At 71.1% G+C, this 54411-nt stretch carries 58 protein-coding genes, 2 tRNA genes, 1 pseudogene and 1 riboswitch (2 of these 62 only partly in view); of the genes and pseudogenes, 29 read left to right on the top strand and 32 right to left on the bottom strand.

From position 1 onward, the window contains the following. The 6 genes from ACBJ32_RS44625 to ACBJ32_RS44600 form a co-directional block, all read right to left on the bottom strand. Positions 1-246: the start of a valine--tRNA ligase gene (locus ACBJ32_RS44625; RefSeq protein ID WP_375131978.1), read on the bottom strand. Its footprint begins 2328 nt before the window's first position; the window shows 246 of its 2574 coding nt (coding positions 1-246); the start codon lies at positions 244-246; its stop codon lies off the left edge, out of view. A 73-nt stretch (positions 247-319) separates the two neighbouring features. Beyond that, positions 320-1603, bottom strand: coding sequence for an ATP-dependent Clp protease ATP-binding subunit ClpX (gene clpX, locus ACBJ32_RS44620; RefSeq protein ID WP_357877471.1), 1284 nt, complete (start codon positions 1601-1603; stop codon positions 320-322). Positions 1604-1787: 184 nt separating this feature from the next. Next, on the bottom strand, positions 1788-2411 hold the full coding sequence (locus ACBJ32_RS44615) for an ATP-dependent Clp protease proteolytic subunit (RefSeq protein ID WP_357877474.1): 624 nt from the start codon (positions 2409-2411) through the stop codon (positions 1788-1790). Between the two features lie 11 nt (positions 2412-2422). Then, the gene (locus tag ACBJ32_RS44610; protein WP_225268272.1) at positions 2423-3055 is read right to left on the bottom strand and encodes a ClpP family protease; all 633 of its coding nucleotides are present in this window, start codon (positions 3053-3055) and stop codon (positions 2423-2425) included. Between the two features lie 448 nt (positions 3056-3503). Beyond that, on the bottom strand, positions 3504-4904 hold the full coding sequence (gene tig, locus ACBJ32_RS44605; protein WP_375131977.1) for a trigger factor: 1401 nt from the start codon (positions 4902-4904) through the stop codon (positions 3504-3506). Positions 4905-5070: 166 nt separating this feature from the next. Continuing rightward, on the bottom strand, positions 5071-5937 hold the full coding sequence (locus ACBJ32_RS44600) for a helix-turn-helix transcriptional regulator (RefSeq protein WP_357877480.1): 867 nt from the start codon (positions 5935-5937) through the stop codon (positions 5071-5073). A 233-nt stretch (positions 5938-6170) separates the two neighbouring features. On the opposite strand from ACBJ32_RS44600, the gene ACBJ32_RS44595 reads away from it, so the two are divergent. Next, entirely contained in the window at positions 6171-6647 is a 477-nt protein-coding gene (locus tag ACBJ32_RS44595; protein WP_253759209.1) for an ATP-binding protein, read from the top strand. Positions 6648-6672: 25 nt separating this feature from the next. Here the strand turns inward: ACBJ32_RS44595 and ACBJ32_RS44590 are convergent, their stop codons facing one another. The 3 genes from ACBJ32_RS44590 to ACBJ32_RS44580 are packed head-to-tail and all read right to left on the bottom strand — an operon-like array spanning position 6673 to position 8292. Continuing rightward, positions 6673-7173: a DinB family protein gene (locus ACBJ32_RS44590; protein ID WP_375131976.1), complete on the bottom strand. Its 501-nt coding sequence runs from the start codon at positions 7171-7173 to the stop codon at positions 6673-6675. Positions 7174-7184: 11 nt separating this feature from the next. After that, positions 7185-7916: a hypothetical protein gene (locus ACBJ32_RS44585; RefSeq protein ID WP_375131975.1), complete on the bottom strand. Its 732-nt coding sequence runs from the start codon at positions 7914-7916 to the stop codon at positions 7185-7187. A 4-nt stretch (positions 7917-7920) separates the two neighbouring features. Beyond that, the gene (locus ACBJ32_RS44580; RefSeq protein WP_375131974.1) at positions 7921-8292 is read right to left on the bottom strand and encodes a DoxX family protein; all 372 of its coding nucleotides are present in this window, start codon (positions 8290-8292) and stop codon (positions 7921-7923) included. Between the two features lie 168 nt (positions 8293-8460). Between ACBJ32_RS44580 and ACBJ32_RS44575 the strand changes: the two genes are divergently transcribed. After that, on the top strand, positions 8461-8904 hold the full coding sequence (locus ACBJ32_RS44575; RefSeq protein ID WP_357877494.1) for a helix-turn-helix transcriptional regulator: 444 nt from the start codon (positions 8461-8463) through the stop codon (positions 8902-8904). A 74-nt stretch (positions 8905-8978) separates the two neighbouring features. Here the strand turns inward: ACBJ32_RS44575 and ACBJ32_RS44570 are convergent. Next, positions 8979-9055 (bottom strand) — tRNA-Pro (locus ACBJ32_RS44570). Between the two features lie 89 nt (positions 9056-9144). On the opposite strand from ACBJ32_RS44570, the gene ACBJ32_RS44565 reads away from it, so the two are divergent. Then, a tRNA-Gly gene (locus ACBJ32_RS44565) sits at positions 9145-9218 on the top strand. Between the two features lie 18 nt (positions 9219-9236). Here the strand turns inward: ACBJ32_RS44565 and ACBJ32_RS44560 are convergent. Further along, positions 9237-9713, bottom strand: a complete 477-nt coding sequence (locus tag ACBJ32_RS44560) for a DUF5946 family protein (RefSeq protein ID WP_375131973.1) — start codon at positions 9711-9713, stop codon at positions 9237-9239. A gap of 68 nt (positions 9714-9781) precedes the next feature. Here ACBJ32_RS44560 and ACBJ32_RS44555 point away from each other — a divergent pair, with 68 nt between their 5' ends. After that, positions 9782-10408 carry a uridine kinase gene (locus tag ACBJ32_RS44555; protein ID WP_375131972.1) on the top strand — a complete coding sequence of 209 codons (627 nt, stop codon included), beginning with the start codon at positions 9782-9784 and terminating at the stop codon, positions 10406-10408. Between the two features lie 24 nt (positions 10409-10432). Continuing rightward, a pseudogene (locus ACBJ32_RS44550) lies at positions 10433-11741 on the top strand (TrpB-like pyridoxal phosphate-dependent enzyme). 56 nt (positions 11742-11797) lie between these two features. Here the strand turns inward: ACBJ32_RS44550 and ACBJ32_RS44545 are convergent. Continuing rightward, positions 11798-11875 carry a 50S ribosomal protein bL37 gene (locus tag ACBJ32_RS44545; RefSeq protein ID WP_372513659.1) on the bottom strand — a complete coding sequence of 26 codons (78 nt, stop codon included), beginning with the start codon at positions 11873-11875 and terminating at the stop codon, positions 11798-11800. A 133-nt stretch (positions 11876-12008) separates the two neighbouring features. Between ACBJ32_RS44545 and ACBJ32_RS44540 the strand changes: the two genes are divergently transcribed. The 3 genes from ACBJ32_RS44540 (at position 12009) to ACBJ32_RS44530 (ending at position 15037) form a co-directional block, all read left to right on the top strand. Then, complete coding sequence (locus ACBJ32_RS44540) at positions 12009-12788, top strand: DeoR/GlpR family DNA-binding transcription regulator (protein WP_357877509.1); 780 nt, start codon at positions 12009-12011, stop codon at positions 12786-12788. Then, on the top strand, positions 12785-13861 hold the full coding sequence (gene galT / locus ACBJ32_RS44535) for a galactose-1-phosphate uridylyltransferase (RefSeq protein WP_375131971.1): 1077 nt from the start codon (positions 12785-12787) through the stop codon (positions 13859-13861). The genes ACBJ32_RS44540 and galT overlap by 4 nt, the downstream gene beginning before the upstream one ends. Before the next feature lie 68 nt (positions 13862-13929). Then, a riboswitch (cyclic di-AMP (ydaO/yuaA leader) is annotated at positions 13930-14074 on the top strand. A gap of 6 nt (positions 14075-14080) precedes the next feature. After that, on the top strand, positions 14081-15037 hold the full coding sequence (locus tag ACBJ32_RS44530) for a coiled-coil domain-containing protein (protein ID WP_375131970.1): 957 nt from the start codon (positions 14081-14083) through the stop codon (positions 15035-15037). A 13-nt stretch (positions 15038-15050) separates the two neighbouring features. Here the strand turns inward: ACBJ32_RS44530 and ACBJ32_RS44525 are convergent, their stop codons facing one another. The 7 genes from ACBJ32_RS44525 to ACBJ32_RS44495 form a co-directional block, all read right to left on the bottom strand. Beyond that, positions 15051-15716 (bottom strand): response regulator, encoded by a 666-nt coding sequence (locus tag ACBJ32_RS44525; protein ID WP_375131968.1) that lies wholly within the window; start codon positions 15714-15716, stop codon positions 15051-15053. Next, positions 15713-16981 (bottom strand): sensor histidine kinase, encoded by a 1269-nt coding sequence (locus ACBJ32_RS44520; RefSeq protein ID WP_375131967.1) that lies wholly within the window; start codon positions 16979-16981, stop codon positions 15713-15715. Before ACBJ32_RS44520 ends, ACBJ32_RS44525 begins: the two co-directional genes overlap by 4 nt. 118 nt (positions 16982-17099) lie before the next feature. Next, positions 17100-18248: an alpha/beta hydrolase family protein gene (locus tag ACBJ32_RS44515; RefSeq protein WP_375131966.1), complete on the bottom strand. Its 1149-nt coding sequence runs from the start codon at positions 18246-18248 to the stop codon at positions 17100-17102. Between the two features lie 6 nt (positions 18249-18254). Further along, positions 18255-19673 (bottom strand): S41 family peptidase, encoded by a 1419-nt coding sequence (locus tag ACBJ32_RS44510; protein WP_375131965.1) that lies wholly within the window; start codon positions 19671-19673, stop codon positions 18255-18257. Further along, the gene (locus tag ACBJ32_RS44505) at positions 19670-20719 is read right to left on the bottom strand and encodes an ABC transporter permease (protein ID WP_375131964.1); all 1050 of its coding nucleotides are present in this window, start codon (positions 20717-20719) and stop codon (positions 19670-19672) included. Before ACBJ32_RS44505 ends, ACBJ32_RS44510 begins: the two co-directional genes overlap by 4 nt. Then, positions 20716-21594, bottom strand: coding sequence for an ABC transporter ATP-binding protein (locus tag ACBJ32_RS44500; protein WP_375131963.1), 879 nt, complete (start codon positions 21592-21594; stop codon positions 20716-20718). Before ACBJ32_RS44500 ends, ACBJ32_RS44505 begins: the two co-directional genes overlap by 4 nt. Positions 21595-21692: 98 nt before the next feature. After that, positions 21693-22007: a hypothetical protein gene (locus ACBJ32_RS44495; protein ID WP_375131962.1), complete on the bottom strand. Its 315-nt coding sequence runs from the start codon at positions 22005-22007 to the stop codon at positions 21693-21695. Between the two features lie 106 nt (positions 22008-22113). Here ACBJ32_RS44495 and ACBJ32_RS44490 point away from each other — a divergent pair, with 106 nt between their 5' ends. Next, entirely contained in the window at positions 22114-22767 is a 654-nt protein-coding gene (locus tag ACBJ32_RS44490; RefSeq protein ID WP_375131961.1) for a response regulator transcription factor, read from the top strand. Next, entirely contained in the window at positions 22764-23885 is a 1122-nt protein-coding gene (locus ACBJ32_RS44485; protein ID WP_375131960.1) for a sensor histidine kinase, read from the top strand. The genes ACBJ32_RS44490 and ACBJ32_RS44485 overlap by 4 nt, the downstream gene beginning before the upstream one ends. Here ACBJ32_RS44485 and ACBJ32_RS44480 read toward each other — a convergent pair. Next, positions 23875-25179 (bottom strand): RIP metalloprotease, encoded by a 1305-nt coding sequence (locus ACBJ32_RS44480; RefSeq protein ID WP_375131959.1) that lies wholly within the window; start codon positions 25177-25179, stop codon positions 23875-23877. The two genes, ACBJ32_RS44485 and ACBJ32_RS44480, sit on opposite strands and share 11 nt — an antisense overlap. Positions 25180-25333: 154 nt before the next feature. Between ACBJ32_RS44480 and ACBJ32_RS44475 the strand changes: the two genes are divergently transcribed. Next, positions 25334-25930 carry a response regulator transcription factor gene (locus ACBJ32_RS44475; protein WP_357877548.1) on the top strand — a complete coding sequence of 199 codons (597 nt, stop codon included), beginning with the start codon at positions 25334-25336 and terminating at the stop codon, positions 25928-25930. Between the two features lie 231 nt (positions 25931-26161). Here ACBJ32_RS44475 and ACBJ32_RS44470 read toward each other — a convergent pair whose 3' ends face one another. Continuing rightward, positions 26162-27274 (bottom strand): PP2C family protein-serine/threonine phosphatase, encoded by a 1113-nt coding sequence (locus tag ACBJ32_RS44470; protein ID WP_375131958.1) that lies wholly within the window; start codon positions 27272-27274, stop codon positions 26162-26164. Positions 27275-27392: 118 nt separating this feature from the next. Between ACBJ32_RS44470 and ACBJ32_RS44465 the strand changes: the two genes are divergently transcribed. Continuing rightward, positions 27393-28619, top strand: a complete 1227-nt coding sequence (locus tag ACBJ32_RS44465) for a GNAT family N-acetyltransferase (RefSeq protein ID WP_375131957.1) — start codon at positions 27393-27395, stop codon at positions 28617-28619. 15 nt (positions 28620-28634) lie between these two features. Then, the gene (locus ACBJ32_RS44460; protein ID WP_357877556.1) at positions 28635-28781 is read left to right on the top strand and encodes a hypothetical protein; all 147 of its coding nucleotides are present in this window, start codon (positions 28635-28637) and stop codon (positions 28779-28781) included. Positions 28782-28838: 57 nt separating this feature from the next. Here ACBJ32_RS44460 and ACBJ32_RS44455 read toward each other — a convergent pair whose 3' ends face one another. Next, complete coding sequence (locus ACBJ32_RS44455; RefSeq protein ID WP_357877558.1) at positions 28839-29306, bottom strand: ribose-5-phosphate isomerase; 468 nt, start codon at positions 29304-29306, stop codon at positions 28839-28841. Positions 29307-29401: 95 nt separating this feature from the next. Here ACBJ32_RS44455 and def point away from each other — a divergent pair, with 95 nt between their 5' ends. Further along, the gene (gene def / locus ACBJ32_RS44450) at positions 29402-29887 is read left to right on the top strand and encodes a peptide deformylase (RefSeq protein WP_357877561.1); all 486 of its coding nucleotides are present in this window, start codon (positions 29402-29404) and stop codon (positions 29885-29887) included. A 9-nt stretch (positions 29888-29896) separates the two neighbouring features. Continuing rightward, positions 29897-30628 carry an SDR family oxidoreductase gene (locus tag ACBJ32_RS44445; protein ID WP_375131956.1) on the top strand — a complete coding sequence of 244 codons (732 nt, stop codon included), beginning with the start codon at positions 29897-29899 and terminating at the stop codon, positions 30626-30628. 39 nt (positions 30629-30667) lie between these two features. Here the strand turns inward: ACBJ32_RS44445 and ACBJ32_RS44440 are convergent, their stop codons facing one another. Continuing rightward, positions 30668-32071 carry an aldehyde dehydrogenase family protein gene (locus ACBJ32_RS44440; RefSeq protein WP_375131955.1) on the bottom strand — a complete coding sequence of 468 codons (1404 nt, stop codon included), beginning with the start codon at positions 32069-32071 and terminating at the stop codon, positions 30668-30670. A 97-nt stretch (positions 32072-32168) separates the two neighbouring features. Further along, positions 32169-32786, bottom strand: coding sequence for a disulfide bond formation protein DsbA (locus ACBJ32_RS44435; RefSeq protein ID WP_375131954.1), 618 nt, complete (start codon positions 32784-32786; stop codon positions 32169-32171). An 89-nt stretch (positions 32787-32875) separates the two neighbouring features. Here ACBJ32_RS44435 and pepN point away from each other — a divergent pair, with 89 nt between their 5' ends. The 3 genes from pepN to ACBJ32_RS44420 all read left to right on the top strand — a co-directional run bounded on the left by pepN (position 32876) and on the right by ACBJ32_RS44420 (position 38108). Continuing rightward, complete coding sequence (gene pepN / locus ACBJ32_RS44430) at positions 32876-35437, top strand: aminopeptidase N (RefSeq protein ID WP_375131953.1); 2562 nt, start codon at positions 32876-32878, stop codon at positions 35435-35437. Between the two features lie 90 nt (positions 35438-35527). Continuing rightward, entirely contained in the window at positions 35528-37063 is a 1536-nt protein-coding gene (locus tag ACBJ32_RS44425) for a serine/threonine-protein kinase (protein ID WP_375131952.1), read from the top strand. Positions 37064-37154: 91 nt separating this feature from the next. Next, positions 37155-38108 carry a hypothetical protein gene (locus tag ACBJ32_RS44420; protein WP_375131951.1) on the top strand — a complete coding sequence of 318 codons (954 nt, stop codon included), beginning with the start codon at positions 37155-37157 and terminating at the stop codon, positions 38106-38108. 205 nt (positions 38109-38313) lie between these two features. Here ACBJ32_RS44420 and ACBJ32_RS44415 read toward each other — a convergent pair whose 3' ends face one another. Both ACBJ32_RS44415 and ACBJ32_RS44410 read right to left on the bottom strand, forming a co-directional pair. Further along, positions 38314-38676, bottom strand: a complete 363-nt coding sequence (locus ACBJ32_RS44415; RefSeq protein ID WP_357877582.1) for a DUF5130 family protein — start codon at positions 38674-38676, stop codon at positions 38314-38316. A gap of 33 nt (positions 38677-38709) precedes the next feature. Beyond that, a complete protein-coding gene (locus tag ACBJ32_RS44410) occupies positions 38710-39000 on the bottom strand; it encodes a hypothetical protein (RefSeq protein WP_357877585.1) in 291 nt (96 codons plus the stop codon). A gap of 213 nt (positions 39001-39213) precedes the next feature. Between ACBJ32_RS44410 and ACBJ32_RS44405 the strand changes: the two genes are divergently transcribed. Next, the gene (locus ACBJ32_RS44405) at positions 39214-40041 is read left to right on the top strand and encodes a nuclease-related domain-containing protein (protein WP_375131950.1); all 828 of its coding nucleotides are present in this window, start codon (positions 39214-39216) and stop codon (positions 40039-40041) included. Positions 40042-40094: 53 nt separating this feature from the next. Here ACBJ32_RS44405 and ACBJ32_RS44400 read toward each other — a convergent pair whose 3' ends face one another. Then, positions 40095-40796, bottom strand: a complete 702-nt coding sequence (locus tag ACBJ32_RS44400; RefSeq protein ID WP_375131949.1) for a TetR/AcrR family transcriptional regulator — start codon at positions 40794-40796, stop codon at positions 40095-40097. A 67-nt stretch (positions 40797-40863) separates the two neighbouring features. Between ACBJ32_RS44400 and ACBJ32_RS44395 the strand changes: the two genes are divergently transcribed. The 4 genes from ACBJ32_RS44395 to ACBJ32_RS44380 all read left to right on the top strand — a co-directional run bounded on the left by ACBJ32_RS44395 (position 40864) and on the right by ACBJ32_RS44380 (position 45338). Then, on the top strand, positions 40864-41697 hold the full coding sequence (locus tag ACBJ32_RS44395) for a thioesterase family protein (protein WP_375131948.1): 834 nt from the start codon (positions 40864-40866) through the stop codon (positions 41695-41697). Positions 41698-41912: 215 nt separating this feature from the next. Continuing rightward, positions 41913-43751, top strand: a complete 1839-nt coding sequence (gene ilvD / locus ACBJ32_RS44390; protein WP_357877597.1) for a dihydroxy-acid dehydratase — start codon at positions 41913-41915, stop codon at positions 43749-43751. A 110-nt stretch (positions 43752-43861) separates the two neighbouring features. Continuing rightward, the gene (locus ACBJ32_RS44385; RefSeq protein WP_375131947.1) at positions 43862-44389 is read left to right on the top strand and encodes a WYL domain-containing protein; all 528 of its coding nucleotides are present in this window, start codon (positions 43862-43864) and stop codon (positions 44387-44389) included. Between the two features lie 73 nt (positions 44390-44462). Continuing rightward, entirely contained in the window at positions 44463-45338 is an 876-nt protein-coding gene (locus ACBJ32_RS44380) for a serine hydrolase (RefSeq protein WP_375131946.1), read from the top strand. Here the strand turns inward: ACBJ32_RS44380 and ACBJ32_RS44375 are convergent. The 3 genes from ACBJ32_RS44375 to ACBJ32_RS44365 are packed head-to-tail and all read right to left on the bottom strand — an operon-like array spanning position 45335 to position 46944. Further along, the gene (locus ACBJ32_RS44375; RefSeq protein ID WP_357877606.1) at positions 45335-45544 is read right to left on the bottom strand and encodes a zinc ribbon domain-containing protein; all 210 of its coding nucleotides are present in this window, start codon (positions 45542-45544) and stop codon (positions 45335-45337) included. The genes ACBJ32_RS44380 and ACBJ32_RS44375 overlap by 4 nt on opposite strands. A 9-nt stretch (positions 45545-45553) precedes the next feature. Beyond that, entirely contained in the window at positions 45554-46381 is an 828-nt protein-coding gene (locus ACBJ32_RS44370; protein ID WP_357877609.1) for a GNAT family N-acetyltransferase, read from the bottom strand. 56 nt (positions 46382-46437) lie between these two features. Further along, on the bottom strand, positions 46438-46944 hold the full coding sequence (locus ACBJ32_RS44365) for an HNH endonuclease (RefSeq protein WP_043640342.1): 507 nt from the start codon (positions 46942-46944) through the stop codon (positions 46438-46440). A 283-nt stretch (positions 46945-47227) separates the two neighbouring features. Here ACBJ32_RS44365 and ACBJ32_RS44360 point away from each other — a divergent pair, with 283 nt between their 5' ends. Together ACBJ32_RS44360 and ACBJ32_RS44355 are read left to right on the top strand one after the other, a co-directional pair. Further along, positions 47228-49285, top strand: coding sequence for a prolyl oligopeptidase family protein (locus ACBJ32_RS44360; RefSeq protein WP_375131945.1), 2058 nt, complete (start codon positions 47228-47230; stop codon positions 49283-49285). A gap of 148 nt (positions 49286-49433) precedes the next feature. Continuing rightward, positions 49434-49784 (top strand): VOC family protein, encoded by a 351-nt coding sequence (locus tag ACBJ32_RS44355; protein WP_375131944.1) that lies wholly within the window; start codon positions 49434-49436, stop codon positions 49782-49784. A 3-nt stretch (positions 49785-49787) separates the two neighbouring features. Here ACBJ32_RS44355 and purU read toward each other — a convergent pair whose 3' ends face one another. Next, positions 49788-50642: a formyltetrahydrofolate deformylase gene (gene purU, locus ACBJ32_RS44350; RefSeq protein ID WP_375131943.1), complete on the bottom strand. Its 855-nt coding sequence runs from the start codon at positions 50640-50642 to the stop codon at positions 49788-49790. Between the two features lie 190 nt (positions 50643-50832). On the opposite strand from purU, the gene ACBJ32_RS44345 reads away from it, so the two are divergent. The 4 genes from ACBJ32_RS44345 (at position 50833) to ACBJ32_RS44330 (ending at position 53935) form a co-directional block, all read left to right on the top strand. Next, positions 50833-51789, top strand: a complete 957-nt coding sequence (locus ACBJ32_RS44345) for an inorganic phosphate transporter (RefSeq protein ID WP_375131942.1) — start codon at positions 50833-50835, stop codon at positions 51787-51789. A 13-nt stretch (positions 51790-51802) separates the two neighbouring features. Beyond that, positions 51803-52435 (top strand): DUF47 family protein, encoded by a 633-nt coding sequence (locus ACBJ32_RS44340; protein ID WP_357877627.1) that lies wholly within the window; start codon positions 51803-51805, stop codon positions 52433-52435. 70 nt (positions 52436-52505) lie between these two features. Next, positions 52506-53480: a YbgA family protein gene (locus tag ACBJ32_RS44335; RefSeq protein WP_375131941.1), complete on the top strand. Its 975-nt coding sequence runs from the start codon at positions 52506-52508 to the stop codon at positions 53478-53480. Between the two features lie 20 nt (positions 53481-53500). After that, positions 53501-53935 carry an NUDIX domain-containing protein gene (locus tag ACBJ32_RS44330; protein WP_375131983.1) on the top strand — a complete coding sequence of 145 codons (435 nt, stop codon included), beginning with the start codon at positions 53501-53503 and terminating at the stop codon, positions 53933-53935. Here ACBJ32_RS44330 and ACBJ32_RS44325 read toward each other — a convergent pair. Continuing rightward, positions 53916-54411: the 3' portion of an MBL fold metallo-hydrolase gene (locus tag ACBJ32_RS44325; RefSeq protein ID WP_375131940.1), read on the bottom strand. It continues 251 nt past the right edge of the window; only the last 496 of its 747 coding nucleotides appear in the window; the start codon falls outside the window, past its right edge — the gene reads right to left on this strand; it ends in the stop codon at positions 53916-53918. The genes ACBJ32_RS44330 and ACBJ32_RS44325 overlap by 20 nt on opposite strands.

The raw sequence follows: 54411 nt of genomic DNA, 5'->3' as shown, positions 1-54411 counted from the left end.
GAGCGTCTCGCGGCCCTGCATGCGGGCGCGGCGCGTGAGCGCGTCCTGGATGGAGTGGTCGAGCGCGTGCCCGATGTGCAGGACACCCGTCACGTTGGGCGGCGGGAGGACGATGCTGTACGGCTCGCGCGAGCTGCCCGGGTCGGCGCGGAAGTAGCCTTCGGACACCCAGCGCTCGTAGCTGCGGGTCTCGACGTCGGCCGGTGTGTATTGAGTAGGCAGCTCTGGCGTTGTCACAGCAACCAATTCTAGGGAGCCGGGCAAGCGAAACGCCCCATGGTTTCCACCACGGGGCGTTCGGGTGCTGCCAAGGCGCTGCTCAGGCGGACTTCTCCTGCGGCGTGTGCTGCTGCTTGGCGGCGAGCTGGTCACGCGGGACGAGCGTCGGGATCGCGTGCTCCAGCACCGACTCGCGGGTGATGACCACGCGGGCGACATCCTGCCTGGAGGGCACCTCGTACATGACGGACTGCAGCACCTCCTCCAGGATGGCGCGCAGCCCGCGGGCGCCGGTGCCGCGCAGGATGGCCTGATCGGCGATGGCCTCCAGGGCGCCGTCGGTGAACTCCAGCTCCACGCCGTCGAGCTCGAGCAGCTTGCGGTACTGCTTGACCAGCGCGTTGCGCGGCTCGGTGAGGATCTGGATGAGCGCCTCGCGGTCGAGGTTGTGCACCGAGGTGATGACCGGCAGGCGGCCCACGAACTCGGGGATCATGCCGAACTTCAGCAGGTCTTCCGGCATCACGTCCGAGAAGATGTCGGCCGTGTCGATCTCTTCCTTCGACCGGATGATGGCGTTGAAGCCGATGCCCTTCTTGCCGATGCGCGACTCGATGATCTTCTCCAGACCGGCGAACGCACCACCGCAGATGAACAGCACGTTGGTCGTGTCGATCTGGATGAACTCCTGGTGCGGGTGCTTGCGGCCGCCCTGCGGAGGAACCGACGCGGTGGTGCCCTCCAGGATCTTCAGCAGCGCCTGCTGCACGCCCTCACCGGAGACGTCGCGCGTGATCGACGGGTTCTCGCTCTTGCGGGCGATCTTGTCGACCTCGTCGATGTAGATGATGCCGGTCTCGGCCTTCTTGACGTCGTAGTCGGCGGCCTGAATGAGCTTGAGCAGGATGTTCTCCACATCCTCGCCGACGTATCCCGCTTCGGTCAGTGCCGTGGCGTCGGCGATGGCGAAGGGCACGTTCAGCATCTTCGCCAGGGTCTGCGCCAGCAGTGTCTTGCCCGAGCCGGTGGGCCCGAGCAGCAAGATGTTGCTCTTGGCCAGTTCCAGAACGTCGTCTCTGCCCCGGTCGCCCGACTGCACCCGCTTGTAGTGGTTGTACACCGCCACCGAGAGGGCCTTCTTCGCCTTGTCCTGACCGATGACGTAGGCGTCGAGGAACTCGTAGATCTCTCTTGGCTTGGGCAGGTTGTCCCACTTGAGCTCGGAGGACTCGGTGAGCTCCTCCTCGATGATCTCGTTGCAGAGATCGATGCACTCATCGCAGATGTAGACGCCTGGACCGGCAATGAGCTTCTTGACTTGCTTCTGACTCTTCCCGCAGAAAGAGCACTTCAGCAGGTCTCCCCCGTCGCCGATGCGTGCCACCCCAGATACTCCTTTGCGTGGGACCGCCCTGCTCCCGCGAGCAGTGTCTCCGGACATCCTCCGGACTAGGCCGAACCGCTCAGGTTTCGACGTTACCGTCTTCTGGGCCCTCAGTGAGCCCCCTAGCGGCGAGTCGCACCGGAACGTGCCCTATTGGGCAGCGCTCCGGTGCGTCACGTCTCGTCTAGGAAGCTACGGCCTGAGCTCGTTTCTTCCTGGACGGGATGATGTCATCGATCAGACCATACGCCTTTGCCTCGTCCGCGTTGAGAATTTTGTCGCGTTCGATGTCCTTGCGGACGTCGGCGGATGACTTGCCGGTGTGCCGGGCCACGATCTCCTCCAGCAGCGTGCGCATGCGCAGGATCTCGCGGGCCTGGATCTCGATGTCGCTGCCCTGGCCGCCGCCCTCGGTGGACGGCTGGTGGATCAGCACCCGGGCGTTCGGCAGCGCGAAGCGCTTGCCCGGGGTGCCGCCGGCCAGCAGCACGGCCGCGGCGGACGCGGCCTGGCCGAGGCAGACGGTCTGGATCTCCGGCCGGACGAACTGCATCGTGTCGTAGATCGCCGTCATGGCGGTGAAGGAGCCACCCGGCGAGTTGATGTAGATGCTGATGTCACGGTCGGGATCGAGCGACTCCAGCGTCAGCAGCTGGGCCATCACGTCGTTGGCCGACGCGTCGTCGATCTGAACTCCGAGGAAGATGATGCGGTCCTCGAAGAGCTTGTTGTACGGGTTCATCTCCTTCACGCCGTAGGACGTGCGCTCGACGAAGGAGGGGAGAACGTAACGGCTCTGGATGTTCATGTCAGCTCCCCCTAGGAAACCGGGCCCGCGGAGGGCACCTGACGCGCGCTGCGCACCACGTGATCGATGAAGCCGTAGTCCTTGGCCTCCTCGGCCGTGAACCAGCGGTCACGGTCGGAGTCCGACTCGATCTGGTCCAGCGGCTGCCCCGTGTGGAAGGCGATCCGCTCGGCCAGCGTCTTCTTCACGTAGAGCATCTGCTCAGCCTGGATGGCGATGTCGGCGGCGGTGCCGCCGATGCCGCCCGACGGCTGGTGCATCATCACCCGGGCGTGCGGCAGAGCGTAACGCTTGCCCCGCGCCCCCGCGGTGAGCAGGAACTGCCCCATCGAGGCAGCCATACCCATCACCACGGTGGAGACGTCGTTAGGCACGTATTCCATCATGTCGTAAATCGCCATGCCCGCACTCACCGAGCCCCCGGGCGAGTTGATGTAGAGCGTGATGTCGCGCTCGGGGTCATCGGCAGCGAGCAGGAGCAGCTCGGCGCAGATACGGTTGGCGATCTCGTCGTTGACCTCCTGCCCGAGCACGATGATGCGCTCGCGGAGCAGGCGCTGGTAAAGCTGGTCCTCAAGCCGGAAGGCGGAGCCGTTCTCACGGCCTCGAGACTCAGGCTGATAGAAGGTCGGCGGGCTGGTCACAGCGTCACCTTCCGATGCGTCGTAATCGATTGGCTTTGCTTGTGACCTTAACGCGCGCCGCCCACAGGTCATGCCCGGTCCCCCGGACTGTTCGCTGACGGCGCAGGTTCGGATGGACCGGCTCCCGTTACCCTTCGCGGCTTCGTGCGGCTTTCGTCCCGGTTGTCGGTGGCGGCCCCTCCCTCAGGCCGCTCGCCGCACTCCCTCAGGGGGCCCTCAGACGGCGCTCGGGATGTCGCGTGCGGGCGCGGTCGCGGAAGAGGGCGCCCCACGGCTGCGCTCCCGGCAGCGTCCATCTGAGCGCCACGGGACCCCGGCCCTGGCGGGAAACGTCGCGGGCGGGCCACACCTCACTGGCGAAAACGGCACACTTCCCTGGACGGCGCGGCCCCGGCATACGAAGAGCCCCCGGACCGCGAGTCCGGGGGCTCCTGTTACGCCTGTAGCGTCAGGCCTCGGCCTTGTCCTCGGCGGGCTTGTCGCCGGCCTCGGCCTCGTCGGCCTCCTCCTCGGCGACCGGCTCACCGTTGATCTCGGTGTAGATGGCCTTGAGGTCGACCTCGTTGCCGTCGGTGTCGACGACCTTGGCGGCGTCGCCGAGCACGGACTTGGCCTTGTCGCGCACGATCTCGACCATGGCCAGCGTGAGCTGGTCGTTGTCGGCGAGGTGCTTGGCCAGCTCGTTGGGCTGCACGCCCATCTCCATGGCGCGGCGGACCACGAAGTTGGTCAGCTCCTGCTCGGAGACGCCCAGCTCCTCGGCCTTGACGATCTTGTCGAGCACGAAGCCGACCTTGATGGCGCGGGCGGAGTTCTTCTCGAACTCCTCGAAGCGCTCCTCCTCCGACGTCTGGTAGAGGCGGAAGAAGGCGTCACGGCTGAGGCCGCTCTCGGCCACCTGGTGGTCGAGGTTGTGCTTGCGGGCGTCGACCTCGGCCTTGAGCGCGCTGTCCGGCAGCGGGATCTCGATCTTGTCGAGCAGCGCGTCGAGCGCCTTCTCGCGGGCCTGGACGACCTGGTCGATGAGCTTGTTGCGGCGGGCCTGCTCGCGGATGCTGTTCTTCAGCTCGTCGAGCGTGTCGAACTCACTGGCGAGCTGGGCGAACTCGTCGTCCAGCTCGGGCAGGACCTTCTCCTTGACCGACTTGACGTTGATGATGACGTCGGCTTCCTCGCCGGCGTTCTCGCCGCCGACCAGCTCGGTCTTGAAGCTCTTCTCCTCGCCCGCGGACATGCCCTCGAGCGCGGTGTCGAGGCCCTGCAGCACGGAGCCGGCGCCGACCTCGTAGGAGACCTCGCTGGCCTGCTGCTCCTCGATGTTCTGGCCGTCGATCTCGGCGCGCAGGTCCATCACGACGAAGTCGCCGCTCGCGGCCGGGCGCTCCACGCCGGTCAGCGTGGCGAAGCGCTGGCGCAGCGCGTCGAGCTGCGCGTTCACGTCCTCGTCGGAGACCTCGGCGGAGTCGACCGTGACCTCGATGCCCTGGTAGTCGGGGACCTCGAAGTTGGGCCGGATGTCGACCTCGGCGGTGAACTCGATCTGCTCACCGTCGTCGATCTTCGTGACCTCGATGTCAGGCTGGCTGACGGGGAACACGTCGGCCTCGTCGACGGCCTGGCCGTACAGCTTGGGCACCGCGTCGTTGAGGGTCTCCTCCAGCACTACCGCCCGGCCGAAGCGCTGTTCGATGATGCGGGCCGGAACCTTGCCAGGCCGGAACCCGGGGACGCGCACCTGCTGCGCGACCTTCTTGTACGCCGCATCCATGCTCGGGCGCAGCTCGTCGAACGGCACCTCGACAGTGAGCTTGACCCGGGTCGGGCTGAGCTCCTCGACAGCGGTCTTCACGGAATGGTCTCCTTGATCAAGCTACGAGTGATCGCGGGCGCGTCCATTCGGTACGGCTCGCGCGCCGCGCCCACATGAGCGGTGTTGGGCATGCTCCGCAACGGCGGCATCCAACGCCGATGGCCAGTCTAGGGCAGATGCACACCCAACCACGACGCCACCGCGGTCAGAACTCCTCCGCGATCGTCCTCAAGAGCTCGATCGTCTCATCCGGAGTGGTGCTCACGGCGCACAGCCGCTCCATCACCTCGGTGTATCGGTCCACGTCCTCACGCTTGTCCAGGTAGAGCGCGCTGGCGAGCTGCTCCACGTACACCACGTCGGGCAGGTCGCTGTCGGGGAAGCGCAGGATGCTGAACGCCCCGCCCTCCGCGCTGTGCCCGCCGAAGCTGAAGGGCATGACCTGGATCGTGATGTTCGGCTGGCGCATCAGGTCGATGAGGTGCTCGATCTGCGCCCTCATCACCTCGGCCCCGCCGATGGGCCGCCTCAGCGCGGCCTCGTCGATCACGGCCCAGAAGACCGGCCCGTCGGGCCTGTCCAACATCCGCTGGCGCTCCAGCCGGAGATCCACCCTGCGGGCGATCTCCTCCGCCCCGATGCCCGCCGCACCGGCGGTCACCACGGCCCTTGCGTACTCCTTGGTCTGCAACAGTCCTGGCACGAACTGGACCTCGTAGGTCCTGATCCTGGCGGCGGCCTCTTCAAGGCCGACGTACGCCTGGAACCACGTGGGCAGGACATCGTTGAACCGGTGCCACCAGCCAGGCTCGTTGGCAGTGGCGACCAGATCGAGGACGGCGGCGCGTGCCTGCTGATCCACGACCCCGTACAGGGTCAGCAGGTCCGCCACGTCACGTTCTTTGAACCCCACCCGGCCGAGTTCCATTCGGCTGATCTTGGATTCCGACCCCCTGATGAGGTGGCCGGCCTCCTCTCGGGTGACGTTCTTTGCTTCCCTGAGCTTGCGCAGCTGGGAGCCCAGGAGGATGCGCAGCGCCGTCGGCCCGGAACCCGGCTGGTTCTGCGTCACTTTGCCTCCTATCAAGGTCCGCACACACAGTGACACCACATTGCCGGGTATGACAAGGTCTCAACCTCGTGTCCGGATTCGGAGATTTATCCCGAAAACGTCGCTTGCTCCTGCACATTGCAACTGCACGTGCATTTGGGTCTTGCAGGTGCCGCGTTCGTGACCCATGATGGCTTAGTGCATATTGGGCCAAACATGCACTAACCAAGGCTGAACGGGGAGGTATCGGCGGCATGGTGGAGGACCCTCTGGCCACTGCCGATTGCCTGCAGATCACCCGGGAGGTGGGCTTCGACCGCCTCCTCACGGGTGGCAAGCCGTACACGACCTCGTGCCCGTTGCCCTTTCAGGCCGACTCGGTGAAGACCGCCCGGGACGTCACGCGCAGGACACTGCGCGGCTGGGGGCTGCACGATCTCAGCGACGACGCCGCGCTCGTGGTCTCCGAGCTGGTGACGAACGCGGTCAGGTACGCGATGTACGCGGCGGGGCGCAGGGAGATCGAGCTGCTGCTGATGCGGGTGGCGCCCCACGTGCTGCTCGCCGTGGCCGACCCCAGCGACGAGGTGCCCACGCCCAAGGAGCCCGACTTCGTCTCCGAGAACGGGCGGGGCCTCTACATCGTCGAGACCTACAGCCAGTGCTGGGGCTGGGACCCGCTGGCCCGCGGCGGCAAGGCTGTCTGGGCGCTGTTCCGCGCCGACGACTGACTGCCTTCCTGTCCTGACAGCCTTCCTATTCGCCGGTGACGCCGTCGACGCGCTCGCGCAGCAGATCCGCGTGGCCGTTGTGGCGGGCGTACTCCTCGATCATGTGCACGAGGATCCAGCGGTGCGTGCAGTCCTGCCCGTTACGGTCGCCCACCGCGTCCAGCGGCTTGGCGGCGGAGATCGCGCGGGCGAACCGGATCTCCTCCTGCCACGTGTCGAACGCCTCCTTCGCCGACGCGGTGTCCACCTCGTTGAAGTCGGCGTCGTTGTCGCGGTCCTTGTCCCACAGCTTGGGCAGGTCCTCGCCGTTGAGCACGCGGCGGAACCACGAGCGCTCGACGTGCGCCATGTGCCTGACCAGGCCCAGCAGGGAAAGCGTCGAGGGCGGCGCGGAGCGCTCGCGCAGCTGCTCCTCCGACAGGCCGGCGCACTTGACGGCCAGGGTGCCGCGGTGCCATTCGAGCCAGTTGTTCAGCATGGTCCGCTCGTCGCCGGCGAAGGGTGGGGGGATTCGGTTGTCTGTCACGAGCCTCGACCCTATCCCCCGCCGGCCAGGCCTCTTACCCGGCTTTCCCGCTGCAGCAACAGGTACGCCGCCTCGCGTACGGTGTCGTCCCTGACGCCGGCCACGAACTCCTCCGGTGTGTCCCCGCACAGGTGGCGTAAGGCCGCGGAGCCGTCCAGGAGGGACTGGATGAGCGCCGGCTGCGAGGTCAGGCGCCGGGGCCGGCCGTCCCCGGGGGCGGCGACGCAGCCGTGCCTGCCCTCGTACACGTAGGGCGGCGGGAGCCTCGTGCCGTCCTCCAGCGTGACCGGGCCGGCGAGCGGGCGCCTGCGGTAGTTGGGCTCGGTGAGGTCGAGGGCGGCGAGCTGGTGCTCGTCGAGCCAGAGCACGAACAGCCTGGACGTCTCGCCGGGCGTCTCGATGGGCGCGGCCGGCACGTACCCCCACCTGCTCACGTGCGCGGACACGCCGGGCGCGATCCCCGGCACCTCGGCGACCGTCATCGGGACGACCGGGCGTACCCCGTGGTCGCGGAACTTCCTGCGCAGCTGGCTCGGCGCGGCGTTGGAGCCGACGGCGACGACGCGGTGGCGGGACTCCAGCGGCGCCTGCCCCAGGGACGCCAGCAGCGCGGCGATCGCCGCGCCGCCCTCCCGCCACTCGTGCGGCACGTACGCGTCGTCCGCCAGGACGCCGGAGCCGGGCGGGATCCGGCCGGGGTAGGTGAGCGGAAAGGCCATCGGGTCGTCCGCGAAGAGATCCACGCCCTCAGGATGCCCGCCCGGCGACCGCCGACCACAGGCGTGCCGTGCTCTCCCGGCGCCCCCACGCGATCAAAAGGCAGAGCACGAGCAGGGCCAGCGGCAGCACGACCCATCCCCCCGACACGAACGCCTCGGTCAGCACCGCGCCCGCCATGAGCCCGGCCAGCGCCAGCCCGGCCGCCCCGGCCAGCCGCGGCACCAGCAGCGCAACCGCCCCCGCCACCTCCAGCACCCCGATCACGACCCGGAACCAGTCACCGAGCCCGATCGCCTCGAACGTGGAGGCGGACGGCTCGGCCCCGGCGAACTTGCCCAGGGCCGCCATCACGAAGAAGCCGGCCACGACGATCTGCAGGATCCACATGACGATGCGCATGAGCGTTCCTCTCCCTGAAGTCGACACCTCCGACGCTAGGGACCGCGAGCGGCCGGCGGGATCGCTCTACCTGCCCGATCGGGGTACACCTACCTGCACCCCGCCCGCCTCCCGGCCCGCACCCGGCCGCGTGGACAGCCGACCGGTTCCCAGGGCAGGCTGTACGACATGGCCACCCAAGCCGACCAGCGCCTACGCGAGCTCGTCCTGCTGCGCCGCGTGCGCGACAGGATCGACCGCGACTACGCGCAGCCGCTGGACGTGGAGGCGCTGGCGCGTGGCGTGCACCTCTCGGCCGGGCACCTGAGCCGGCTCTTCCGCGCCGCCTACGGAGAGTCGCCCTACAGCTACCTCATGACCCGGCGCATCGAGCGCGCCATGACCCTGCTGCGGCGCGGCGACATGTCGGTCACCGAGGTCTGCTTCGCGGTCGGCTGCTCCTCACTCGGCACCTTCAGCACCCGCTTCTCCGAGCTGGTCGGCATGTCGCCGAGCACCTACCGCCGCCTGGCGGCCGGCGACGCCGCCGGCCTGCCCAGCTGTGTCGCCAAGCAGGTCATGCGGCCGATCAGGAACCAGGAGACACCGCCCGCGGGCGCCCGCCTCCCGTGAGCGCCACCCCGGCATGCCGGCCGAGCAGATAGACAAGCAGAAGGCCCCACCCGGATCGGGTGGGGCCTTTGACCTGGTCGGGGCGACAGGATTTGAACCTGCGACTTCTTGCTCCCAAAGCAAGCGCGCTGCCAAGCTGCGCCACGCCCCGTCTCGCCGAGTGCGCATGCGCTCCGGGACTCCGGTACGCTTACGCCCTGACGACCGGATGAAGTCTAGACCAGAGTTCGACCGGTTCGCGCGGACGTAGCTCAATGGTAGAGCCCTAGTCTTCCAAACTAGCTACGCGGGTTCGATTCCCGTCGTCCGCTCCAGCACGGCGAAGGGCCAGGTCAAGAGCCTGGCCCTAGCCTTTTCCAGGCCTCCTCGGTCGCCTCGGCCAGGGTGCGCATGCGCTCCCCGTACGCCGCGTGCCCGTCGAGGACGAAGCCGCCGTCGCCGTGCGGCAGCTCGCAGAAGCTCGTGCGGAAGCGCGCGGGCGGCCCGCCCGCGGGGAGCGGCGCGTACGGCTCCAGCGGCGCCATGTCGTAGCCCGCCCTCGATCGGTGGTTGTTGCGCGCCACCTGGTGCTCCCGCAGCCGGAGCACCGCGTCGATGCCCCGGTCGAGGTAGAACTGCAGCCACCGGAACTGGCCGTCGAGGTGCCTCTCGTGCCCGCGCGACGGGTGCTGCAGGAGGTAGACGCAGACCACGACCGCGTGCCACCTGTACATCTCGGGGTCGAGCTGCTCCTCCGCCAGGATCGTGTTGTAGTAGTCGGCGCACACGCCGAGCGGTCCCGCCGTCGCGCCGCAGTCGCACTGAGCCATGGCGGGCACCCTAGCGAGGCGGCCCCGGGCCCGTCGACGGCATTTCGGGCGCTCGTAAGCTGTGATCGATGCGTGTGCGACCGATCTCCCGTGAGGCTCTCGTCGAGGAGCTGGCCGAGCTGATCTCCGCCCGGCCCCAGGGCGCGTGGGTGCGGGTGGCCGTGGACGGGGCGCCGCCCGCCCGGCCGGGGGCGCTGGCCGACGAGCTGGTGGCGCCGCTGCGGCTGCGCGGCCGGCCCGTGCTGCGCGTGTCGGCGGGCGACTTCCTGCGGCCCGCGTCGTTGCGGCTGGAGTACGGCAGGACCGACCCCGACGCCTTCTACGACGACTGGCTCGACGCCAAGGCGCTGCGCAGGGAGGTGCTGGAGCCGCTCGAACCGGGAGGGCCGGGGCAGGTGCTGCCGGCGTTGTGGGACAGCGGGATCGACCGGGCCTACCGGCTGCCGTACACCGCGCTGCCGCCGGGCGGGGTGGTGCTGGTGGACGGGGCGCTGCTGCTGGGGCGGGGGCTGGCGTTCGACGTGAGCGTGCACGTGTGGCTCTCGCCCGGCGCGCTGGAGCGGGGGACGCCGGAGGGCGAGCGCTGGACGCTGCCCGCCTACGAGCGGTACGAGCGGGAGGCGCGGCCCCAGGAGGCGGCCGACGTCGTGGTACGCGCCGATCATCCGGACCGGCCGGCGGTGCTGGTCCGGTGAACTGCGGCGGCGCAGACTGAGGCCATGATGCCCAGCGACTGGTACAACATCGTTCCCGATCTGCCCGCCCCGCCGCCTCCGCCGCTGCATCCCGCCACGCGGCGGCCCGTCGGCCCCGACGACCTGGCGCCCCTGTTCCCCATGGAGCTGATCGGGCAGGAGGTCAGCGGTGAGCGGTACGTCCCGATCCCTCAGGAGGTGCTGGACGTCTACCGGCTCTGGCGGCCGACGCCGCTGATCCGGGCGTACCGGCTGGAGCGGGCGCTGGGCACGCCGGCCAGGATCTACTACAAGTACGAGGGCGGCTCCCCCGCCGGGTCGCACAAGCCGAACACGGCGGTGCCGCAGGCGTACTACAACGCGCGGGAGGGCGTCCGGCTGCTCACCACCGAGACCGGCGCGGGCCAGTGGGGGTCGGCGCTGGCGTTCGCCTGCGCCCAGTTCGGCCTGGAGTGCCGGATCTGGATGGTGCGGGCCTCCTACGACCAGAAGCCCTACCGCCGCTCCCTCATGCAGGTGTACGGCGCCACCGTGCACGCCAGCCCCTCCGCCGTGACGGGGGCGGGCAGCAAGATCCTGGCGGACGATCCTGGCTCCCCCGGCAGCCTGGGGATCGCGATCAGCGAGGCGGTCGAGGTGGCGGGCGCGACACCCGACGCCAGGTACGCCCTCGGCTCCGTGCTCAACCACGTCCTGCTGCACCAGACGGTGATCGGCGAGGAGGCGCTCGCGCAGCTCCCTGAGATGCCGGACCTGGTGATCGGCTGCACCGGCGGCGGCTCGAACTTCGCCGGCCTGGCCTTCCCCTTCCTGCGGGAGAAGCTGGCGGGCCGGATCCGGACGGTGTTCCGTGCCGTGGAGCCGGCGGCCTGCCCGTCGTTCACGCGCGGCGCGTACGCCTACGACTTCGGCGACACGGCCGGCTTCACGCCGCTGCTCAAGATGCACACGCTGGGGCACTCGTTCGTGCCGGACCCGATCCACGCCGGCGGGCTGCGCTATCACGGCATGTCGCCGCTGCTGTCGCACATGTACGAGCTGGGCCTGTTCGAGGCGGTGACCCGCGCCCAGAGCGAGTGCTTCGAGGCTGGCGTCCGCTTCCAGGACCGAGGGGATCGTGCCCGCGCCCGAGCCCACGCACGCGCTGGCCGAGACGATCGCCGAGGCGCTGCGCTGCAAGGAGAGTGGCGAGGAGAAGGTGATCCTGACGGCGCTGTGCGGTCACGGTCACTTCGATCTGGGGGCCTACGACCGGTACCTGGCGGGCGAGCTGGAGGACTACAGGCTGCCGCAGGACCGCATCGACCAGGCGCTGACCGAGCTGCCGTCGTGAGCCGCCCTGGCGGGTGAGCCGCGGGTGGCCGCCGGAAGCGGGCGGCCACCCGCCGGTCATCGCGCCGTGGGGCGCTTGCCGTGGTTCGCCTTCTTCTTCTTGCGTGCCCTGCCCTTGCGTGCTCGCCTGGCCATAAGCTCGCCTCCGATGATCGGTGAGCCCTCACCGTCTCCCGCCGCGCTGACCAGCGCAAGCGTTCCCGCGCTAACTAACATTCCCCAACAATCCCGTGTCATAATTTGGTGGAATCTGTTGGAAGGAGCGGGCGTGCTCGCACAGCAGCGACAGCAGGCGATTCTCGAACGCGTGCGCAGCAACGGCGGCGTCCGGGTGGCCGACCTCGTACGCGAGCTCGGCGTCTCCGACATGACCATCCGCCGCGACCTCGAGGTGCTGGCCGAACGCGGGCTGCTGGAGAAGGTGCACGGTGGCGCGACCGCGCTCGGCCCCGGCTCGACCGAGGAGCCCGGATTCACCGCCAAGTCCGCGCGCCAGCAGCAGGAGAAGGAGGCCATCGCGCGCCACGCCGCCACGCTCGTCCGCCCCGGCACGGCCGTGGCGCTGTCGGCGGGCACCACCACGTGGGCGCTGGCCCGCCACCTGATCGGCGTGCCCGAGCTGACCGTGATCACCAACTCGATCCCGGTCGCCGACGTCTTCCACCGCAACCCGCGCGCCGACCGCACGGTCGTGCTGACCGGCGGTGTACGCACGCCGTCCGACGCCCTGGTGGGCCCCGTGGCCGTGGCCGCGATCCGCCGCCTGCACGTGGACACGCTCTTCCTGGGCGTGCACGGGATGAGCGTGCGTGCCGGGTTCACCACGCCCAACCTGCTGGAGTCCGAGACCGACAGGGAGCTGGTGACGGCCGCGACCCGGCTGGTCGTCCCCGCCGACCACACGAAGTGGAACACCGTCGGCATCAGCACCATCGCCGAGCTGAGCGAGGCCGACGTGGTCATCAGCGACGCGGGGCTGCCGGAGGACGCACGCACCGAGCTGGCCGAACGGGCCGGAGAACTGATCATCGCGGAGGCCTCGTCTTGAAGCGCACCATCACCCATCTGGCCGACGGCCGGGAGCTGATCTACTTCGACCGGCGTGACGACGCCGACAGGAGCGCGATCGACCGCCGGACCCTGGAACCCCGCCCGGTGGCCTCCGAGCTGCGGTACGACCCGCTGACGGAGGAGTGGATCGCGATCGCCGGGCACCGGCAGACGCGCACGTTCCTGCCGACCGGTGGCACGGCCGAGTGCCCGCTGTGCCCGTCGTCGGACACACGCTCGTCGGAGATCCCTTCCTACGACTACGACGTGGTCGTGTTCGAGAACCGATTCCCCTCTTTCTCCACCAATATCGGGACTTATGGGGAGCCGGGTGGACTGAGCGAGGTCCGTCCGGCTGTGGGGCGGTGCGAGGTGGTGTGCTTCACCTCCGACCACTCCTCCTCCTTCTCCAGGCTCTCCGACTCCCAGGTGGAGCTGGTCATGGAGGCGTGGGCCGACCGTACGGCCGAGCTGTCCCAGATCGAGGGCGTGGAGCAGGTGTTCTGCTTCGAGAACCGGGGCGAGGAGATCGGCATCACGCTGGCCCACCCGCACGGCCAGATCTACGCCTACCCGTACGTGACGCCCAGGACCAAGCTGCAGCTCGCCGCCGCCGGGCGTTACACCAAGGGCAACCTGTTCGCCGACGTGCTGGCCGCCGAGCGGGAGGCGCGGACCCGGGTGGTGGCCGCCAACGAGCTGTGGACGGCCTTCGTGCCGGCCGCCGCGCGCTGGCCGTTCGAGGTGCACCTCTACCCGCACCGGCAGGTGCCCGACCTGGCGGCGCTCACCGAGGAGGAGCGGGCGGCGTTCGCGCCGCTGTACACCTCGGTGCTGCGGGCGTTCGACGGGCTGTTCGACATGACGATGCCGTACATCGCGGCCTGGCACCAGGCGCCGGTGCGGGAGGGCAGGGAGCTGGCGTACCTGCATCTGGAGCTGTTCAGCATCAGGCGGGCGCCGAACAAGCTCAAGTTCCTGGCAGGATCGGAGTCCGCGATGGGCGCCTTCGTGAACGACGTGCTGCCGGAAGAGGCGGCACGCATGATTCGATCACAGATAGATCACTAATGGATTTCTAGTTAAGGTCGCATTACTCGTGATCTACCACTAATATCCCCATATGCACCGGCCGTAACGGCCGCAGCATGCCTAATCCCGGGCGCCTCGCCCGGGAGCCGGGGACCCAAACCGCACCTGGGGTGAATCCGCTACGGCGGTAGGGAATCGCACCTCCCATGCCCGAACCCGTCAGCTAACCCGGCCGGCAGAGGGAGAGGAAACATCCACGTGGCGGCTTCGTCCCCCGCGATCCTTGCCATCGGCCTCATCACCGCCACCGCCGTCGCCCTGTCGGCGGCCCCCGCCTCGGCGGCGCCCAAACCGACGGAAGCCGAGCTCCGTACCCAGCTCAAGCAGCTCAACAGCAAGGTCGACAAGCTCATCGAGCAGTACAACCTCAAGCGCGTCGAGCTGGCCAAGGCCCAGGAGGCCGCCAAGACGGCCGCCGCCAAGCTGGCCGCCGCCGAGCAGACACTGGCCGGCGCCGAGCAGCGGGTCGCCGACATCGCCCGCCTGCGCTACCAGAACGGCGACCCCTCCTCGCTGCCGGGCTTCATGCTCCCGACGGACGCCGACAGCGCCGCCCTGCTCGAACAGCTCACGGCAGAGCAGCAGGCGCTCGTCGCGATCGTGGCCAAGGCCCGCGACGACAAGAAGAAGGCCAGCGAGGAGGCCGCCGCGCTGGCGGCCAGGATCAAGTCGGACGCGGCCGAGGTGGACGAGCAGCGCGACGAGGCCGAGGACGTCATCGAGGACATCAAGGACAAGCTCGAAGACCTCATTCCGTACGGCACGGGCCGCAACGCCAACGGCACCTGGGCGCCCGAGCTGCCCACGGGCACCGACAACATCACCTCCCGTACGCGGCTGATGAAGACCCAGGTGGAGAAGAACTTCTCGCTGCCGTACGCGGTGGGCTGCTTCCGCTCGGGCTCCAGCGGCGAGCACCCGCTCGGCCGGGCCTGCGACTTCATGATGAGCGCGGGCGGCGCGATGCCCACGGCCGTGAACAGTGCGCTCGGCGACCGGATCGCGGCCTGGGCGATCAAGAACCAGGGCAGGCTGGGCATCAAGTACGTGATCTGGAAGCAGCGGATCAACCAGGGGTCCGGCTGGCGCGCCATGTCCGACCGCGGCAGCGTCACCGAGAACCACTTCGACCACGTGCACATCTCGATGAACTAGCGAGCCGAAGGGGTCAGGGCCGCCCGGGCGCTCGCGGGACGAGCAGCCCCCGGTTGAACGCCTCGGTGACGGCTGCGGCGCGGTCGCCCACGCCGAGCTTGGCGTAGATGTTCAGCAGGTGGCTCTTGACCGTGGCCTCGGTGATGAACAGCCGGGCGGCCGCCTCACGGTTGGTGTTCCCCGCCGCCACGAGTTCGAGCACCTCCAGCTCACGCCGGCTGAGCAGTTGCGGCGCGGGTGTCCTGACCCGGTTCATCAGCCGTGCCGCCACCGAAGGGGACAGCACGCTGTCGCCCTTGGCGGCGGCCCGCGCGCCTCGCAGCAGGTCCTCCCGGGGAGAGTCCTTGAGCAGGTAGCCGGTGGCGCCCGCCTCGATCGCCGGAAGGACGTGGCTGTCGGTGTCGTAGGTGGTCAGCACCAGCACGCGCGCCGTGACGCCGAGCCTGGTCAGCTCCTTGATCGCGGTGAGCCCGTCCATGCCGGGCATGCGCAGGTCCATCAGGATCACGTCGGGCCCGGCCTCCTGGGCGAGCCGTACGGCCGCGGCGCCGTCCGCGGCCTCGCCCACCACCTCGAACCCGGGCGCGGAGGCGAACATGCTGCTCAGCCCGTCCCTGACAACGGGGTGGTCGTCCGCGATCAGCAGTCGGATCGGCGTCTCGGCCGTGTGGTCGATCATGCGTGGCTCCCGGTCGGCGGAGTGGGGACGCGGGCGGAGATCCCGGTGCCCAGGCCCGGCTCGGACTCGATCTGCAAGGTACCGGACAGTCCTTCGACGCGCTGGCGCATGATGGTCAGGCCGAAGCCGCCGCCGGACGGCTGCCGTGGCATGGCCGTGCCGGCTTCGAGTCCCGCTGGTTCGAAGCCCCTGCCGTCGTCGCGTACGTCCAGCGCGACCTCGTGCTCCAGGTAGGACAGGGTCACCCCGACCCTGGTCGCGTGCGCGTGCTTGGCCACGTTGGCCAGTGCCTCCTGTGCCGTGCGCAGCAGCGCGAACTCGGCCTCCGGTGTCATCGGCCGTACCGTGCCGGTCGTCGTGACGTGCACGGGCAGCCCGTGCAGCTTCGACCACCGGCCGGCGACGTCGGCGAGCGCGTCGCTCAGGCGCGCGGTCCGCAGCGGCTCGGGCCGGAGCGCGTCGACCGAGCGCCGCGCCTCGGCCAGGCTCTCCCTCGCCAGGTTCTTGACGGCGTCGAAGGGCCGGCGCCACGGCGCCGGGACCTCGTGCATCTGCTCGGCCGCCTGGAGCTGCGCGATGATGCCGGTCAGGCCCTGCGCCAGGGTGTCATGGATCTCGCGGGCCATCCGCCGGCGCTCGTCGAGCACGCCCGCCTCCCTGGCCCGGGCGAGCAGCTGGGCGTGCAGGCCGGCGTTCTCGGCGAGCGACGCCTCCAGCAGCCGGTTCGTCCGGCTCAGTTCCTCGAGGGTCTGCTCGCGCCGCTCCTCCTCCCTCTCGGCGACCCGCAGGACCCAGGCGCAGGCGCACATCATGACGATGTTGAAGGCGACGATGGTCACCAGCATCGCCACGCCGAACGCGTCCGTCTTGGGGATGCCGGACGCCTGCGCCGTGCCGGCCAGGACCGCTGCGCCGGCCACGCCCAGCAGCCGCCACGGCCAGCGCAGGACCGTGAAGGAGTAGATGTAGGCGGCAGGGGTGAAGAGCCCGAAGGCGGGTTGGCGGGCCACGAGGACCGCGGTGAGCACGAGCAGCCCCGCGACGAACACTCCCATGATCCGTGGCCGGCCCCACCAGCCGGGACGCAGGGTGAACATGCCGAGCATCCACGCGGCCGCCAGCCCGCACAGGCCGAGGTCGACGAGCAAGGAGCCGTCCACCCCGTCCGCCATGATCACCAGGATCGCGACGAGGAGCACCAGCAGCGCGTACGGCACCACGTTGACCAGAAGGAACGGCGGCTGTTGCGGAATCTTCCTGCTCACGGCTCCCTCTCCCGGCAGGATTCTATTCCCGGCGGAACCAGCGGATAGCGGCGAACGCGCACACCACCGCGTACGCCGCCAGGGCCAGGGCCCTGGATGCACTCCACGGCCCGTGGGATCACCCGCACGCCGAAGGGCAGAACCTCACCTCGGGGTAGCGCGATGACGGCTTGTCCAGGAGCGGCCGCCGCTGCGCCTTCAGGTGCTGGTCGAGGAAGGCCGCCACGTACGTGCGGGTGAGCTCGGCGGAGCGCTGCGCGGGCAGGGCGCCGTAGGCGGGCGTGATGCCGAGGGAGCCCTGCAGCAGCGGGCCGTCGGTGAAGGACTGGTGATCCGCGCCCGTCACCACGATCCAGCGTTTCCACCCGGTCAGCAGCTTCCAGTCACGCTCCCACGAGGGGTCCCGGCCGCCGGGGACGTGCTCCGGCGCGCCCACGAACAGGAACGGCCGGGAGAACCCGCTCTTCGGGATCCGGGCGTACGTGGTGCCGTCCAGGTTGATCCCCGCGCGGATCCGGGGGTCACGCACCATGGCCGCCAGGGCGCTGGCCCCGCCGATCGACTGCCCCGCCATCGCGATCCTGGAGCGGTCGAGCACCGCGGAGCCGTCCCACTTCGACGGGAGCTGGTCGAGCACGAACGAGACGTCCGCCGCCCGGCCCGCCACCACGCCCGTGCCGAAGCCCGTGTCCGCGTCGCTGTCGCACGCCAGGCACCCCGCGACCGTCCCGTCGGCCAGGGTCGTGGCGTAGCTCTCGTAGGGGTGGTCGATGCCGGCCACCACGTACCCGCGGCTGGCCAGGTCCTCGGCCAGGGACGTGAGCGTGCTGACCGGCTTGGTGAAACCGGGCGAGAGCACCACCAGCGGCAGCTCCCGCCCGGCGGGCTCGGCACCGGCGACGGCGTTCGTCCGCGTCCTGCTGAGCGTGTCCGACGGGACGGCCGCGCTCCTGACCCCCTTCAGCAGGAGCTGCGACTCCTCGGCCGACATGTACGGCGCCCGCTGCCCGTCCCGCCGCTTCGCCGGGTACCACAGCGTGACCTTCAGTTCCCTGGCGTCGGCGTCCAGGTTCCAGGGGTCGGGCCGGGAGGTGTCCTTCAGGTGCAGCACAGTGGTGCCGACCGGGTGATCACCCGTGGGCGCGGGCAGGGTGGCGGGGCCGGACGGCGGGGGTGACACGGCGGCTGGTCTGGGCGGGGTGGGCGCGGTGCAGGCGGATGCCGCGAGGACGGCCAGCCCGGCGAGCGCCACCGCTATCGGTCTCATGTTCCCTCACTCGTGCAGCAGGGTCAGGGCGTGGGCCAGGGCGGGGTCGCGCCCCGCCGCCGCGTCACGCGGGGTCGGGGACACGTGGTGGTCGGGCGGCACGCCGATCCGGTCCACCACCTCGCGGTTCGGGCCGAGGTGGTGCTTGGCGGGGAAGCTCAGCACGGTGTTGTCGGCCAGCAGGTACGGCTGCGCGGGCCCGGAGATGACGCCGGCCGTCCTGGTGCCGACCAGGTGGCCGATCCGCAGGTCCTTCACCGCGGAGCTGACGTGCTCGCACGCCGAGGCGCAACTGCGGTCGATCAGCACGGCCAGCGGCAGCCCCAGCAGCTCGACGGTGTCGTCGGTGCGGAAGGCCTCGCACGTGCCGTCCACGGCGCACTGGTACCCGGTGACCTTGCCGTGGACGAACGCGCTCACCAGCCGCACCGCCTCCGCGGGGATGCCGCCGCCGTTGCCGCGCAGGTCCAGCACGACGCCGGTGAGCGTCCTGCCCTCGCGCATCCGGGCGATCGCGTTGAGCGCCCGCTTCGCGGAGTCGGGGGCGAACCCGGACAGCCGTACGTAGGCGATGTCGTCGTCCAGCAGCTTCGACCGCACCACCTGCAGGGCGGCGAGGTCCCGCTGGTAGAGGCCCGGTTCGAGCGTCACGGTCCAGCGGCGGCCGGTGCTCTCCCGCAGCAGCCCGAGCCGCACCGGGCGCGCTTCCGGGTAACCGGGGTAGAGGGCGGCGATCGCGGGCGTGGGCTCGCCGTCGATGAAGGGCGCCGAGCCGTTGATCGACTCGATGACGTCGCCCGGGCGCACCCCTGCGGCCTGCGCCGCGCCGCCCTGCACGGCGGTGACGAACAGCGGCGGGACGGCGGCGCCCGGGTTGCCGTCCACCTGGGGGCCGTTGATGTTCGCCTCGAGGCCCAGGCCGTAGCCGTCGCCGTCGTAGTGGTCGGGGTGCCGCCTCGCGCCGTGCGCCCAGCGGGCGTGGTTGTCTCCGAGACTGGCCACGACGGCTTCGAGGGTGACGACCGCCAGCCTGTCGCGCAGGTCGGGGACCTGGTCGGTGATCTTCCTGTAGACGGCCTCGAAGGCGGCCCAGTCGGCCTTCCTGTCGCCGGTCAGCGCCGGCATGGTGGCCTCGGGCACGTCGCGGCCGTTGCGGTTGAGCTCCTGGGTCAGGGCGACGAATCCCGAGGTGAGCAGCGTGCGGGCGTCGAGTGTGGCGCCGCTGTAGTAGTGGGTGAGCAGGCAGAGGTAGGCCTGCTCGATGACGTCGATCGTGGTGGCCGTCTCCGCCCCGGGAGCCCCCTGGGGGCTCGCGCAGACCGTACCGGCGGCGGTGCTCGCCTGGGGGCGTGGCGGCGAGGGTGCCGTGCAGGCCGCCGCCAGGAGGAGGGCGAGCCCGGCTGTCACCGTCCTGATGACGGTCATGACAGGCGCCTCCTGATCCACCAGAAGGACGACCAGGTGAGGCCGAGGGTGAGCAGCGCGTAGATGCCGGTCTCGATCCACTGCAGCGGCCAGAAGCGTTCGAGGGGCTGGTAGGTCGCCTGCTGGCGGTAGCCGAGGCGGTTGATCTCGACCATGCACGCGCTGCCGCCCTGCGGTCCGGCTCCCGACAGCGCGCAGGGCCCCGACGTGGTCGAGACCGGGACGACGCCCATCTCGCCGCTGGCGGCGATCTTGCGCCCTGACGGGTCGACGAGATCGCTGGACAGGACCCAGGAGCCCGTGCGCCCGGGGATCGCCGCTGTGAGGTTCACCGAGAAGACGCCCTCGCGGCTGATGCCCAGCCCGTCGATGTTCTCCCTGCCGAGCTCGAAGGTGGCCGTGACCGGCGGGATCAGATGGGGCCTGGCCAGGAGGGGCATGGTGATCTGGACGGCGGCGAAGACGACCAGGGTCAGCGCCATCGCGGGCAGGGTGCGGCGTACCAGCATGCCCACGGTCACGCCGAGGGCGAAGGCGAAGGCCGCGTACCCGAGGGGGGCGATCCCGCGCGCGCTGAACACCAGGGGGTCCATGAGCGCGAACCCCTCGGGGGCGGACTGGTCCAGCGGCCCTGCCCACCACGTCACCGCCAGGCCGCTGACGCCGGCGGCGGCCGTGGCGACCAGGCCGGTGAATCCGAGCTTGATCATCAGCCATCGGGTCCTGGTGATGCTCTGGTTCCACACCAGCAGGTGCGTGCCCGCCTCCAGCTCGCGGGTGATCAGCGGCGCTCCCCAGAAGAGCCCGACCAGGGCGGGCAGGATCAGCACGACGAGGGTGCTCGCCAGGAACGGCATCTCGTAGTCGTCGAAGAACCGGTCGTAGAAGTTCTCGCAGTCGTCGCCCGGTGTGCAGGAGGCGAGCCCGGCGGTGTAGTCGGCGGCCACCCCCGAGCCGGTCACGAGCAGGACGGCGGCGAGCAGCACGAGCAGGACGGCCGTCATCGTGGCCGCGCCGCGGAACTGCCGCCAGGTCAGCCAGATCATCGCAGGGCCTCCAGGTCGGCGGCGGTGGAGTGGTCCATGTAGGCCAGGACGAGGTCCTCCATGCCGAGCCGGCTGACCGTCCAGGCCGGGTCGGCGACCGGGGCGTCGCCGTGCACGACGAAGGTGCTCTGCCGGTCGGTGTGCCGGGCGGAGACGACGTGCCCCCCGGTGGGCGGGGTGCCGTCGGCGCGGCGCGGGCCGGTGAGCCGGTGGTGGGCGGCCAGCAGGTCCTCGGCCCTCCCGGCGACCCGGACGCGCGAGTCGACGAGCACGATCAGGTAGTCGCAGGTGCGTTCCAGGTCGGAGACCAGGTGGGAGGAGAGCACCACGCTGAACCGGTGCTCGGCGGTGGCCTCCATCAGGCCCTGCAGGAAGTCGCGGCGGGCCAGCGGGTCGAGCGAGGCGACCGGCTCGTCCAGGATCAGCAGGTCCGGCCGCTTGGCCAGGCCGAGGGTGAGGGCGAGCTGGGCGCGCTGGCCGCCGGACAGCTTGCCCGCGCGGTGCGCGGGGTCGAGGCCGAGCCGCGCCATCCGCTCCCGCGCCAGCGCGGCGTCCCAGCCGGGGTTGAGCCTGGCGCCCAGCCGCAGGTGCTCGGCCACGGTCAGGGCGGGGTAGACGGGGGTGTCCTGGGCCACGAAGCCGACCCTGGCCAGTTGCGCGGGACCGGCTGCGGGGCGCCCGCCCAGCACGCCGATGCCGCCCGCGGTGGGCTCCAGAACGCCGGTGGCCAGCTTCAGCAGCGTGGTCTTGCCGGCACCGTTGGGGCCCACCAGGCCGACGACGTGGCCCTGGGGGATGTCGATGGTGCAGTCGCGCAGCGCCCAGCGCCTGCCGTACCTCTTGCCCAGCCCCTGCGCCTCTAAGACAGAAGTCACGCCATGTCCTCCTGAGCAGCGTTTATCGGTTTATCTAGTGTCCTAGTACTTTAGGAAGGCGCATGTATGGGGCCGGTAAAGAGGCACGTGCGAGGCCGCTAGAACGGCAGCGGCGGGGCGGACGGCGCCTGCGGCGGGGCGGGCAGCCAGGAGCGGGCGGGCAGCAGCGACTCGCACGCCCGCAACGCCGCCCCGTACGTGCCGGACAGGACGTCCACGCGCTCGCCCTTGATCTCGAGGTTGATCAGCCCTTCGGGCGAGAACGTGACCTCGGGGAAGCCGGGCAGCCCGTGCGAGCGCATGCAGGCCGTGAACGCCCTGCCGTCCTCGGAGGGCGCCGCCTCGGCGGCGGGGAGTCCGCTCAGCGCGGCGACGAGAACGACTCCCGCCAGGACCATCTTTCTGATCATCATGCCTCCGTATGTCTCGGGTGACCCCAGGCAAGCCGGGCGGCGGTTACAGGGCGGTGACGCCGATGGTTACCCCGCTGTAACCCCCGTTGCGGGCATCCTGGGGATCATGCGGGTGTTGGTGGTCGAGGACCACGAGGAGCTGGCCCTGACGGTCGCCGCGGGGCTGCGCCGCGAGGGCATGGCCGTGGACGTGGTGCTCGACGGGCCGGACGCGCTCGAACGCGCCGGCGTCCACCACTACGACGTGGTCGTCCTCGACCGGGACCTGCCCGGGCTGCACGGTGACGAGGTGTGCCGGTCGCTGGCCGCCTCGGGGAACCCGGCGCGGATGCTGATGCTGACCGCCGCGGGGACGATCGACGACAGGGTGAGCGGGCTCGGCATCGGCGCCGACGACTACCTGCCCAAGCCGTTCGCCTTCGCCGAGCTGGTCGCACGGATCCGGGCGCTGGCCAGGCGGTCGCAGCAGGCCCTGCCCGCCGTGCTCGTCCACGGTGACCTGCGGCTGGACCCGGCCACCCGGATCGCCACCCGCGACGGGCGCCGGCTGCCGCTGAGCCCCAAGGAGTTCGCCGTCCTGGAGCTGCTGCTGGCGGCCCAGGGCGCGGTGGTCTCCGCCGAGCAGTTGCTGGAGCGCGGCTGGGACGAGTTCGCCGACCCGTTCACGCACACCGTGAAGGTGACGATCAGCCGCTTACGCCGCAAGCTCGGCGACCCGCCGCTGATCGAGACGGTCCCGCAGGCCGGATACCGGATATGAGGCGGACCGTACGCCTGCGCCTGACCGCGCTCTACGGCGGCCTGTTCCTGATGGCCGGAGTGGTGCTGGTCGCGCTCATCTACCTCCTGGTCAGGTACTCCCCCTTCCCCGCGCCACCGGCCGCCCCCGCGCCGTTCGGCGGGCTCGCCGTGCCCGTCCCCGCCCCGCGGGCGGCCCAGTCCGACACCTTGAGCAGGCTGCTGGTCAACTCCCTGATCGCGCTGGCCGTCATGGCGTGCGCGGCGATGGTGCTGGGCTGGCTCATGGCCGGGCGCGTGCTGCGGCCGCTGGGTGAGATGACGGCGACCGTACGGCGCATCACGGCCGACCGGCTGGACCGGCGGCTGGCCGCGTCGGGGCCCGACGACGAGCTGAAGGGGCTGGCGGACACGTTCGACGAACTGCTGGACCGGCTGGAGGCGGCCTTCACCGCGCAGCGGCGGTTCGTCGCCAACGCCTCGCACGAGATGCGTACGCCCCTGACGCTGCAGCGCGCCATGGCCGAGGTCGCGCTCGCCGATCCGGAGGCCGACGCGGCGGCGCTGCGCGGCGTGCTGGAGCGCGTCGTGGCCGCCGGCAAGCACCAGGAGCGCCTCATCGAGGCCCTGCTCGTGCTGGCCCGCAGCCAGCAGGGCCTGGCCCGGCGCGAACCCCTCGACCTGGCCGTGATCGCCGGGCAGGCCCTCGACGAGCATCCGGGGATCAGCCTCGAATCCGACCTCGGCCCGGCGCCCGCGTCCGGCGACCGCGCCCTGATCGAGCGCCTGGTCACGAACCTGCTGGACAACGCCGTGCGCTACAACGTGCCCGGCGGCCGGGTCGAGGTGGCGACGGCCACGCGCGCCGGCCGTTCCGTTCTCAGGATCGCCAACAGCGGCCCGATGATCCCGCCCGACCAGGTGCACCTGCTCCTGCAGCCGTTCCAGCGCCTGGACAGCGGCAAGCGGGCGAGCGGCGACGGGCTGGGGCTCGGCCTGTCGATCGTGGCCGCCATCGTCGAGGCCCACCACGGCACGATGGACGCCCGGCCCCTGCCGGGCGGCGGACTCGACGTCACCGTCACCCTGGAGCAGGAGCACGGCGCCCGCGCGGGCGCGGGCACGGTGCTCAGTTCGTGAGCGTGAGCGGGTTGACGAGGTCGGCGTAGACGAGCAGGCCCGCCATGATCATCATCACGATCGCGATCGCGTACGTCAGCGGCAGCACCTTGGCGATGTCCACGTACTTCGGCTCCGGCCGCCGCATCACCCTGGCGTAGGCCCGCTTGACGCCCTCCCACAGGCCGCCGGCGATGTGCCCGCCGTCGAGCGGCAGCAGCGGGATGAGGTTGAACATGCCGATCGCCAGGTTGAAGCCGGCCAGCAGGTTCACGAAGATGGCGATCTTCTTCTCGGTGGACAGGTCGGAGGCCAGGATCTCGCCGCCCATGCGGCCCGCGCCGACCACGCCGACCGGGCCCTCGGGATCGCGCTCCTCGCCCGAGAAGGCGGCGTGCCAGACGCCGACCATCTTCTCCGGCAGGTTGAGCAGCGAGCTCGCCACCCTGCCCGTCAGCTCGCCCATGTAGCCGATGACCTGGCCGATGCTCTGCTGCTGCATGACCTCGGTGGGCAGCACGCCGAGGAAGCCGACGTTCTTGTCGATCTTTTGGGGGTCCGCGAGGTTGGGCCGGTCCTGGGCGATGAGCGTGACGGCGAGCGTCATCGGCTTGCCGTCGCGGACGATGCCGAGCTGCACCGGGCCGGGGCCGTGGGAGCGGATCAGCCGGGTGGCGTCCTCCCAGGAGCCGATCTGCTTGCCGTTGAAGCTGACCATGCGGTCGCCGGGCTTCATGCCCGCCTGCGCGGCCGGGGTGGGCCTGTCGGTCGCCTGGCACTGGGTGCGCTGCTCCGAGATCGGGATCACGCACGTGTTGGTGTCGGGCGAGACGATCGGCGCCCAGGTCGGCAGGCCGATGCCGACCAGCAGGATGGTGAAGAAGATGAAGGCCAGCACGAAGTTCATCGCCGGGCCGCCGGACATGATGATGACCTTCTGCCACCACTTCTTGCGGTAGAAGACGCGGTCCTCGTCGCCCGGCCGCACCTCTTCCTGGGCGGCGTCGCGGGCCGACTCGATCAGGCCCTGCCACGGGCCGGTCGCCGTGCTCCTGAGCCGGCCCGGCTCGTCGCCGGGGCGCGGCGGGAGCATGCCGATCATGCGGATGTAGCCGCCGAACGGGATCCACTTGATGCCGTACTCGGTCTCGCCCTTGCGCCGTGACCACGCCGTGGAGCCGAAGCCCACCATGTACTGGGTCACCCTGACGCCGAAGAGCTTGGCGGGCACCAGATGGCCGAGCTCGTGCAGCGCGATGGAGACCATCAGGCCGAGGAGGAAGAGGATGATCCCCACGACGTAGAGCCAGTTCATCTAGGCGCGCTCCCCGGCAGACGACAAGGACAGACGAAAGGACCGACAGCCCCAGAGTAGTCGAACTCCCCACGCGTCATGGCGTACCGCATTTCCTTGGCATTGACAGTCTGCGATCGCGCGATCACCCTGGGAGACGACGGAGGGGGACGTCTTGATCCGCATACTGATCGCCGAGCATCTGCCGTTGGTGCGCCGTGGCCTGCACGCCACCCTTGGAGCCGAGCCCGACCTGCGGGTGGTGGCCGAGGCCGTACGCGCGGAGGAGGTGGTGCGCGCGGCGCTGTCGTCCGAGGCCGACGTGGCCGTGGTCGATCTCGACCTGCCGGGGCCTGCCGTGACCGGCGACCTGGCCGAGCACGTGCCCCGGTGCGGGGTGCTGATCCTCTCGGCCGCGCCCAACCCGGGGCAGGTGCGCGAGGCGCTGGCCGGGCCCGCGCTGGGGTTCATGAGCCTGTGCGTGCCGCCGGAGCGGCTGGCCGAGGGGGTGCGCCAGGTCGCGGCGGGGCGGCAGGCCATCGAGGCGGAGCTGGCCGTGGCCGCGCTGCAGTGCGCGTCCAACCCGCTGACCAGGCGGGAGCTGGACGTGCTGCGGATCGCGGCGGGCGGGGCGCGTTCGACGGAGATCGCCGACGAGCTGTTCCTGTCGGTGGGCACGGTGCGTAACCATCTGTCGCGCATCATGTGCAAGACGGGCGCGCGCAACCGGCTGGACGCCGTACGCATCGCCAGCGACTGCGGGTGGTTGTGAGGAGGATCCGGCACTGTGACGGGCCCGGTGGAGCCGCGCCGCTCCGCCGGGGCCCGAACACCTAGAGGATCTCAGCCGGGCCGAGCCGCTGCCAGTGACCGCCGTCACGACCGGCCCGTGTAAAACGTCACGGGTTCACGGGCACCTTCACGCGCACTCTCACGAGCACCTTCCCGGCCGCCTTCACGAGCACCTTCGCGGGCGCCTTCACGAGAACCTTCACAGGCACCTTCACGGGCGCCAGATGAGCACCAGCGCGCAGTCGTCGTTGTGGCCGGAGGACATGGCGTTGACCAGCGCCCTGGCGCCGTCGCGGAAGCCGGAGGGCAGCAGCCGCTCCGCCTCGCCGAGCAGCCGGTCGAGGCCGGCGTCGATGTCGCGCCCCGGCTGCTCGATCAGCCCGTCGGTGAACAGCAGCAGCGCGTCGCCCTTGCGCAGCGTGCCGCTGTCGGGCTCGCAGTGCAGGTCGGGCACCACGCCGAGCACCACGCCCTTGGCCGAGGCGACCTGCCAGTTGCCCGTGCCCGCGTCGAACTTGACCACCGGCGGATGCCCGGCCGAGGTGATCGTGTAGTCGCCCGTCGCCAGGTCGAGCCGTACGTGCACCGCGGTCACGAACCCCTCGTCGCCCCGCTGCCTGTGCAGGTAGGCGTTGCACGCGGGCAGGAAGTCGTCGACCGAGCCCAGCAGCCCGCCGAACGTGCCCGACAGCAGCAGCGCCCTGGTGCCCGCGTCGACGCCCTTGCCGGACACGTCGACCAGGGCGATCTCGACGGAGTCGCCGTCGCGCATGGACACCAGGAAGTCGCCGCCGAACGACGACCCGCCCGCCTGCTTGAGCACCACCTTGCCGCCCCAGTCCTTGGGCAGCGGGGGCAGCTCGCCCTGGCTCCTGAGCCGGTCGCGCAGCTCCAGCAGCATGGCGTCGCCGCGCAGGCCCTGCACGCCCAGCTTGCCCCTGGTACGGGCCATGAGCACGGCGAGCACGGCGGTGAACGCGATGGTCACGGTCAGCCCCAGCCCGACCCGGCCCGCGCCGAGGTTGGCGGCGACGTAGCCGAGCGCGACCCCGACCCCCACGAGCAGCTTGACCAGGCTGGCCAGCCTGAGCTGGAGCCCGCCGACGAGGGTGACCAGGATGAGCAGGGAGGGCGAGAACCACTCGTTGGAGACCTCGGCCGCGAGGAATCCGATGACGAGTGCCACCACGACCAGCGTGCTGAGCAGGTTGCGATCGCGGGCCAGCGCGCGCCGGACGAACCGCACGACAGGCACCAGCCCAGGCACCCGCACCAGGGCCGCGCGGACCCGTGGCGGGATCAGCGGCGCCGGACGGGAACTCATGATGCGCCTGACTGTATCGGTCTGACCCGTGTTTGGGCAGCCCACTTGACCAACGCCTTGATCATTTAGGCCGTATATTGGGTGGCCGTCCCCCTTTGCCCGCTCATACCGTGGACGGATGACGTACCCCATCCGCCCGATTGACGAGTCCGAGTGGCCGGCCTTCGCCAGGGTGAACGAAGAGGCGTTCGGCTGGACACCCCATCCCAAGCAGGCCGAGCGGTACAAGGCGCAGACCGAGTTCGACCGGACCCTCGCCGCCTTCGACGGCGACCAGATCGTGGGAGTCACCGGCGTCTTCAGCCTCACGATGACGGTGCCCGGCAGGCAGCTCCCCGTCGCGGGCGTGACCGCCGTCAGCGTGCTGGCCTCCCACCGCCGCCGTGGCGTGCTGTCGTCGCTGATGCGCAGGCAGCTCACCGACATCCGCGAGCGCGGCGAGTCCGTGGCCGCCCTCTACGCCTCCGAGTCGCTCATCTACGGCCGGTACGGCTACGGCCGAGCCGCCGGGGAGCTGGCCTTCAAGGTCGACACCCACCGCTCCGCGTTCGTCCCCGGCGCGCCGCAGGATCCCTCGCTCCGGCTCAGGGTCGCCAAGCCCGCGGACGTACGCCCGGAGCTGGAGAAGCTGTTCGCCTCCGTCGTCACGCGCCGGCCCGGCCGGTACGAGCGCAAGCCCGAGTTCTGGACCGCGGTGCTGGCCGACGAGGAGTACGACCAGCACGGCGCCGGGTCGCTGCGCTCGATCCTGGCCGAGGACGACGGCGGCGTGCGCGGCTACGCCCTGTTCCGCATCAAGCCGTCCTGGGACGAGACGGGCATCCCCGACGGGACGCTGAAGCTGCAGGAGCTGGAGGCCGCCGACCCCGCGGCCTACGCCCTGCTCTGGCGCAGCGTGCTGGACCGCGACCTGGTCTCCACGGTCGAGGGCGGCAGGCCGGTGGACGACCCGCTGATCGCGCTGCTGGCCGACCAGCGCCGGCTGCGCGCGCGGTGGTCCGACGAGCTGTGGGTACGCCTGGTCGAGGTCGACAGGGCGCTGGCCGAGCGGGCGTACGCGGCGCCGGTGGACGTGGTGATCGAGGTCCAGGACGACGTGTGCCCGTGGAACGCCCGCCGCTGGCGGCTCACCGCCGACCTGACGGGCGCCGAGTGCAAGCCGGTGGACGAGGAGCCGGACGTGACGCTGCCGGTGGCCGCTCTCGGGTCCGCGTACCTGGGTGACGGCACGCTGGGCGAGCAGCTCGACGCGGGCCTGCTGCGCGAGCACTCATCCGGCGCGGTGCGCAGGCTGGCCACCGCCATGTCGTGGGGCCCGAAGCCGTGGGCGGGGCTGACGTTCTGACGTAGGCTCGACGGTATGGCGCTGCAGAGTTTGCAGATCACGGCGGTCGTCGCCATGCGCGCCCGCGACGTGTCGAGGCCGTCGAAGGATCAGCAGGAGGCCGCCGACCGGCGGCCCCTGCGCGACGAGATGCCCAGGCGCGACTCCAAGCGCAAGGGCTGAGAGCCGGAGGGGCCCGCACCGCACGGGCGGCGGCCCCTCCGGGCGCTCAAGGGCGCTCTAGGGAAGCGAGGGCAGCTGGCCGATCGTCTCGTACGTGGTCAGCTGCGCGATGCGCCTGCTGTGACGCTCGCTGCCGGAGAACGACGTGCCCAGGAAGACCTCCACGAACCGGGTGGCCTCCTCGAGGGAGTGCATGCGGGCGCCGACGCTGATGACGTTGGCGTTGTTGTGCTCGCGGGCCAGGCTCGCCGTCTCCTCGCTCCACGCCAGGGCCGAGCGGATGCCGCGCACCTTGTTGGCGGCGATCTGCTCGCCGTTGCCCGACCCTCCGATGACCACCCCGAGGCTGCCGGGGTCGCCGGCGACGCCCTCCGCCGCCCGCAGGACGAACGCCGGATAGTCGTCCTCGGCGTCGTAGACGAAGGGACCGCAGTCGGTCACCTCGTGCCCGTGGTCCTTCAGCCAGGACACCAGGTGGTTCTTGAGCTCATAGCCGGCATGGTCGGCACCGATGTAGACACGCACCCGTCCAGTCTTCCACAGCCCCGCCGATCGGGCTCGCCCGCTAGAGTAAGGGCCTCCATCGCAGTCCAGTCCTTACACCGCGAAAGCAGAGAGCCATGCGAGAGATCCGCGTCATCGGCGATCCCGTCCTGCGCACGCCCGCCGAGCCCGTGACGGACTTCGACCGGGAGCTGCGCCGGCTGATCGACGAGATGTTCCAGGCCATGTACGCGGTCAACGGCGTCGGCCTGGCGGGCCCGCAGATCGGCGTGTCGCGGCGGCTGTTCGTCTACGACATCGCCGGGCGCAAGGGTCACGTGATCAACCCGCTGCTGACCGTGGACGACCCCGAGGACGTGCTCGACGAGGAGGGCTGCCTGTCCGTGCCCGACCGCCGGACCCGCCAGCCGATCTACGCCACGGTCGCCCGCGCCGCCGGCGTGACCGTCGAGGGCCTGGACCGGCTGCAGCGTCCCGTACGCGTCAAGGCCCGCGGCTCGCTGGCCCGGTGCTTCCAGCACGAGACCGAGCACCTCGACGGCAAGCTGTACGTCGATCGCCTGCCGCGCAATGAAGCGCGGGAGATCATGCTCAAGGCATAGCTTGGCCCCATGAGCGTACTTTCTGGAAAGGGCGCAGTGGTCACCGGAGGCTCCCGGGGCATCGGCAAGGCCATCGTGGAGCGACTGACCAGCGACGGCGCGGAAGTCGTCTTCTGTTACCAGAGCTCCGCCGAGGCCGCCGAGCGGGTGGCCAAGGAGACGGGCGCGCACGCCGTGCGGGCCGACCTCGGCAGCAAGCAGGACCTGGAGCGGCTGTTCGCCGAGGCGGAGGCGCGGCTGCCCGGGCTGGACATCCTGGTCAACAACGCCGCCACCAACGAGTTCAAGAAGCTCATCACCGACCTCACCGACGAGGAGTACGAGCGGGTGTTCGCGGTGAACACCAAGGCCGTCTTCCTGGCCCTCCAGTGGGCCGGCCGGGTGATGCGCGACGGCGGGCGCATCGTCAACATCTCCTCGCTGAACACGCAGGTGCCCGCGCCGGCCCTGGCGCTCTACTGCGGCTCCAAGGGCGCGATGGAGCAGTTCGCGAAGGTGGCGGCGCGGGAACTGGGCCCGCGCGGGATCACCGTCAACACCGTCTCGTCGGGGGCCACCGACACCGACATGCTGCGGGAGGCCAACCCGCCCGAGGTGCTGGAGCGGACGCCTGCCATGACCGCGCTGCAGCGGCTGGGCAGGCCCGACGACCTCGCCGCGGTGGTCGCGTTCCTCGCCGGGCCCGACGGGCGGTGGGTCACCGGGCAGAACGTGCTGGCGACCGGCGGCCTGTTCCTCTAGCCGTTGCTTCGGGGGGCCGCCCGCTCCCCGAAGGACCGGCTACAGCTGCAGCGACTTGACCTCGAGGTACTCCTCCAGCCCGTGCTCGCCCAGCTCGCGGCCCACGCCCGACTGCTTGTAGCCGCCGAACGGCGCCAGCGGGTTGAACCGGCCGCCGTTGATCGACACCTGGCCGGTGCGCAACCGGCGGGCGACCCCGACCGCGTGCTCCTCGGTGCCCGCCCACACGGCGCCCGCCAGGCCGTACTTGGTGTCGTTGGCGATCTCGACGGCGTTGTCCTCGGTCGTGTACGGGATCAGCGACAGCACCGGGCCGAAGATCTCCTCCTGCTCGATCGTCATCCCTGGCTCCACCGCCGCGAACACCGTGGGCTCGACGTAGTAGCCGCGCTCGTGCGGCCGCTCGGTGCCGCCCGCCACGAGCCGGGCGCCCTCCTCCTGCCCGCGGTTGACGTAGCGGACCACGCGGTCGCGCTGCGCCGCGGAGACCAGAGGGCCGATCTTGGTGGACTCGTCGAAGGGGTCGCCGACCCGGTACCCGCGCGCGGCCTCGACGGCCAGGTGCACGGCCTCGTCGTACTGGTCGCGCTGGACGATCATGCGGCTCCACGCCGAGCAGGTCTGGCCGGCGTTGACGAAGCAGTTGGCCACGCCGACCTTGACGGCCAGTGGCAGGTCGGCATCGGGCAGGATGATGTTGGCGGACTTGCCGCCCAGCTCCAGCGCGACCCGCTTGACGGACTCGGCGGCCAGCGCGGCCACCCTGCGGCCCGCGGCGGTGGAGCCGGTGAAGGAGACCATGTCCACCTCGGGGTGGGTGGCCATGGCCTCGCCCACGACCGGGCCTCGCCCGCTGACCAGGTTGAACACGCCCGGCGGCAGGCCCACCTCGGCGAAGATCTCGGCCAGCGCGTACGCGGCCAGCGGCGCCACCTCGCTCGGCTTGAGCACCACGGTGCACCCGGCGGCGAGCGCGGGGGCGACCTTGCACACGATCTGGTGCAGCGGGTAGTTCCACGGCGTGATCGCGGCGACCACGCCGATGGGCTCCTTGACCACCAGGGAGTTGCCCACGCGGGACTCGCGCGGATGGCTCTCGGCGAGCTGGGCGAAGGAGGCCAGGACGGTCGCCGGCATGAGCGTCTGCACCTTGAGTGCGAAGCCGAGCGGCGCCCCCATGTCGGTGGCGATCGTCTTGGCGATCCCGTCGGAGCGCTGTTTCAGCAGGTCGGCCGCGTGGGCGAGGAGCTTGCCGCGCTCACCGGCGGCCGCCCGCGACCATTCGGGGAAGGCCTTTCTGGCGGCGGCCGCGGCCGCCTCCACGTCGTCGGGAGAGCCCGCGGGCACCCGGTCGATGATCTCTTCGGTTGCCGGGTTGACGACCTCGATGGACTCGTCCGATGCCGAAGCGGTCCAGGAGCCGCCGATGTACAGCTGACGCATAGGGCCATCCTGACAGTGACTCACGCCACATGCGAGGGCTCATCCTGACTCCGGGATAAGCCCTTTGCACCGCCACCGGCTTTCTTACCCCGGCGTATCAGTCGAACTGCGGGCGCTTGGTACGGGTGCGCTTCAGCTCGAAGAAGTCGTCGTACTGGGTGACCATGAGCACGCCGTCCCAGAGCCTGCCCGCGTCCTCGCCCCGGAGGATCCTGGTGATCACGGGACCGAAGAAGGCGTTCTCGCCGACGCGGATGATCGGGGTGCCGACCTCCTGGCCGACGAGGCCGATGCCCTCGTCGTGGGAGGCGCGGATGGCGCCGTCGTACTCGTCGGAGTGCATGGCCTCGGCCAGGCCGCGCTCGAGGCCGGCGTCGTCCAGGGCGCCCTCGATGACCTCGCGCAGGCGCTCGGGGTCCTTGATGCCCTGGTTGTGCAGGCGGGTGCCGAGCCCGGTGTAGAGGGGGCCGATGACCTGCTCGCCGTGCTTGGCGGCGGCCGCGGCGACCGTCCTGATGGACCCCATGGCCCTGGCGGCCCGTTCGAGGTAGTCGGCGGGGACGTCCTTCTCCTCGTTGAGGAAGTAGAGCGACATCATGCGCCAGCGGGGCTCGATGGGGCGGACCTTCTCCACCTCCAGCAGCCAGCGCGAGGTCACCCACGCGAACGGACAGGAGGGGTCGAACCACAGGTCCACGGGAATCTTCTCAGTCATGTCTGCCCGTAACCTGAGGTGGTTCGGGTCCTATTCCCGGCATGGCAGGATACGGACAACCCCGACGAAGTGGTGAAAAGGAGCGCAACTTGGCAGGCAACCTGACCCGGGAAGAGGCTCGTGAGCGCGCCCGGCTGTTGAAGGTCGAGTCGTACGACGTCGCACTCGACCTGACGGAGGGAGAGGAGCGCTTCGAGAGCGTCACCACGGTCCGTTTCACCAGTACCACTCCGGGGGCGTCCACCTTCATCGACCTCCACGGCGCGAACCTCCGCAAGGTCACGCTCAACGGCGCCGACCTCGACGTGTCGGCCTACGACGCCGACAAGGGCCGATTCCCGCTCCCGTCGCTCGCCGCGTCCAACGAGCTGGTCGTGGACGCCGACTGCACGTACATGCGCACCGGCGAGGGGCTGCACCGCTTCGTCGACCCCGTGGACCAGAAGGTCTACCTGCACAGCCAGTTCGAGACGGCCGACGCGCACCGCATGTACGCGTGCTTCGACCAGCCCGACCTCAAGGCCACCTTCCAGCTCACGGTGCTCGCGCCGGCCGACTGGGAGGTCATCTCCAACTCCGCCGCCACCGGCGTCGAGGAGCTCCCTGAGCAGGCGGGCAAGCACGGCACGATCCAGGCGGCCCGGCGGTGGGAGTTCGCCCCGACGCCGGTCATCTCCACTTACATCACCGCGCTGGTAGCAGGTCATTACCACAAGGTGACCTCCGAGCACGACGGCATCCCGCTGGGCATCTACTGCCGCTCCTCGCTGGCCGAGCACCTCGACGCCGACAACATCCTCGAGGTCACCCGCCAGGGCTTCGACTTCTTCCACCGCGTGTTCGGGGTGCGCTACCCGTTCGGCAAGTACGACCAGCTCTTCGTGCCCGAGTTCAACGCCGGCGCGATGGAGAACGCGGGCTGCGTGACGTTCCTGGAGGACTACGTCTTCCGCTCCCGCGTCACCGACGCCGTCGTCGAGCGCCGCGCGGAGACGATCCTGCACGAGATGGCGCACATGTGGTTCGGCGACCTCGTCACCATGCGCTGGTGGGACGACCTGTGGCTGAACGAGTCGTTCGCCACCTACATGTCCGTGCTCGCCCAGGCCGAGGCCACCCGGTGGAACCGGGCGTGGACCACGTTCGCGAACGTGGAGAAGTCCTGGGCCTACCGCCAGGACCAGCTCCCCTCCACCCACCCCATCGCCGCCGACATCCCCGACATGCAGGCGGTCGAGGTCAACTTCGACGGCATCACGTACGCCAAGGGCGCCTCGGTGCTCAAGCAGCTCGTGGCCTACGTCGGCCTCGACAACTTCCTGGCCGGCGTGCGCGACTACTTCGCCGAGCACGCCTGGGGCAACACCGAGCTGGAAGACCTGCTCAACGCCCTGGAGCGGACGTCGGGCCGCGACCTGTCCTCCTGGTCGAAGGAGTGGCTGGAGACCTCCTGGGTCAACACGCTGCGTCCCGAGTTCGAGGTGTCCGGGGGCCGCTTCACCAGCTTCGACGTGCTGCAGGAGGCGCCGGCCGAGCACCCGACGCTGCGCTCCCACCGGATCGCGATCGGCCTCTACTCGCTGGCCGGCGGCAAGCTGACCCGGACCAAGCGGGTGGAGCTGGACGTGGTCGGCGCCCGTACGAGCGTGAGCCAGCTCATCGGCGAGGAGCAGCCCGACCTGGTGCTGCTCAACGACGACGACCTCACCTACGCCAAGATCCGTCTCGACGAGGACTCGCTGCGGACGCTGGTGAACGGCGGCATCGCCGCGTTCACCGAGTCCCTGCCGCGCGCCCTGTGCTGGACGGCGGCCTGGGACATGACCCGCGACGGCGAGATGTCCACCCGCGACTACGTCAAGCTGGTGGTCTCCGGCGTGGCCACGATCAGCGACATCACGGTCCTGCAGACCGTGCTGCGGCAGGCGCGCCTGGCCGTGCAGCAGTACGCCGACCCCGCCTGGCGGGCCGAGGGCATGTCCGTGCTGGCCACCGAGCTGCGCGCGCTGCTCGGCTCGGCGGAGCCCGGCTCCGACCAGCAGCTCTCGTTCCTGCAGGCGTTCGCCGCCGTGGCCACCTCCGAGGAGGAGCTGGACCTGCTGCAGGCCGTCCTCGACGGCACTTCGGTGCCCGAAGGGGTGACCGTGGACGCCGACCTGCGCTGGACGCTCGTCCAGGCGCTCGTCTCCGGCGGCCGCCTGGCGGAGGAGGGTATCCAGGCCGAGCTGGAGCGGGACCCTACGGCGAAGGGTGAGCGCTCGGCCGCGCAGTGCCGGGCCACGATCCCGACCGCCGAGGCCAAGCAGGCGGCGTGGGCGCAGATCGTCGGCGGCAAGCTGGCCAACGCCGTCGCCCGCGCCATGATCGGCGGCTTCCAGGACCCGCACCACCCCGAGCTGCTGGCGCCGTACCGGGAGAAGTACTTCGCCGAGGTCGGGCGGATCTACCAGGAGTGGACGTTCGACCAGGCCTCGACGTTCGCCGTCGGGTGCTTCCCGTCGCTGCTCATCGAGCCCACCACGGTGCGGTCGGCGCACGACTTCCTGTCCACCGCGCAGCCGCCGCAGGCGCTGCGCCGGCTCATCCTGGAGGGCGCCGACGGCGTCCGCCGCGCGCTGCGCAACAGGGAGACGGACGCCGCCTCGGCGTGACGGCCTGACCCGGCCGGCCCGCGCCACGACGGCGGGGCCGGCTGCGCCGACATGACGATGGCATCCAGGGCGCGGTGTTAGCCTCGAAACGTGCTAGGCCCGGGGTCCTCCCTCAACGACCGCTACGTGCTCGGCGCCCGCATCGGTGGCGGGGGCATGGGCGAGGTGTGGCGTGCCGACGACACGGTCCTCGGGCGCACGGTGGCGGTCAAGGTGCTGATGCCCGCGCTCAGCGAGGACCCCACGTTCGCCCAGCGCTTCCAGAACGAGGCCAGGGCCATGGCCACGCTCACCCATCCCGGCGTGGTCGACGTCTACGACTACGGCATCTGCGACGTCGCGGGCCGGCGGGTGAGCTTCCTGGTCATGGAGCACATCCAGGGCGAGTCGCTCGACCGCGTGCTGCGGCGCGGGCCGCTCGGGGTGGCGGCCACCATGCGGCTGGTCGCGGAGGTCGCCGACGCGCTGGCCGCCGCGCACGCGCAGGGCATCGTGCACCGCGACGTCAAACCGGCCAACCTCATGGTCAAGCCCGGCGGCAGCGTCGTGCTCACCGACTTCGGCATCGCCCACTCGGCCTCCGCCGGCCAGCTCACGGCCACGGGGACGATGCTCTGCTCGGCCGGCTACTGCGCGCCCGAGATGGCCACCTCCAACGAGGTGACGCCCGCGGTCGACGTGTACGCGCTGGGGGTGGTGGCCTACGAGTGCCTGACCGGCCGGCTGCCGTTCCAGGGCGACACCCCCATTCAGATCATCTTCAAGCACCTCAACGCGACGGCTCCCCGGCTGCCCGACGAGGTGCCTGCCGGGGTGCGGCAGGTGGTGGAGCGGGCGCTGGAGAAGGCGCCCGACGGACGATGGCGGACGGCACCGGAGATGGCCGAGGCGGCGCGCGCGGCCCTGACCGCGCCCGGGTCCGCCTTCGACGGGATCGGCTCGTCCACCGCGGCCGTTGCGTACGGGCCGGCCGCGGGCGCGCAGGGCGCCGCCGCTGCGCCGGGCTCCTCACCCATGGCCGGCACGCACCGGATCGCCGGTGCGGCGGGGGCTTCTCCCGGAATCGGGACGCCCGGGAGCGGAGTGTCCGGCCTCGGCGGGATGCCTGCCCCTGATGCCGGTGGCATGCCTGGCGGCGGCGGGATGCCGGACACGCTGACCGCGCCCCGCAGGACGGCGTCGTTGCGGCGGCGGCGGACGCTGCAGGTGGTGGTCACCATGTCGGCCGCCGTGCTCGTGTCGGCGGCCGTGGCCGGGTTCGTGTGGTTCCGGCCCGTCGAGCAGGCGGTCCGCGACCAGGTGCCCCCTCCCCCGGTCAGCGTCAGCAGCCCGGTGGACCTGCCGCCCACCACGCCGTCGACCGGCGGCGGCAGGAAGCACACGACAGAGCCGACCAAGCGCGGGCCCACGCCCCGCGCGACGCGGCCGACGCAGCCGCCCTCCCCCAGCCCGACGGTCACCACGTCCAGCCCGGCGACCGAGAGCCCTTCGGCCACGCCCACCACGTCCGAGCCCGAAGAGCCGACGCCGGAGCCGACGACGCCGGGCCCCGAGGAGCCGACGCCCGAGCCCACGATCACCGGCCAGCCCGGCGAGATCCAGTGCATCCGCGCCCCTTGCCCGTGACCGCCCGCCCGCCGATGCCCGGCTCGGCCGGGTGGCGACACCCATGGGCCTCATGTCCGTAATCGCTCGCTGATCGTGAGAAAGTCATCGCGTGGACTCGACTCGTGACCTGTTCGTCGCCCTTGCCCGCCGTTATGCCTTCGCCGATCTCGGCGCGCTCGCGCCCGCCGCGGAGATCGCGGAGGTGTGCGAGTTCGGGCAGCGGCTGCTCTCCCTCGACGCCGAGGACTTCGCGGCCGAGGCGCGAGTGGTGCCCGCCGACCTGCGGCGGCGCGCCAGGGCCTGCCACATGCCGCAGACCCCGCGCGAGCAGCCTCGGGGGGCGCTGGAGTCGCTGCGACCGGCGTACGGGCTGCTGCTGGAGGTCATCGCCGTACGGTGGCACCGGCGCGAGCTGAGCCCCATGATCGCCGCGGTGCACATCGCCAGCGAGTACCTGCCGCTGCTGGCCTTCGAGCCGCAGCTCGGCCATGCCGGCGATCCGGCGAGGTGGCCGGTGGGGCTGAGCGCGGCGGGGAGCAGGTTCGGCGTGATCGGCGACCGGGAGTGCGACCACACCAAGTCCGAGCAGTCCGCCACGAACCGGACGCTGCGGGTCTCGGCCGAGCCGTCCGAGGGCTGGCGGGCGTACTTCGACCGCCAGCACAGCCAGGTGGCCGGGGCGCTGGGCGTGTGCGTGGCCACCTGCCGCAACCCCTGCACGGCGATGGACTGGATCGAGCCGGAGCCGCGCGCCGACCTGCAGTCGCGCGCCCGCACGGCGCTGGCCTTCGCCGAGACCCCGCTCGTCCGGCTGCGCCATGCGGCGCCGGTGGGGCACGGGTTCGGGGTGCCGTCGCCCGAGGAGGTGCTCGACGCCTGGGAACGCAGCCGCGCGGTGCTCGACAAGAACCCGATCGGCACCTCGGCGCTGAAGGAGGACGGCTTCCCGCTGCCCGGCCTGCCCTCGCTCTTCTCGGCCATCGCCGACGCGCCCATCGAGCCGGCGACCCTCCTGAACGGCGTCAGCGAGCACGTCGTCACCCTGCTCGAACGCCGGTCCTGACTCCTGTCACCCGCCCTCGAACGGCACCGCGGTGGGCGAGCCGTCGCTCACCCCGGCGCGGTCGCCGGTGGCACGCCGCCCGGACGATTCGCCGTGGCGTGCGACGCAGCGGCGCGCCAGCCGGACGGTCGGCGGACGGGCGGTCGGCGGTCGGCGGTTGGCGGTTGGCGGGCGACGGTTGGCGGCGGTTGGCGGCGGGCGGTGGTCAGCGGCGGGCGGTGGCTTGCTCGCCGAGCGCGCCGATCCCGTACAGCAGGCCGCCGATCAGGTCGCCCACGCTGAACGCCGTGGCCATCGACATGGCCGTCAGCCGGCACGCGCTGTCGCTCAGCCGCCTGCGCGCGTTCTCGCCCGTCACGATCTCGATCGCCCGCCCGTTCGGGTCCACGAACACCACCACGGCGTCGTCGGCCTCCTCGCCCAGGGCGGCGTGCAGCCGCTCGGCGAAGTGCCGGCGCCCGCCCACCGGGTCACCGAGGAACACGCCGAACCGCAGCCCGCTGCGCCGCTCCGCGGTGTGCAGGGCCTTGCGTACGTCGTCGCCCTGGGCGGCGGTCAGTCCCTTCATGGTCACCTCACCATCCCGCCCCTCATGGCCGTCTCACCATCCCGCCGAGGCGCCGCCGACGTGCCTGCCGGGCTCGGCCGTCTCGGCGGCGCTCACCCAGTCGTGCTCGGGCACCTCGGCCCAGTGCGCCACCCTGTCGGCCAGCACGAGGCCGGACGTGCTCACCCCGCGCTCGCTCCTGGAAGGGCCTCCCAGCCACACGGGGCCCGCTTCGATCCGGCGCTGCGCGCCGCGCCCCGGCACCATGACGAGCAGGGTGATCAGCACGAACAGCCCCATGGACACGCCGATGAGAAAGAGCAGGATCTCCGCTGCGCTGTTCACACCAAGACCGTAAACCTCGTCAGCGGGCTCGGCCAGACCCGTCGCGGGTGTCGTGTTCTCTCCGCGTTAAGATCTTTTACGAAGCGGGGCATCTCTAGAGAAGAACAGTAGACATACCCCGAAAACATGAGTGGAACACGATGAGCTGGGCCATAAAACTATGGACACGGCAACACTAGGAATCGATCGAATCCCCGGGCTACGGTGAGTTACGTGGACTCCGACAACCAGCGAGAAGACGGTCACAACGCGTCACCGATCTGGGTGAGCGATCGACCAGAAAGCGAGCAGACCGCCGCCGCGAAGCCTTCGGCGCCCACCTCCACGTACGCGCCGGTCGAGCGCGCGTCCGTGCGTAGCCTGCTGCAACAGCCGCGTTTCCGCCGCCTGCGCAACCGCGCGATCCTGGCGGTGGTCGTCGGCCTGGCGGTGGGCTTCCTCGTGCACGAATGGCGGGTCGGGGTGACCGCGGGCGTGATCGCGGCCATCCTCGAGGCGGTCTACCGCGCTCGCTCGAGCTCGTCCGTGCCGGCGTGGCGGCGGACGTCCGTGGCAGAGCGCCGCACGGAGGCGCAACTGCGCAGGCTTGAGCGCAGCGGCTACCGTACGCTGCACGCCAGGGCGATCCCGGGCAGCGAGGCCCAGATCGACCACCTCGTGGTGGGCCCCACAGGCGTGTACGCGGTCGACTCCGAGAAGTGGGACCGCCGGCTGCCCGTCCGCGTGCAGATGGGCAAGAAGCTGTTCCACGGCCCCTTCGACATGAAGCCCCGCCTCACCGAGGCCAAGTGGGAGGCGACGCAGGCCAGCGAGCTGATCAGCAAGTCGTTCGGCCGCGAGATCTCCGTCGTGCCCTCCCTGGCGATCTACGGCCCGCCGGTGCCATGGAAGATCATGAACATCCGCGGCGTGGACGTCTACCAGGGCGATCGGGCCCGCAAGTGGATCACCAAGCGGGAGCGGGCGCTGACGACCGCCGAGATCGACCGGATCTACGACATCGCCGCGCAGGTGCTGCCCGCCCGCTACGGCGAGGGCTGATCCCCGTCCCCTGACGGCGGTGGCCGCCACCTTCCGCCGCGCTGCCACCGCCGCTACACGGAGGGGTGCTCCCCTCCGCCGCGGGCCGCCAGCCTCGTACCGAAGTCGTCGAGGCAGGCGGCCAGCTCCGCGCTCGGCGGCAGGCCGCGCGGCAGCCGCGAGTACATCGCCGCCCCGAACCCGGCCTGCCGGACGACGTGGTCGAGCAGCGCCTCCCTGTCACGCGGCCACGGGAACGCCGGCTGCGCGATGAGCAGGGAGACGTAGCCGTGCACGGCCGACCAGAGGCCGAGCGCGAGCTCCTCGGGGTCGCCTTCGAGCACCCTGGTCCGCACGCAGGCCGACACGGCGTCCACCATGTGGCGGAAGGCCTCGGCCGCGGCCGGCGGCACGCCCGGGGCCGCTGACGGCCGCATCATGAGCACCCTGTACTGCACGGGGTGGTCGAGCGCGAAGCGGGCGTAGGCGCGGGCGCACTTGCCCAGGGCGAGGAAGGGGTCGCCGCCCAGGTTCTCGGTGAACAGGCGGCCCAGCTCGCCCCACACCCGCATGCAGACCGCCTCGACGAGCGCCTCCTTGTCGGCGAAGTGCAGGTAGACCGAGGGCGTGGACACGCCTGCCCGCAGCGCGACCGCGCGCACCGTCAGCGCGTCCTCGGTGCCCGACTCGGCCAGCAGCTCCTCGGCCGCGCGCAGGATCTCCTCGCGCAGCAGCGCGCCCTCTCCGCGCCTGGCGCGTACGCGTCTGGTGGTCATCCCCTCAGGTTGACGTCGTCAAGTTAACGGTGTCAAGCTGACCTTCTTGGGGAAGGGATTGCGAAAAATGGGGACTTTTCGGGAAGCAACGGCGTTGACCGCGTACGGCGAGGGCGAGTTCGGCGCCACGCTGGACCCCCAGTGGAGCGTCGGCACCCGGCTGCACGGCGGGTACCTCCTGGCGGTCCTGGCCAGGGCCGCCTGCGAGAGCCCCGCGGGCGCCGGGCACCCGCATGTGACGGCCGTCAGCGGCACCTTCGTCGAGCCGCCCGAGCCGGGCGAGGCGCTCGCGCGCGTCGAGACGCTGCGGGTGGGCCGGAGCGTCGCGCAGGTCAGGGCCGCGCTGGTACAGGAGGGCCGCACGCGCGTCGAGGCGCACGTCACGCTCGGCCTCCTGGACGACTCCGACCCGTGGTGGTCGGCCCACGAGCCGGTCAGCCTCCCGCCCGAGCAGGACTGCTTCCTGGCGCCCGTCGACCCGCCCGGCGCGGACATGCGCGTGCCGCTGATGGCGGTGGTCGAGGAACGCATCGACCCCGAGCACCTGGCCTTCGCCTTCGGCGCCCCCTCCGGGCGCGGCACCATCGCGTCCTGGCAGCGGCTGGCCGACGGCTCCGACTGGGACCCGCTGAGCCTGCTGGTGGCGCTCGACCCGGTGCCGCCGGTCTCGTTCGACCTGGGGCTGTCGGGGTGGGTGCCGACGATCCAGCTCTCGGCGTACATCCGCCGGCTGCCCGCCCCCGGGCCGATCCGGGTACGGCTGTCGGCGACGGACGTCGGCGGCGACCGGATGGACGAGGTGGCCCACATCTGGGACGACAAGGGACGGCTGGTGGGACAGGCGACCCAGCTCGCCGCCGTCCGGGTGCCGCCCTCGCCCCCTGGCAGGTCTGCGGCGTGAAGCGGTCTATCGTAGGAATGAAGGTGCCGGCCCTTGTGGGGCCGGCCGGCATGGCCGCCCCATGACTCATGGGATCTCCGCAACGCGGGTCCGGGTGCCATCGGCTTCGAATCCGGCACGATCCGGTAACCAACCGTCCGATGCGTGGACAGGTGTCTCATTTACCGGGCGGTGGCCGTAACATGTGAAGACTCGCTAGCGATGGGAGATGCGCAATGCCCGCCCTCAGGTCACGTACAGTCACCCACGGCAGGAACATGGCCGGTGCCCGGGCCCTGCTCCGGGCGACCGGCGTAGCCGGGAGCGACTTCGGCAAGCCCATCATCGCGGTGGCCAACAGCTTCACCCAGTTCGTGCCGGGTCACGTGCACCTGCGGGAAGTCGGCGACGTGGTCTCCGCGGCGATCAGGGAGGCCGGGGCCATCCCCCGCGAGTTCAACACGATCGCCGTGGACGACGGCATCGCGATGGGCCACGGCGGCATGCTCTACTCGCTGCCGTCGCGCGAGCTGATCGCCGACGCCGTCGAGTACATGGTCAACGCCCACTGCGCGGACGCGCTGATCTGCGTGTCCAACTGCGACAAGATCACGCCGGGCATGCTGCTGGCCGCGTTCCGGCTGAACATCCCGACGATCTTCGTCTCCGGCGGCCCCATGGAGGCCGGCAAGACGCCGGGCAAGAAGCTCGACCTGATCGACCCGATGATCGCCTCCGCCGACGACTCCGTCTCCGACGCCGAGCTGCTGGAGATGGAGGAGAACGCCTGCCCGACCTGCGGCTCGTGCTCGGGCATGTTCACCGCCAACTCGATGAACTGCCTGGCCGAGGCCATCGGCCTGGCGCTGCCGGGCAACGGCACGATCCTGGCCACGCACAAGGCGCGCAAGCAGCTCTTCGAGGACGCAGGCCGCCAGCTCGTCGAGATCACCCGCCGCTACTACGAGGACGGCGACGAGTCGGTGCTGCCGCGCTCGATCGCCACCCGCGAGGCGTTCGAGAACGCGATGACGCTCGACGTGGCGATGGGCGGCTCGACCAACACGATCCTGCACATCCTGGCCGCCGCCCGCGAGGCCCAGGTGGACTTCGGCCTCAAGGAGATCAACGAGATCTCGCTGCGGGTGCCCTGCCTGTGCAAGGTCGCCCCGGCCACGGCCAAATACCACATCGAGGACGTGCACCGCGCCGGCGGCATCCCGGCCATCCTGGGCGAGCTCGACCGCGCCGGGCTGCTGCACCGCGACGTGCCCACCGTGAACGGCGGCACGCTGGCCGACCTGCTGGCCCAGTGGGACGCCATGTCCCCGACGGTCAAGCCGGAGGCCGTGGAGCTGTGGCACGCGGCGCCCGGCAACGTGCGCACGGTCAAGGCGTACTCGCAGGACAACCGCTGGGACGACCTCGACCTCGACCGCGAGAACGGCTGCATCCGCGACCGCGAGCACGCCTACACCGCCGACGGCGGCCTGGCCGTGCTCTACGGCAACATCTCGCGCGACGGCGCGGTCGTGAAGACGGCCGGCGTGGACGAGTCGATCTGGAAGTTCAGCGGGCCCGCCGTGGTGTTCGAGTCGCAGGAGCAGGCGGTCGAGGGCATCCTCGGCGGCCGGGTCAAGGCCGGCGACGTGGTGGTCATCCGCTACGAGGGCCCCAAGGGCGGCCCCGGCATGCAGGAGATGCTGTACCCGACGTCCTTCCTGAAGGGCAAGGGCCTGGGCAAGGTGTGCGCGCTGGTCACCGACGGGCGCTTCTCCGGCGGCACCTCCGGGCTGTCGATCGGCCACGCCTCCCCCGAGGCGGCCGAGGGCGGCACGATCGCCCTGGTCGAGGACGGCGACATCATCGACATCGACATCCCCGGCCGGTCGATGGAGCTGCGGGTGCCCGAGGCCGAGCTGGCCGCGCGGCGCGAGCGGCTGCTGGCCGACCTGGGCGGCTACCGGCCGCGTGACCGCGAGCGGCAGGTGAGCGTGGCGCTGCAGGCGTACGCGGCCATGACCACGTCGGCCTCGACGGGCGCCTCGCGCGACCTGTCGCAGCTCTCGCGGTAGTTTCACCGTTCGCTGTGCGGCGGGCGACCGGGTTCTCGCCTGCCGCACAGGCACCTGTCTTCCCGGACAGACTTTCGAAAATTGTCGGTCGTCATCCGTATTGTTGGGGTATGACGACAGTCGTGAAGCACGATACTCGCCCGCTGACGACCGCCGAGATCGCCGCCCTCGCCCTCTCCCTCGCTCACCTCGGAGCGGGCCCCCAGGCCGTCACCGCCAGGCGTGGCCTGCAGCACGCATTCGAGCACCTCGACCTCGACGACGACGTCATCGCCACCACGCTCACGACCCTCACCGAGCCGCTGCCCGTCGACGTCGCCTCCCGCGCCCGGCTGATGGCCGACGCCATCACCAGCCGGCTCATGATCCGGCTGCACTACCGCGACGCCTCGGGCATCGTCACCTCTCGCGACGTCGAGCCGGTGACCTGCCTGGTGCACCGCGAATACTGGTATCTGGTCGGCGTGTGCAAGATGCGCCGGGCGATCAGGGCGTTCAGGTTCGACCGGATCATCGCGGTCGAGCCCACGCTCACGCCGTCCCGGCCGCACCTGGCCGACCGGTTCCTGCCGTTCCAGCGCCGCAAGCGCAGGTCCGTCACGGCGGCCGAGACCGGTCAGCGCAGGCTGACCGCCTAGCCACGCCGAAACTGACCGCTCTTTGACCATCGGCCCCCCGGCCGTTGGCGTGGCGGATGGCAGGCTCCCGCACATGCGCGTACGGGAGTTCTCGGTCTTCGCCGTCCTGCTGCTCGCCTCGGCCGGCTGCGCGGCGCCTTCGGGCGGCGCGCAGCGTCCGGCTCCGCCCGCCAGGCGGATGCCGGCGGCCGTCGTCGAGAGCGTGCTGCCGGCAGCCGAGCGGCGGGCCCTCGACCGGGCGCTGGAGCGTTACCTGCGCGAGCGTCCCGGCCGGGCGGCGCTGGCCGTCCACGACCGCACCACCGGCGCCAGGTACGCCTTCCGCGAGCACACCCCGTTCATGCTGGCCAGCGTGGCGAAGGTCGACATCCTGCTGGCGTTCCTGCTCGGCGAGCACGGCCGGCGGCTCAGCGCGTACGAGCGCAGGCTGGCCTCGCGCATGATCCGCTACAGCGACAACGACTGCGCGCACGAGCTGTACCTGACGATCGGCGGCCGGGACGGCCTGGACCGGGCGCTGCGGCGGCTGGGCGTGCGCCACACGCGGCCGGGCTCCGGGCTGTCCTGGGGCGCCACCCACAGCAGGCCCTCCGACCAGGTGAAGGTGCTGGAGCGGCTCACCGACCCCGAGGGGCCGCTGCCCGCCCGGAGCCGGCGCTACGCGCTCGGCCTCATGTCGTCGGTGGTGCCGTCGCAGGCGTGGGGCGTCAGCGCGGCCGCCTCAGGGGGTGAGGTCGCGCTCAAGAACGGCTGGCTGCCCGCCGAGGTGCACGACGGGCTGTGGACGGTCAACAGCGTGGGGCGGCTCGTCGTACGCGGGCACGAGCTGCTGATCGCCGTGCTGTCGGAGCGCAACCCCGCCATGGAGGACGGCGTGGCCACCGTGGAGCGGATGGCCAGGCTCGCGGTCAGGACGCTGACCCGCCACAGCGCCGCCGTCGGGATCTAGGAGGAGCAGCACCCGCCGCCGCAGCACCCGCCACCCCCGGCGGCCCTGGGCGCGGCGGCGCCGCCCGTCATGGCGACCGTGGACAGCAGCCTCACCGTGTCGCCGTGACCTTCGGGGCAGGTCGCCGGGTCGTCGGAGGCCGACATGGAGCGGGACACCTCGAAGGTGGAGCCGCAGGCGCGGCACCGGAAGTCGTAACGCGGCATGCGGCAATCTTACGAGACGGGGCCGGAAGGCACAGCCCGCCGGCCGTAGGTGATGTGCGCGTAGTCGGCCACCGGCTCGTAGCCGATCGACTGGTAGATGGCGTTGCTGGTCGGGTTGGCCAGGTCGGTGAAGAGCACGACCTGCTCGCAGCGCTCCGCCAGGCCGACCTGGCTGGCGTGCGCGGTGACGGCGGCGCCGTAGCCGCGCCTGCGGCGGGACGGCGGCGTGTAGACGGGACCGATGCGGCACACCCCGCCGGCCGCCGGGGAGAGCGCGGCCAGCGAGACCGGCGCGTCCTCCGCCTCCCACACGAACAGCTCCCGCCCCTCCAGCCGCCGCACGACCCGGTCGACGACGTCGCCCTCGCCCATGCCGGTCTCGTCGCCGAACGCCTGGTACCAGCTCACCAGCAGCGGCAGGTCGCCGGGCACCGCGAGCCTGCCCCTGCCGGGCACGTCGGGGACGTCGAGCGTGCCGAGCCGGAAGAGCCGCTCGGAGACGACCCGCGCCGGGGTGCCGAGCAGCCGCGTGGCCTCACCGGTCACCTCCAGCGGGCCCACGAACATGGGCAGCCTGCCGTCGAGCGCCTTCACCAGCGGCGCGACGGCCTCCACGGGTACGGCGAACAGCCCGGCGGGATACGGCGGCGTCCGGAAGACCGCTCCGCGAACCTCGCCGTCCACCGTCCACCAGCCGAACACGGGGTCCTGCACGGGCATGCCCGCCCGCAGGTTGGCCAGGACGGTCAGTGGCACGGTGTTGCGCACCGGGTCGCCGAGCAGGAACGGCTCGGCGACCGCGGCGTACTCCTCAACGGATGAGGTGAAGGTCCACATGCCTGCTCATGGTGTCAGGCACGCGGCCTGCCCTCAACGCGGTTTCAGGCCCCCGCTCATGCCGCTGCCTCCAGGTATGGCGCCCATTGCGGGTCTCCGACGAGGGAGGCGCCGATGAGCCGCCAGTGGGCGCCCCGTGGCACCGCGGGGCTGACGCGAAGCGTCCACCCCAGCTCCTCCAGGTACTTGTCGGCCTTCCTGTGGTTGCAGGTGGTGCAGGAGGCGACGCAGTTCTCCCAGGTGTGCGTGCCGCCCCTGGACCGGGGGATGACGTGGTCGATGGTCTCGGCCTTCTGCCCGCAGTAGGCGCAGCGGTAGTCGTCGCGCCGCATGAGGGCGGCCCTGGTCAGGGGGATGCGGGACCGGTAGGGGATACGGACATATCTGCGAAGCCTGATCACCGAGGGCACGTCGAGCGTGCGGCTGGCGGACCGCAGCACCGCGCCCCGGCCGTCGCGGTGGACGACGTCGGCCTTCTCCCGCAGCACGAGCACGACGGCTCGGTGCAGCGAGAGGGTGGTCAGTGGCTCGTAAGTGGCATTCAGCAGCAGGACTTGGCGCATCATCGGGCCTCTCCCCGCTGCGCGCGTATCAAAGGGGACATGCCGTGGCATGTCCCTCCTGTCGGCCCCTCCTGGGGCACTCGTGCTTCCGTCACGTGGACCTCCGCCGGACGGTCCAGCGGATGGTCACCACGGCACCGTCCTGTCACCAAGTCTGGCGTTTGCACCGTGGTCCCCGCCACCCCAAAAACCTCCTGCCGGAATGACCAGAGGGACGCACGGTACGTTTTATGCCCGCTCTACCAGCGCTTTACGCATGCCCATTGGCAGTAGGGTTCCTGGCATGACGCGAGAGCCGTACCCGACAGCACGTCGCGAAGACATCGTCGACATCCTGCACGAAACACCCGTCCCCGACCCCTACCGGTGGCTGGAGGACCCTGACAGCCCCGAGACCAAGGGATGGCTGCTCGCGCAGGCCGAGTTGTTCGGCAAGGAGCGGGGCGAGCAGCGGTTCAAGGACCGCATCGCCGAGCTGCTCAGGTCCGGCTCGGTGGGCGTCCCGGCCTGGCGCGGCGAGCGGTACTTCTTCTCCCGGCGCACCCCCGACCAGGAGCACGCGGTCTACTACGTGGTCGAGCCCGACGGCACCGAACGGACCCTGGTCGACCCGATGGCGATCGACCCGTCGGGGCTGACCACGCTCGACGCGGTGCAGCCCGACAAGGAGGGGCGCCTGCTGGCGTACCAGATCTCCGTGGGCGGCGACGAGGAGTCGATCCTCTACATCATCGACGTGGCCACGGGCGAGCGGATCGAGGGGCCGATCGACCGCTGCCGCTACTCGCCGGTGGCGTGGCTGCCCGGCGGCGAGGCGTTCTACTACGTGCGCAGGCTGCCGAGCACCGAGGTGCCGGAGAACGAGAGGCAGTTCCACCGCCGCGTCTACCTGCACCGCGTCGGCACCTCCACCGAGGACGACGTGATGATCTTCGGCGAGGGCCTGAAGATGACCAACTACTACGGCGTCTCGGTCTCGCGCGACGGCCGCTGGCTGCAGGTGTCGGCCCACGAGGGCACCGCGCCGCGCAACGACGTCTGGGTGGCCGACCTGACCGCCTCGCCGATCGACCGGCCGGCGCTGAAGGTCGTCCAGGAGGGCGTGGACGCGCAGGTCGGGCTGTCCTTCGGACGCGACGGCAGGCTCTACGTGCACACCGACCGCGACGCGCCGAGGGGCCGGGTGTGCGTCACCGACCCGGCGGAGCCGGGCTACGACACCTGGCGCGAGCTGATCCCCGAGGACGCCGAGGCGGTGCTGAGCGACTTCGCGATCCTCGACGACCTGGAGCGCCCGGTCATGCTGGTGGGCTGGACCCGCCACGCGATCAGCGAGATCACCGTGCACGACCTGGCGACCGGCGAGCGCGTCGGCGAGGTGCCGGCCCCCGGGCTCGGTTCGATCGGCGGCATCGCCGAGCGTCCCGAGGGCGGCTACGAGGCGTGGTTCGGCTACACCGACAACACCACGCCGCCCACCATCCAGCGCTACGACGCCCGCACGGGCGAGACCACGCTCTGGGCGGCCTCCCCCGGCGCGGTCGAGGTGCCCCCGGTGCACACCGAGCAGGTGGTCTACCGGTCCAAGGACGGCACCGACGTCCGCATGCTCGTCATCTCCCCCGTCGGCGAATCGCCTGGCCCGCGCCCGACCATCCTGTACGGCTACGGCGGCTTCGGCCTGTCCATGACCCCCGGCTACTCGGCCTCGGTCCTGGCCTGGGTGGAGGCCGGCGGCGTCTACGCCATCGCCAACCTGCGCGGCGGCGGCGAGGAGGGCGAGGACTGGCACCGCGCGGGCATGCTGGCCAACAAGCAGAACGTCTTCGACGACTTCCACGCCGCGGCCGAGCACCTCATCGCCACCGGCGTGACCACGCCGCAGCAGCTCGGCATCTCCGGCGGCTCCAACGGCGGCCTGCTGGTGGGGGCCGCGCTGACGCAGCGCCCCGAGCTGTACGCGGCCGTGGTCTGCTCCGCGCCGCTGCTCGACATGATCAGGTACGAGCAGTTCGGGCTCGGCGCCACCTGGAACGTCGAGTACGGCTCGGCCGACGACCCCGAGCAGTTCGGCTGGTTGTGGGGATACTCGCCCTACCACCACGTCAGGGAGTCGGTGGCGTACCCGGCGACGCTCTTCACCGTCTTCCAGTCCGACACGCGGGTGCACCCGCTGCACGCGTGGAAGATGTGCGCGGCGCTGCAGCACGCCTCGACGGCCGACCGGCCGGTGCTGCTGCGCAACGAGACCGAGGTCGGCCACGGCGCCCGCTCGGTGAGCAGGTCGGTGGACCTGTCGGCCGACACGCTGACCTTCCTGGCCAGGCACACCGGTCTGTAGTCCTGCGGCCCTACGTGACCCGCCTGTGCGCCTGCCGCGAGCACTACGCCGCGCCGGTGACCAGGTGGGGCTGCCGCCGAAGACGGCGGCCCGGGTCATCCGGTTCGGACGGGCGCTGCGGCGGCGCGGCCGGGGCATCGTGGGCCTCATGACACGCACGGTTTACGCACTGGCCCGCCACAGCGACTGCCGGGCCGCCATCGACTTCCTGACCGGCGCGTTCGGCTTCCGCGTGCACGAGGCCGCCAAGAACGACGAGGGTGTCGTCAACCACGCCGAGCTGCTCGCCGGCGACGACATGATCATGATCGGTCAGGGGAGGCCCGGCGGCCCCGGCATCTGCGTCGCCGTCGAGGACGTCGAGGCCCACCACGACCGCGCGAGGGCCGCGGGCGCGACGATCACCATGGAGCTGACGGACCAGCCGTACGGCTCGCGCGAGTACGCCTGCCAGGACCCGGAGGGCAACCCCTGGTTCTTCGGCACCTACCGGCCGTGACGATCACCTCGGGAAGATGATGGTCTTGTGGCCGTCGAGCAGCACCCGCTGCTCGGCGTGCCACTTGACCGCCCTGGCCAGGGCCAGGCACTCCACGTCGCGGCCCATGGCCACCAGGTCCTCGGGAGAGTGGCTGTGGTTGACCCTGGCCACCTCCTGCTCGATGATCGGCCCCTCGTCGAGGTCGGCGGTCACGTAGTGGGCCGTGGCGCCGATGAGCTTGACCCCGCGGTTGTGGGCCTGGTGGTAGGGCTTGGCGCCCTTGAACGACGGCAGGAACGAGTGGTGGATGTTGATCGCCCGCCCTGCCAGCTTCTCGCACAGGTCCTCCGAGAGCACCTGCATGTAGCGGGCCAGCACGACCAGGTCGACCTGGTAGTGCTCGACCAGCGCCAGCACCTCGGCCTCCTGCTTCGGCTTGGTCTCCGGGGTGACCGGCAGGTGGTGGTAGTCGATGCCGTTGGACTGGGTGAGCGGTCGCAGGTCGGGGTGGTTGGACACGACGGCGGCGATCTCGATGTCGAGGGCCTTGGAGCGGACGCGGTAGAGCAGGTCGTTCAGGCAGTGGTCGAACTTGCTCACCATGATCAGCACGCGGGGCTTCCTGGCCACGTCGCGCAGCTTGAACTCCATGGCGAAGTCGGGCGCGAGCGCGGCGAAGGCGGCGTTGAGCTCGTCCTCCCCCTGCTCTCCCGCGAACTGCACGCGCATGAAGAAGCGCTGCCCCACCCTGTCGCCGAACTGCTGGCTCTCGATGATGTTGCATCCGCGCCCGGCGAGCAGGCCGGAGACGGCGGCCACGACACCGGGCCGGTCGGGACAGGACAGCGTCAGGATGTATTCGGCGGGGCTGGTCATGCCTTCACTCTCACGGACGTCGACGTGCTCGAACGTTGTGGTGCTCGAAGCTTGAGACGAGGGTACCCGTGGCGAGGGCTTGCGGGCGCGTGACCGAGATCGCAGAGACGTTCTGTCCTTTTTGGGTAGTTGTCCGGAGCCGACCCCCTGAAACGCACGTGTCCCGCCGAGGCGGGGCGGGATGGAGTGCATGCTGTTGGACGCCTTCGTGCTGATCGTGGTGGCCGGCCTGTTCGCCGTCGTGGCCGGGGTCAACGACGGGGGCGCGCTGCTGGCCACCGGGCTCAAGCTTCCCACGGTGCGCCCGGTGACCGGGATCGTGCTGCTGGCGGCGCTGGTCGCGGCCGTGCCGCTGCTCACGCACCAGGTGGCGTTGACGTTCGTGACCCGGCTGGGCTCCTTCCAGGACCCCGGCGGCCGGCTCGCGATGGTCATCGCGGTGGTCTCGGCGCTCACCGTGGTGGGCCTGCTCAGCGCGAGAGGCCGCCCGACCAGCCTGACGCTGGCCGTGGTGGGCGGGCTCACCGGGGCGGGGCTGGGCTGGGGGCTGCAGGTCTCGCCGGAGTGGGTGGCGCTGGTGCTGGCGTTCGGGCTGGCCGCGCCGTTCGCCGGCGGGCTGCTGGCGTGGGTGCTCATCCGGGTGCTGGCGGCCACGACCCCGGCACGGGGGTTGTGGCGCTGGCACTGGGTGGGCTTCCTGCTGCAGACGCTGGCGTACGCGGCCAACGACGCCCAGAAGATGCTGGCCGTGTTCATGATCGCGATGGGTTTCACCGGCGCGCCGGTGGAGTACACGGTGCTGGTGGCCGTGCTGTTCGCGATCGGCACCCTGTACGGGCTGCCCAAGGCGGGCCGCACGCTGAGCCGCGAGATCATCGCCTCCCGGCCCCCGCACGGGGTCGCGGCCGAGCTGGCCGCGGGCGCCGCGGTGATCGGGTGCGCGGCGGTCGGCATGCCGGTGAGCATGACGCAGGCCATCGCCGGCGGCCTCATCGGCGCGGGCGTGGCGCGGGGCGGCGGCCGGGTCCGCTGGTACGCGGCCGGCAGGATCGCCGCCGCCTGGCTGCTGACGCTGCCCGCCAGCGGCCTGCTGGCCTGGGGGCTGGCCCTGCTGGTGAAGGGGTTCGCGAGCGTGAGAGTGTCATGAGGGGGAAGGCGGCGTGAAGCGGCTGCGGCGGATCAGGGATCTCATGACCGGGCGCATGGACGGCGCGCTCACGGAGGCGCTGCTCGGCCAGCTCAAGGCCACCAAGGAAGGGGCGTGGCTGGCCATGGCCATGATCGGCGGCGAGGTCGGCAGGACGGGCGCGCACGAGCAGATGCGCTCGATCGAGCACCTCGGCGACGAGGAGCGCGCCCGGCTCATCGACGAGCTGCGGACCGCGCTCGTCACTCCCATCGACCGGGAGGACCTGTTCCGGCTGTCGCGCTCGATCGACGACGTGCTCGACTCGTTGCGGGACTTCGTCCGCGAGTCCCACCTGTACAGGGTGCCCGACCAGATCCGCTTCACCCCGATGCTCGACCAGGTCATCGTGGGCATCGAGGCGCTGGAGGAGGCCGTGCGCAGCCTGGCCTCGCGGCCGTCCGTGGTCTCCCACGACGCGCTGGAGGCGAAGAAGGCGGGCGGGGCCATCCGGCGGATGTACCAGTACGAGATCTCCCGCATCTTCTCCGAGGAGATCACCGCGAACGCGATGAAGGAGCGGGAGCTGGTGCGCCGGCTGGAGATCGTGGGCGTGGCCATCGGCGAGGCGGCGGACGCCATCGCCGACGGCGCGATGAAGCGCTGAGCCCGCGCGGCCAAATGATCTCCTCGGGCTTGGTTGCCCCCGCGGCCTCCCCCGCGCTGCAATGTGAAGGGTGATCAACGAACCCGGGACGGCAGGCGAGCAGGCGGTACGCCCCCGGGTGGCCGTCTCGGCCTGTCTTCTGGGCGAGCCTGTCAGGTACAACGGCGGGCACAGCCGCGACCGTTTCCTGACCGACGTGCTCGGCCCGTACGTGGACTGGGTCCCCGTCTGCCCCGAGATGGAGGCGGGCCTGGGCACCCCGCGCGAGACCCTGCGGCAGGAGCGCTCCGAGGAAGGCCCCCGCCTGGTGACGCGGACGACGCGGATGGACCTGACCGGCCGCATGACCGGCCTGGCCGCCCGCCGCGCCGCGGAGCTCGACGTGGACGGGTACGTCTTCAAGGCCAAGAGCCCCACCTGCGGCATCCACGGCGTGCCCGTCTACCGGCCCGACGGCGCGCCGGCGGAACGGCGCAGCAAGGGGCTGTTCAGCGGGATCGTCATGGAGCGGCACCCGCTGCTGCCGGTGGAGGACGAGGGGCGCCTGCACGACCCGCTGCTGCGGGAGAGCTTCGTGGAGCGGGTGTTCGCGCACGCCAGGCTGCGGGCCCTGGTCGAGGGGGACTGGCGGCCGCGCGACCTGATCTCCTTCCACGCGCGGCACAAGATGCAGTTGCTCGCCCACGACCCCGTGCTCTACCGGGAGGCGGGCCGCGTGGTGGCCGCGGCGGGCGCCCGGCCACGCGAGGAGGTCGCCGCCCGTTACACCGAGACGTTCCGGCGCACGCTCGCCACGAAGGCCGCCACCGGCAAGAACGTCAACGTGCTGCAGCACTGCCTGGGCATGCTCGACCTGGACCCGGTCAGGCGGGCCGACGTGGTGGACGTCATCGACGCCTACCAGGCGGGCCTGGTGCCGCTGAGCGTGCCCACGACGCTGCTGCGCCATCACGCCCGGGGGGAGGCGGCGGCGTACGTGCGCGACCAGACCTACTTCTCCCCCTACCCCGACGCCCTGCGCCTGCGCCACCACGTCCCCAGGTAGCGTCTGCGAGCGTGACTGACATGGACGACCGTCCCGCCGCGCGCGTGGTCTGCCTCGACCGCGACGGGCGGGTGCTGCTGATGCACTGGTACGACTCCGTCGGCGACGCGCAGGTCTGGGAGCCGCCGGGCGGCAGGCTGGAGCCCGGCGAGACCCCCTTGGAGGCCGCCAGGCGGGAGCTGGCGGAGGAGACCGGGCTGCCGGGCGCGGCGGTGCTGGACCGCCACGTCGAGGTCGATCGCGACTTCCGCTGGCTGGGCACGCGGTTCCTGAAGCGGGAGCTGTTCTACCTGGCGAGGTTCGCCGGGGAGCGGCCGGAGGTGGTCCCGGGGGCGCTGACGGAGGAGGAGCGCGCGGCCTTCCTGGGTTACGTGTGGGCCGAGGAGCTGCCGGAGGGTGTCGAGCCGCCCGAGCTGGCAAAAGTCGTCGAGCGGCTCACGCGAGATCCACGGTGACGCCGGCCGTGGCGACCGACAGCTCGCCCGTGTACGACGCGGCCGCGGCGGCCAGCGCGGGCTCGGCGGGCGTGCCCGGCCACAGGTGCGTGAGCAGCAGGCGGGCCGCTCCCGCCGACGCCGCGGTGCGTCCGGCGTCGCGCGCGCTGGACAGGTAGGGGGCGTCCTCTTCCGGGACGCGCTCCGGATAGGTCGCCTCGGCCAGCAGCAGGTCCGCGTCCTTGGCCAGGGAGGCCAGCTCGGTGGACGGGCCGGTGTCGCCAGTGTAGGCGATCACCCGGCCGGCCGCGCCGGTCAGCCGCAGCCCGGCGTTCGGCACGTGGTGGGGCAGGTCGAAGGTGTCCAGGCGGAAGGGGCCGAGCTCGCGCGGCAGGCCGGGCCGCAGGTCGTGGCGCGTCAGGGCGGCGGCCAGCATGCGCGGCTTGTCCAGCGCCATGACCGCGTCGAGCGCGCCGGGCGGGGCGTGGACGGGCAGC

Source organism: Nonomuraea sp. GTA35 (assembly GCF_041950525.1).
Lineage (GTDB): Bacteria > Actinomycetota > Actinomycetes > Streptosporangiales > Streptosporangiaceae > Nonomuraea.
The sequence above is the reverse complement of the archived record's forward strand: the minus strand, read 5'-3'. Positions and strand labels throughout refer to the sequence as shown.

Bases quoted from the DNA above. Each gene is read 5' to 3' on its own strand.
- ACBJ32_RS44615 (WP_357877474.1), bottom strand. From the start codon at position 2,411: ATGAACATCCAGAGCCGTTACGTTCTCCCCTCCTTCGTCGAGCGCACG.
- ACBJ32_RS44595 (WP_253759209.1), top strand. From the start codon at position 6,171: ATGGTGGAGGACCCTCTGGCCACTGCCGATTGCCTGCAGATCACCCGG.
- ACBJ32_RS44580 (WP_375131974.1), bottom strand. From the start codon at position 8,292: ATGCGCATCGTCATGTGGATCCTGCAGATCGTCGTGGCCGGCTTCTTC.
- ACBJ32_RS44575 (WP_357877494.1), top strand. From the start codon at position 8,461: ATGGCCACCCAAGCCGACCAGCGCCTACGCGAGCTCGTCCTGCTGCGC.
- ACBJ32_RS44560 (WP_375131973.1), bottom strand. From the start codon at position 9,713: ATGGCTCAGTGCGACTGCGGCGCGACGGCGGGACCGCTCGGCGTGTGC.
- ACBJ32_RS44555 (WP_375131972.1), top strand. From the start codon at position 9,782: ATGCGTGTGCGACCGATCTCCCGTGAGGCTCTCGTCGAGGAGCTGGCC.
- ACBJ32_RS44545 (WP_372513659.1), bottom strand. From the start codon at position 11,875: ATGGCCAGGCGAGCACGCAAGGGCAGGGCACGCAAGAAGAAGAAGGCG.
- ACBJ32_RS44525 (WP_375131968.1), bottom strand. From the start codon at position 15,716: ATGATCGACCACACGGCCGAGACGCCGATCCGACTGCTGATCGCGGAC.
- ACBJ32_RS44515 (WP_375131966.1), bottom strand. From the start codon at position 18,248: ATGAGACCGATAGCGGTGGCGCTCGCCGGGCTGGCCGTCCTCGCGGCA.
- ACBJ32_RS44510 (WP_375131965.1), bottom strand. From the start codon at position 19,673: ATGACCGTCATCAGGACGGTGACAGCCGGGCTCGCCCTCCTCCTGGCG.
- ACBJ32_RS44505 (WP_375131964.1), bottom strand. From the start codon at position 20,719: ATGATCTGGCTGACCTGGCGGCAGTTCCGCGGCGCGGCCACGATGACG.
- ACBJ32_RS44495 (WP_375131962.1), bottom strand. From the start codon at position 22,007: ATGATGATCAGAAAGATGGTCCTGGCGGGAGTCGTTCTCGTCGCCGCG.
- ACBJ32_RS44490 (WP_375131961.1), top strand. From the start codon at position 22,114: ATGCGGGTGTTGGTGGTCGAGGACCACGAGGAGCTGGCCCTGACGGTC.
- ACBJ32_RS44485 (WP_375131960.1), top strand. From the start codon at position 22,764: ATGAGGCGGACCGTACGCCTGCGCCTGACCGCGCTCTACGGCGGCCTG.
- ACBJ32_RS44480 (WP_375131959.1), bottom strand. From the start codon at position 25,179: ATGAACTGGCTCTACGTCGTGGGGATCATCCTCTTCCTCCTCGGCCTG.
- ACBJ32_RS44470 (WP_375131958.1), bottom strand. From the start codon at position 27,274: ATGAGTTCCCGTCCGGCGCCGCTGATCCCGCCACGGGTCCGCGCGGCC.
- ACBJ32_RS44465 (WP_375131957.1), top strand. From the start codon at position 27,393: ATGACGTACCCCATCCGCCCGATTGACGAGTCCGAGTGGCCGGCCTTC.
- ACBJ32_RS44460 (WP_357877556.1), top strand. From the start codon at position 28,635: ATGGCGCTGCAGAGTTTGCAGATCACGGCGGTCGTCGCCATGCGCGCC.
- def (WP_357877561.1), top strand. From the start codon at position 29,402: ATGCGAGAGATCCGCGTCATCGGCGATCCCGTCCTGCGCACGCCCGCC.
- ACBJ32_RS44445 (WP_375131956.1), top strand. From the start codon at position 29,897: ATGAGCGTACTTTCTGGAAAGGGCGCAGTGGTCACCGGAGGCTCCCGG.
- ACBJ32_RS44440 (WP_375131955.1), bottom strand. From the start codon at position 32,071: ATGCGTCAGCTGTACATCGGCGGCTCCTGGACCGCTTCGGCATCGGAC.
- ACBJ32_RS44435 (WP_375131954.1), bottom strand. From the start codon at position 32,786: ATGACTGAGAAGATTCCCGTGGACCTGTGGTTCGACCCCTCCTGTCCG.
- ACBJ32_RS44415 (WP_357877582.1), bottom strand. From the start codon at position 38,676: ATGAAGGGACTGACCGCCGCCCAGGGCGACGACGTACGCAAGGCCCTG.
- ACBJ32_RS44400 (WP_375131949.1), bottom strand. From the start codon at position 40,796: ATGACCACCAGACGCGTACGCGCCAGGCGCGGAGAGGGCGCGCTGCTG.
- ACBJ32_RS44395 (WP_375131948.1), top strand. From the start codon at position 40,864: ATGGGGACTTTTCGGGAAGCAACGGCGTTGACCGCGTACGGCGAGGGC.
- ilvD (WP_357877597.1), top strand. From the start codon at position 41,913: ATGCCCGCCCTCAGGTCACGTACAGTCACCCACGGCAGGAACATGGCC.
- ACBJ32_RS44385 (WP_375131947.1), top strand. From the start codon at position 43,862: ATGACGACAGTCGTGAAGCACGATACTCGCCCGCTGACGACCGCCGAG.
- ACBJ32_RS44380 (WP_375131946.1), top strand. From the start codon at position 44,463: ATGCGCGTACGGGAGTTCTCGGTCTTCGCCGTCCTGCTGCTCGCCTCG.
- ACBJ32_RS44375 (WP_357877606.1), bottom strand. From the start codon at position 45,544: ATGCCGCGTTACGACTTCCGGTGCCGCGCCTGCGGCTCCACCTTCGAG.
- ACBJ32_RS44370 (WP_357877609.1), bottom strand. From the start codon at position 46,381: ATGTGGACCTTCACCTCATCCGTTGAGGAGTACGCCGCGGTCGCCGAG.
- ACBJ32_RS44365 (WP_043640342.1), bottom strand. From the start codon at position 46,944: ATGCGCCAAGTCCTGCTGCTGAATGCCACTTACGAGCCACTGACCACC.
- ACBJ32_RS44360 (WP_375131945.1), top strand. From the start codon at position 47,228: ATGACGCGAGAGCCGTACCCGACAGCACGTCGCGAAGACATCGTCGAC.
- ACBJ32_RS44355 (WP_375131944.1), top strand. From the start codon at position 49,434: ATGACACGCACGGTTTACGCACTGGCCCGCCACAGCGACTGCCGGGCC.
- purU (WP_375131943.1), bottom strand. From the start codon at position 50,642: ATGACCAGCCCCGCCGAATACATCCTGACGCTGTCCTGTCCCGACCGG.
- ACBJ32_RS44345 (WP_375131942.1), top strand. From the start codon at position 50,833: ATGCTGTTGGACGCCTTCGTGCTGATCGTGGTGGCCGGCCTGTTCGCC.
- ACBJ32_RS44330 (WP_375131983.1), top strand. From the start codon at position 53,501: ATGGACGACCGTCCCGCCGCGCGCGTGGTCTGCCTCGACCGCGACGGG.